The sequence below is a fragment of the Streptomyces sp. NPDC059816 genome (genome assembly GCF_042732055.1).
Classification (GTDB): domain Bacteria; phylum Actinomycetota; class Actinomycetes; order Streptomycetales; family Streptomycetaceae; genus Streptomyces.
Genome location: NZ_JBHWIQ010000008.1, coordinates 183,046 through 238,766, shown reverse-complemented (window position 1 = coordinate 238,766; position 55,721 = coordinate 183,046). Strand labels below are relative to the sequence as shown.

General features: G+C 72.1%; 54 protein-coding genes and 1 pseudogene (1 of these 55 running past the window's edge). 28 read left to right on the top strand and 27 right to left on the bottom strand.

The features are described 5' to 3' along the window. Positions 1–221: 221 nt before the first annotated feature. The 4 genes from ACFV88_RS13905 (at position 222) to ACFV88_RS13890 (ending at position 5,350) form a co-directional block, all read left to right on the top strand. Positions 222–1,490, top strand: coding sequence for a GNAT family N-acetyltransferase (locus tag ACFV88_RS13905; protein ID WP_385489982.1), 1,269 nt, complete (start codon positions 222–224; stop codon positions 1,488–1,490). A 109-nt stretch (positions 1,491–1,599) separates the two neighbouring features. Further along, the gene (locus tag ACFV88_RS13900; RefSeq protein WP_385489979.1) at positions 1,600–2,340 is read left to right on the top strand and encodes an HAD family hydrolase; all 741 of its coding nucleotides are present in this window, start codon (positions 1,600–1,602) and stop codon (positions 2,338–2,340) included. A 109-nt stretch (positions 2,341–2,449) separates the two neighbouring features. Next, positions 2,450–3,100 carry a TetR family transcriptional regulator gene (locus tag ACFV88_RS13895; RefSeq protein ID WP_385489976.1) on the top strand — a complete coding sequence of 217 codons (651 nt, stop codon included), beginning with the start codon at positions 2,450–2,452 and terminating at the stop codon, positions 3,098–3,100. 87 nt (positions 3,101–3,187) lie between these two features. Then, positions 3,188–5,350 (top strand): HelD family protein, encoded by a 2,163-nt coding sequence (locus ACFV88_RS13890; protein ID WP_385489974.1) that lies wholly within the window; start codon positions 3,188–3,190, stop codon positions 5,348–5,350. A gap of 20 nt (positions 5,351–5,370) precedes the next feature. Here the strand turns inward: ACFV88_RS13890 and lpdA are convergent, their stop codons facing one another. From lpdA to ACFV88_RS13870, 4 genes are all read right to left on the bottom strand, one after another. Beyond that, positions 5,371–6,783 (bottom strand): dihydrolipoyl dehydrogenase, encoded by a 1,413-nt coding sequence (gene lpdA, locus ACFV88_RS13885; protein ID WP_385489971.1) that lies wholly within the window; start codon positions 6,781–6,783, stop codon positions 5,371–5,373. Between the two features lie 103 nt (positions 6,784–6,886). Continuing rightward, positions 6,887–7,408, bottom strand: coding sequence for a TIGR03618 family F420-dependent PPOX class oxidoreductase (locus tag ACFV88_RS13880; protein WP_385489969.1), 522 nt, complete (start codon positions 7,406–7,408; stop codon positions 6,887–6,889). Between the two features lie 157 nt (positions 7,409–7,565). Continuing rightward, positions 7,566–8,039 carry a MarR family winged helix-turn-helix transcriptional regulator gene (locus ACFV88_RS13875; RefSeq protein WP_385489966.1) on the bottom strand — a complete coding sequence of 158 codons (474 nt, stop codon included), beginning with the start codon at positions 8,037–8,039 and terminating at the stop codon, positions 7,566–7,568. 891 nt (positions 8,040–8,930) lie between these two features. Further along, positions 8,931–10,094: a helix-turn-helix domain-containing protein gene (locus tag ACFV88_RS13870; RefSeq protein WP_385489963.1), complete on the bottom strand. Its 1,164-nt coding sequence runs from the start codon at positions 10,092–10,094 to the stop codon at positions 8,931–8,933. A 452-nt stretch (positions 10,095–10,546) separates the two neighbouring features. On the opposite strand from ACFV88_RS13870, the gene ACFV88_RS13865 reads away from it, so the two are divergent. From ACFV88_RS13865 to ACFV88_RS13855, 3 genes are read left to right on the top strand one after another with little or no spacing between them, the layout of a single operon-like run. Then, positions 10,547–11,614, top strand: a complete 1,068-nt coding sequence (locus ACFV88_RS13865) for a polyprenyl synthetase family protein (RefSeq protein ID WP_385489960.1) — start codon at positions 10,547–10,549, stop codon at positions 11,612–11,614. A 51-nt stretch (positions 11,615–11,665) separates the two neighbouring features. After that, entirely contained in the window at positions 11,666–12,031 is a 366-nt protein-coding gene (locus ACFV88_RS13860) for a hypothetical protein (RefSeq protein WP_385489958.1), read from the top strand. Further along, on the top strand, positions 12,028–14,628 hold the full coding sequence (locus ACFV88_RS13855) for a DUF4132 domain-containing protein (RefSeq protein WP_385489955.1): 2,601 nt from the start codon (positions 12,028–12,030) through the stop codon (positions 14,626–14,628). Before ACFV88_RS13860 ends, ACFV88_RS13855 begins: the two co-directional genes overlap by 4 nt. Here ACFV88_RS13855 and ACFV88_RS13850 read toward each other — a convergent pair. Further along, positions 14,603–14,956 (bottom strand): hypothetical protein, encoded by a 354-nt coding sequence (locus tag ACFV88_RS13850; protein ID WP_385490189.1) that lies wholly within the window; start codon positions 14,954–14,956, stop codon positions 14,603–14,605. The two genes, ACFV88_RS13855 and ACFV88_RS13850, sit on opposite strands and share 26 nt — an antisense overlap. Next, a complete protein-coding gene (locus tag ACFV88_RS13845; RefSeq protein ID WP_385489952.1) occupies positions 14,899–15,753 on the bottom strand; it encodes an alpha/beta fold hydrolase in 855 nt (284 codons plus the stop codon). The genes ACFV88_RS13850 and ACFV88_RS13845 overlap by 58 nt, the downstream gene beginning before the upstream one ends. 171 nt (positions 15,754–15,924) lie before the next feature. On the opposite strand from ACFV88_RS13845, the gene ACFV88_RS13840 reads away from it, so the two are divergent. Next, a complete protein-coding gene (locus tag ACFV88_RS13840; protein ID WP_385489950.1) occupies positions 15,925–16,836 on the top strand; it encodes an ATP-binding cassette domain-containing protein in 912 nt (303 codons plus the stop codon). After that, entirely contained in the window at positions 16,833–17,708 is an 876-nt protein-coding gene (locus ACFV88_RS13835; protein WP_385489948.1) for an ABC transporter permease, read from the top strand. The genes ACFV88_RS13840 and ACFV88_RS13835 overlap by 4 nt, the downstream gene beginning before the upstream one ends. Positions 17,709–17,783: 75 nt before the next feature. On the opposite strand, the gene gap is transcribed toward ACFV88_RS13835, so the two are convergent. The 3 genes from gap to ACFV88_RS13820 all read right to left on the bottom strand — a co-directional run bounded on the left by gap (position 17,784) and on the right by ACFV88_RS13820 (position 21,134). Next, positions 17,784–18,782 carry a type I glyceraldehyde-3-phosphate dehydrogenase gene (gap, locus tag ACFV88_RS13830; RefSeq protein ID WP_385489945.1) on the bottom strand — a complete coding sequence of 333 codons (999 nt, stop codon included), beginning with the start codon at positions 18,780–18,782 and terminating at the stop codon, positions 17,784–17,786. A 110-nt stretch (positions 18,783–18,892) separates the two neighbouring features. Beyond that, positions 18,893–19,849 carry a GlxA family transcriptional regulator gene (locus tag ACFV88_RS13825; protein ID WP_385489942.1) on the bottom strand — a complete coding sequence of 319 codons (957 nt, stop codon included), beginning with the start codon at positions 19,847–19,849 and terminating at the stop codon, positions 18,893–18,895. 46 nt (positions 19,850–19,895) lie between these two features. Then, positions 19,896–21,134, bottom strand: a complete 1,239-nt coding sequence (locus ACFV88_RS13820) for a hypothetical protein (RefSeq protein ID WP_385489939.1) — start codon at positions 21,132–21,134, stop codon at positions 19,896–19,898. Between the two features lie 269 nt (positions 21,135–21,403). Between ACFV88_RS13820 and ACFV88_RS13815 the strand changes: the two genes are divergently transcribed. Continuing rightward, complete coding sequence (locus ACFV88_RS13815) at positions 21,404–22,075, top strand: formylglycine-generating enzyme family protein (protein WP_385489936.1); 672 nt, start codon at positions 21,404–21,406, stop codon at positions 22,073–22,075. Between the two features lie 13 nt (positions 22,076–22,088). Here the strand turns inward: ACFV88_RS13815 and ACFV88_RS13810 are convergent, their stop codons facing one another. Further along, on the bottom strand, positions 22,089–22,232 hold the full coding sequence (locus ACFV88_RS13810) for a hypothetical protein (RefSeq protein WP_385489933.1): 144 nt from the start codon (positions 22,230–22,232) through the stop codon (positions 22,089–22,091). After that, positions 22,229–22,912, bottom strand: coding sequence for a TetR/AcrR family transcriptional regulator (locus tag ACFV88_RS13805; protein WP_385489931.1), 684 nt, complete (start codon positions 22,910–22,912; stop codon positions 22,229–22,231). The genes ACFV88_RS13810 and ACFV88_RS13805 overlap by 4 nt, the downstream gene beginning before the upstream one ends. 101 nt (positions 22,913–23,013) lie before the next feature. On the opposite strand from ACFV88_RS13805, the gene ACFV88_RS13800 reads away from it, so the two are divergent. From ACFV88_RS13800 to ACFV88_RS13785, 4 genes are all read left to right on the top strand, one after another. Further along, positions 23,014–23,703 (top strand): nitroreductase family protein, encoded by a 690-nt coding sequence (locus ACFV88_RS13800; protein ID WP_385489929.1) that lies wholly within the window; start codon positions 23,014–23,016, stop codon positions 23,701–23,703. A 138-nt stretch (positions 23,704–23,841) separates the two neighbouring features. Beyond that, positions 23,842–24,309 carry a helix-turn-helix domain-containing protein gene (locus ACFV88_RS13795; RefSeq protein WP_385489927.1) on the top strand — a complete coding sequence of 156 codons (468 nt, stop codon included), beginning with the start codon at positions 23,842–23,844 and terminating at the stop codon, positions 24,307–24,309. Between the two features lie 67 nt (positions 24,310–24,376). Then, positions 24,377–25,042 carry a hypothetical protein gene (locus ACFV88_RS13790; protein WP_385489924.1) on the top strand — a complete coding sequence of 222 codons (666 nt, stop codon included), beginning with the start codon at positions 24,377–24,379 and terminating at the stop codon, positions 25,040–25,042. 133 nt (positions 25,043–25,175) lie between these two features. Then, complete coding sequence (locus ACFV88_RS13785) at positions 25,176–25,511, top strand: DUF2516 family protein (protein ID WP_385489921.1); 336 nt, start codon at positions 25,176–25,178, stop codon at positions 25,509–25,511. Between the two features lie 43 nt (positions 25,512–25,554). On the opposite strand, the gene ACFV88_RS13780 is transcribed toward ACFV88_RS13785, so the two are convergent. The 3 genes from ACFV88_RS13780 to ACFV88_RS13770 form a co-directional block, all read right to left on the bottom strand. Further along, complete coding sequence (locus ACFV88_RS13780; protein ID WP_385489918.1) at positions 25,555–26,994, bottom strand: PP2C family protein-serine/threonine phosphatase; 1,440 nt, start codon at positions 26,992–26,994, stop codon at positions 25,555–25,557. 374 nt (positions 26,995–27,368) lie between these two features. After that, positions 27,369–28,484: an NlpC/P60 family protein gene (locus tag ACFV88_RS13775; protein ID WP_385489915.1), complete on the bottom strand. Its 1,116-nt coding sequence runs from the start codon at positions 28,482–28,484 to the stop codon at positions 27,369–27,371. 513 nt (positions 28,485–28,997) lie between these two features. Beyond that, entirely contained in the window at positions 28,998–29,786 is a 789-nt protein-coding gene (locus tag ACFV88_RS13770) for a class I SAM-dependent methyltransferase (protein WP_385489912.1), read from the bottom strand. 304 nt (positions 29,787–30,090) lie between these two features. Here ACFV88_RS13770 and mshA point away from each other — a divergent pair, with 304 nt between their 5' ends. The 3 genes from mshA to ACFV88_RS13755 all read left to right on the top strand — a co-directional run bounded on the left by mshA (position 30,091) and on the right by ACFV88_RS13755 (position 34,218). Beyond that, positions 30,091–31,449 carry a D-inositol-3-phosphate glycosyltransferase gene (gene mshA / locus ACFV88_RS13765; protein WP_385489910.1) on the top strand — a complete coding sequence of 453 codons (1,359 nt, stop codon included), beginning with the start codon at positions 30,091–30,093 and terminating at the stop codon, positions 31,447–31,449. A 107-nt stretch (positions 31,450–31,556) separates the two neighbouring features. Continuing rightward, positions 31,557–32,087: a YbjN domain-containing protein gene (locus tag ACFV88_RS13760; protein ID WP_385489908.1), complete on the top strand. Its 531-nt coding sequence runs from the start codon at positions 31,557–31,559 to the stop codon at positions 32,085–32,087. 184 nt (positions 32,088–32,271) lie between these two features. Then, on the top strand, positions 32,272–34,218 hold the full coding sequence (locus ACFV88_RS13755) for an Ig-like domain repeat protein (RefSeq protein WP_385489905.1): 1,947 nt from the start codon (positions 32,272–32,274) through the stop codon (positions 34,216–34,218). Between the two features lie 82 nt (positions 34,219–34,300). Here the strand turns inward: ACFV88_RS13755 and ACFV88_RS13750 are convergent, their stop codons facing one another. Beyond that, entirely contained in the window at positions 34,301–36,472 is a 2,172-nt protein-coding gene (locus ACFV88_RS13750) for an MMPL family transporter (RefSeq protein ID WP_385489902.1), read from the bottom strand. 402 nt (positions 36,473–36,874) lie between these two features. Between ACFV88_RS13750 and ACFV88_RS13745 the strand changes: the two genes are divergently transcribed. Both ACFV88_RS13745 and ACFV88_RS13740 read left to right on the top strand, forming a co-directional pair. Further along, the gene (locus ACFV88_RS13745) at positions 36,875–38,086 is read left to right on the top strand and encodes a sensor histidine kinase (RefSeq protein ID WP_385489899.1); all 1,212 of its coding nucleotides are present in this window, start codon (positions 36,875–36,877) and stop codon (positions 38,084–38,086) included. Positions 38,087–38,182: 96 nt separating this feature from the next. Continuing rightward, positions 38,183–38,944, top strand: coding sequence for a response regulator (locus ACFV88_RS13740; protein ID WP_385489896.1), 762 nt, complete (start codon positions 38,183–38,185; stop codon positions 38,942–38,944). A 220-nt stretch (positions 38,945–39,164) separates the two neighbouring features. Here the strand turns inward: ACFV88_RS13740 and ACFV88_RS13735 are convergent, their stop codons facing one another. Beyond that, the gene (locus ACFV88_RS13735; RefSeq protein WP_385489893.1) at positions 39,165–39,338 is read right to left on the bottom strand and encodes a hypothetical protein; all 174 of its coding nucleotides are present in this window, start codon (positions 39,336–39,338) and stop codon (positions 39,165–39,167) included. A gap of 72 nt (positions 39,339–39,410) precedes the next feature. Continuing rightward, the gene (locus tag ACFV88_RS13730; protein WP_385489890.1) at positions 39,411–39,632 is read right to left on the bottom strand and encodes a CarD family transcriptional regulator; all 222 of its coding nucleotides are present in this window, start codon (positions 39,630–39,632) and stop codon (positions 39,411–39,413) included. Between the two features lie 365 nt (positions 39,633–39,997). On the opposite strand from ACFV88_RS13730, the gene ACFV88_RS13725 reads away from it, so the two are divergent. Continuing rightward, complete coding sequence (locus ACFV88_RS13725; RefSeq protein ID WP_385489887.1) at positions 39,998–40,411, top strand: prevent-host-death protein; 414 nt, start codon at positions 39,998–40,000, stop codon at positions 40,409–40,411. Positions 40,412–40,473: 62 nt separating this feature from the next. After that, on the top strand, positions 40,474–40,833 hold the full coding sequence (locus ACFV88_RS13720) for a cytotoxic translational repressor of toxin-antitoxin stability system (protein WP_385489884.1): 360 nt from the start codon (positions 40,474–40,476) through the stop codon (positions 40,831–40,833). A gap of 154 nt (positions 40,834–40,987) precedes the next feature. On the opposite strand, the pseudogene ACFV88_RS13715 reads toward ACFV88_RS13720, so the two are convergent. Then, positions 40,988–41,080, bottom strand: a pseudogene (locus tag ACFV88_RS13715) (NUDIX hydrolase); the annotation flags it as partial. A 145-nt stretch (positions 41,081–41,225) separates the two neighbouring features. Between ACFV88_RS13715 and ACFV88_RS13710 the strand changes: the two are divergent. Further along, positions 41,226–41,804 (top strand): hypothetical protein, encoded by a 579-nt coding sequence (locus tag ACFV88_RS13710; RefSeq protein ID WP_385489881.1) that lies wholly within the window; start codon positions 41,226–41,228, stop codon positions 41,802–41,804. 178 nt (positions 41,805–41,982) lie between these two features. Here the strand turns inward: ACFV88_RS13710 and ACFV88_RS13705 are convergent, their stop codons facing one another. Further along, a complete protein-coding gene (locus tag ACFV88_RS13705; RefSeq protein ID WP_385489878.1) occupies positions 41,983–42,423 on the bottom strand; it encodes an ATP-binding protein in 441 nt (146 codons plus the stop codon). A gap of 46 nt (positions 42,424–42,469) precedes the next feature. Continuing rightward, positions 42,470–42,877 carry an NUDIX hydrolase gene (locus ACFV88_RS13700; protein ID WP_385489875.1) on the bottom strand — a complete coding sequence of 136 codons (408 nt, stop codon included), beginning with the start codon at positions 42,875–42,877 and terminating at the stop codon, positions 42,470–42,472. Positions 42,878–42,984: 107 nt separating this feature from the next. Here ACFV88_RS13700 and ACFV88_RS13695 point away from each other — a divergent pair, with 107 nt between their 5' ends. Next, positions 42,985–43,773, top strand: coding sequence for a GntR family transcriptional regulator (locus ACFV88_RS13695; protein WP_385489872.1), 789 nt, complete (start codon positions 42,985–42,987; stop codon positions 43,771–43,773). A 96-nt stretch (positions 43,774–43,869) separates the two neighbouring features. Here the strand turns inward: ACFV88_RS13695 and ACFV88_RS13690 are convergent, their stop codons facing one another. Beyond that, a complete protein-coding gene (locus ACFV88_RS13690) occupies positions 43,870–44,631 on the bottom strand; it encodes a phosphoglyceromutase (protein ID WP_385489869.1) in 762 nt (253 codons plus the stop codon). 300 nt (positions 44,632–44,931) lie between these two features. Between ACFV88_RS13690 and ACFV88_RS13685 the strand changes: the two genes are divergently transcribed. Continuing rightward, on the top strand, positions 44,932–46,230 hold the full coding sequence (locus tag ACFV88_RS13685; protein WP_385489867.1) for an MDR family MFS transporter: 1,299 nt from the start codon (positions 44,932–44,934) through the stop codon (positions 46,228–46,230). Positions 46,231–46,269: 39 nt separating this feature from the next. Here the strand turns inward: ACFV88_RS13685 and ACFV88_RS13680 are convergent, their stop codons facing one another. Genes ACFV88_RS13680 through ACFV88_RS13670 form a run of 3 tightly spaced genes read right to left on the bottom strand, consistent with a single transcriptional unit; the run spans position 46,270 to position 47,756 of the window. Beyond that, positions 46,270–46,902: a DUF4291 domain-containing protein gene (locus ACFV88_RS13680; RefSeq protein ID WP_385489864.1), complete on the bottom strand. Its 633-nt coding sequence runs from the start codon at positions 46,900–46,902 to the stop codon at positions 46,270–46,272. 4 nt (positions 46,903–46,906) lie between these two features. Then, entirely contained in the window at positions 46,907–47,230 is a 324-nt protein-coding gene (locus tag ACFV88_RS13675) for a hypothetical protein (protein WP_385489861.1), read from the bottom strand. A 4-nt stretch (positions 47,231–47,234) separates the two neighbouring features. Beyond that, entirely contained in the window at positions 47,235–47,756 is a 522-nt protein-coding gene (locus ACFV88_RS13670; RefSeq protein ID WP_385489858.1) for a hypothetical protein, read from the bottom strand. 148 nt (positions 47,757–47,904) lie between these two features. Here ACFV88_RS13670 and ACFV88_RS13665 point away from each other — a divergent pair, with 148 nt between their 5' ends. Further along, the gene (locus ACFV88_RS13665; RefSeq protein WP_385489855.1) at positions 47,905–48,246 is read left to right on the top strand and encodes a PadR family transcriptional regulator; all 342 of its coding nucleotides are present in this window, start codon (positions 47,905–47,907) and stop codon (positions 48,244–48,246) included. Next, positions 48,243–48,956 (top strand): permease prefix domain 1-containing protein, encoded by a 714-nt coding sequence (locus ACFV88_RS13660; protein WP_385489852.1) that lies wholly within the window; start codon positions 48,243–48,245, stop codon positions 48,954–48,956. Before ACFV88_RS13665 ends, ACFV88_RS13660 begins: the two co-directional genes overlap by 4 nt. Before the next feature lie 14 nt (positions 48,957–48,970). On the opposite strand, the gene ACFV88_RS13655 is transcribed toward ACFV88_RS13660, so the two are convergent. Beyond that, complete coding sequence (locus ACFV88_RS13655; protein WP_385489849.1) at positions 48,971–49,606, bottom strand: NADPH-dependent F420 reductase; 636 nt, start codon at positions 49,604–49,606, stop codon at positions 48,971–48,973. Between the two features lie 374 nt (positions 49,607–49,980). On the opposite strand from ACFV88_RS13655, the gene ACFV88_RS13650 reads away from it, so the two are divergent. Further along, entirely contained in the window at positions 49,981–51,369 is a 1,389-nt protein-coding gene (locus tag ACFV88_RS13650; RefSeq protein ID WP_385489847.1) for an FAD-binding oxidoreductase, read from the top strand. Positions 51,370–51,400: 31 nt separating this feature from the next. Here the strand turns inward: ACFV88_RS13650 and ACFV88_RS13645 are convergent, their stop codons facing one another. Both ACFV88_RS13645 and ACFV88_RS13640 read right to left on the bottom strand, forming a co-directional pair. Further along, a complete protein-coding gene (locus ACFV88_RS13645) occupies positions 51,401–53,044 on the bottom strand; it encodes an MFS transporter (protein WP_385489844.1) in 1,644 nt (547 codons plus the stop codon). 183 nt (positions 53,045–53,227) lie between these two features. After that, the gene (locus ACFV88_RS13640) at positions 53,228–55,027 is read right to left on the bottom strand and encodes a trypsin-like serine protease (protein WP_385489841.1); all 1,800 of its coding nucleotides are present in this window, start codon (positions 55,025–55,027) and stop codon (positions 53,228–53,230) included. A gap of 574 nt (positions 55,028–55,601) precedes the next feature. On the opposite strand from ACFV88_RS13640, the gene ACFV88_RS13635 reads away from it, so the two are divergent. Further along, positions 55,602–55,721 carry the 5' portion of a hypothetical protein gene (locus ACFV88_RS13635; protein ID WP_385489838.1) on the top strand. It continues 27 nt past the right edge of the window, so only the first 120 of its 147 coding nucleotides appear in the window; its start codon is at positions 55,602–55,604; the stop codon falls past the right edge of the window.

Below are 55,721 nucleotides of genomic sequence, written 5' to 3'. Positions count from 1 at the left end.
GCCCGCCCGGCCGCGCAGCGGCCGGTGGACCGGACGGGGACCGACCGGACTCCCCGCGGTGCTGCATGGCGGTGCCGCCGCGGGGCCCCGGGCCCGCCCCCGACCCCCGGGGGCGGGCCCCTCCTCTTCCCGTGGCCCTTCTCTTTCCACGGCCCGGTGGGCTGGCGGGGCGCCGCAAAAAGGAGGCGACAGGCAGGGACGTCTGCGCCTAGCGTGGAGGGATGGGTGGAGACGGAATCGACGTGCGTTCCCTGCGGGACGGCGAACTGGCCGACTGGTTGCGGGCGTTGAACACGGGGTTCCTGAACGAACCCACTCCGACCGCGCGCGACGTGGCGGGCCGTACGGAGATCGTCGCCGATTCCCGGGTGCGCGGTGCGTTCGACGCGGGCCGCTGCGTCGCCACGTACCGTTCGTTCGACCAGCAGGTGACCGCGGTGGGCGGTGCGCCCGTCGCGTCGAACGCCATCAGCAACATCACCGTCAGCCCCACGCACCGTCGCCGCGGACTGCTCAGCCGCCTGATCGACCTGGACCTGCGGGCCGCCCGCGAGCGCGGCGACACCCTCGCGACGCTGGTCGCCGCCGAGTACCGGATCTACGGCCGCTTCGGCTTCGGGCCGGCCACCCGCGGCACGGAGTGGGTCATCGACGTGGCGCGCACCGGTCTGGACCCCCGCTGGTCCGGGCCCGCGGAGCCGGGTGCCCGGATCGACCTGGTGGACCTCGCCGACGTGCGGGTCATCGGCCCGGTGCTGTACGACGAGTTCCGCCGTCGGCAGCCCGGGGCCACCAACCGGGACGCGATGTGGTGGCGCCGCACCACCGGGGAACTCAGGCTGGACTCCCCGCCGTGGAAGGAACCGTTCTACGCGGCCTACCGGAACGCGGACGGCGCGGTCGAAGGACTGATCGCCTACCGGACCGAGGAGAAGTGGGGCGAGGGCAAGCAGCCGCTGAACACGGCCGTCGTCGAGGAGTTGGTGGCGCTCACCCCGGCCGCCGAGCGCGCGCTGTGGGAGTACGTGTGCTCGATCGACTGGATCGTCACGGTCCGCACGGGCATGCTCGCCCCGGACACGCTGCTGCCCGATCTGTTCCCCGACGCGCGCGCGGCGCGGGCCGCCACCCAGGGCGACTGGCTGTGGGTGCGGCTGCTGGACGTCGCCGCGGCGCTGTCGGCCCGGACGTACGAGGGCACCGGCTCCGTCGTCCTGGACGTGGTGGACGAGCCGCAGGGCGCGGGCGGGCCGTCGGGCGGACGGTTCCGGCTGGACGCCTCGCCGCAGGGCGCCCAGTGCGTACCGACGACCGCCGCCGCGGACCTGACGCTGTCGCTGGGCACCCTGGCGTGGTTGTGGCTCGGGGAGGGCTCGGTGCAGCGGTTGCTGGCCCTCGGCCGGATCACCGAGGAGCGCCCGGGCGCCGCCGCGGCTGCCGACGCCCTGTTCCGCACCTCCCGGCGCCCCTGGTGCCCGGACATCTTCTGACGCCCTCGGGGAAACCATCGCCACGCACCCCCCACTCTCCTAGGCTCTCCCCACAGGCCTAGTGACCGCGGACACCGCGCCGCCGACCGAGTGGGTGACCCCCGAGACGGTGAGACACACGACCGAGCACCTCGACCGGACGATCGCGGGCGCCCAGGCCGTCCTCTGGGGCTTCGACGGGCCCATCTGCCGGCTGTTCGCCGCGCACCGGTCCGAGCGGGTCGCCGCGGGCCTCGCCGAGTGGCTGGCGGGGCGCGGACTGGGGGGCCTGCTCACCGACGAGGAGCGCGCCCTCGCCGACCCCCACGTCGTGCTGCGCGCGGTGGACCGCAGACACCCCGGCAGCGACCTCGTCACCGAACTGGAGGAACGTCTCACCCAGGAGGAACTGCGGGCCGTCGACACCGCCCGGCCCACCGCCTGGGCCGATCCGCTGATCCGCACCTGGACCGCGGTCGGCGCCCGGCTCGCCGTCACCACCAACGACTCGCCCCGGGCGGCCCGCGCGTACCTCGCCGGCCGCGGACTCGCCGACTGCTTCGCCCCGCACGTCTACGGCCGCACCCGACAGCTCCAGCTCCTCAAGCCCGAGCCGCACTGTCTGGTCCGCGCCCTGACCGCGACGGGCACCGTGCCGTCCGAGGCGCTGATGATCGGCGACACGCCCTCCGACCTGGAGGCCGCCCACAAGGCCGGGGTGCCGTTCCTCGGGCACGCCCGCAACGACGCCCAGCGGCATCTGCTGCAACGGGCGGGCGCGGGCCTGGTCGTCGACTCGTTGGAGGTCGTGCTGCGCTCGGTGGAGCAGCTCGGCCGCGTGCGGCGCGGGGGCGGCGGCGGGGTGCGCTGACCCGGGCGGCGGGGCGCGGGACGGTACCGGTCAACGGGGCGCCCGGGGCGGCCGGCGCGGACGGGGGAGTGCGCGGGTGCGCATACGCTCGTCGGCATGAGGGGTGCGCATGAGCGGTGAGACGGGGTTGCGGGAGCGCAAGCGGCTGCGGAGGTACCGGGAGGTGTCCGACGCGGCGATCGCGCTGTTCCTGGAGCGCGGCTTCGAGGGGGTGTCCGTCGCCGAGGTCGCGGCGGCGGCCGGGATCTCCAAGCCGACGCTGTTCCGGTACTTCCCGGCCAAGGAGGACCTGGTGCTGCACCGGTTCGCCGACCACGAGGACGAGGCGGCCCGGGTCGTGACGGCGGCGCTGGCTGCGCGGATCGCCCCGCTGGCCGCGCTGCACCAACACTTCCTGGACGGTCTGGACCGGTACGACCCGGTGACCGGACTGTGCGACGAGCCCGACGTCCTCGCCTTCCACGGGCTCCTCTACGGGACGCCCGCGCTCCTCGCCCGGCTGTACGGGTACCTGGAACGCGCCGAGGAGCACCTCGCGCGGGCGCTCGCCCCCGGCGCCGCGGACACCGGGGCGGGTGCGCTGCCCGTCCGGGCCCGGCTCGCCGCCGCGCAGATCGTCGCGGTGCGCCGGGTCCTCGCCCAGGAGAACTGGCGGCGGATCGCGGCCGGGGCCCGTGCCCAGGCGGTGCGTCCGGGGGCGCTCGCCCAGGCGGACCAGGCGTTCGTCGAGCTGCGCGCCGGGTTGCCGGCGTACGCCTGACGGCCCCGACCGCGCGGGCCGGGTCGTCAGATGGTGTTACCGAGTAAAAAATGTAACTCGGTAACGTTTTTCGCCTAGGGTGGGGCCATGTTGCGCTCCGACCACCCTGCCCCGGGCTCCGCCGACCCCGTACCGTCCGCCCTGCGCGAGGAGCGGGCCCACCACGAACGCTGCCGGGCCGCGCTGACCGTGATGGCGCGCGGCGCCGAGGAACACGTCGTCACCGGGGAGGACGTCTCCGCCTCCGGTGCCGACGCCGAGGTCCTCGGCCGCGCCCTGCGCACCCGGGCCCGCCGCTTCCGTGAACTCCCCGAAGGCCCCCTCTTCTTCGGACGGTTGGACTTCGCGCCCGCGGACCCGCCCGGCGGCCCCGAGGGCGCCACCGAGGACGAGTGCGGTGAGCGGGCCGCGCACGCCGGCCAGAGCTACCACATCGGCAGGGTGCGGATCACCGAGGACCCGACCGCCCCGCCGCTCGTGGTCGACTGGCGCGCCCCGGTCTCCCGGGCGTTCTACCAGGCGGCCCCGGACGACCCCCAGGGCGTCGCGGTCCGCCGCCGCTTCGGCTGGACCCCGGGCGGCCGGGGTGCACCCGAGGACCTGACCGCACTGGAGGACGAGCACCTGGCCGGGCCCCCGTCCGGGCCCCCGGACGCCGCTGCACCCGGTGGGCTGCTCGCCGCCGAGATCCGGCGGCCCCGCACCGGCCCGATGCGCGACATCGCCGCCACCATCCAGCCCGATCAGGACGACCTCGTCCGGGCGGACCCCGCCGATTCGCTGTGCGTGCAGGGCGCCCCCGGCACCGGCAAGACGGCCGTCGGCCTGCACCGGGCCGCCTACCTGCTCTACGCCCATCCGCAACGCGTCCGCCGCTCCGGCCTGTTGGTCATCGGGCCGCACCGCACCTTCCTGCGGTACATCGCCCAGGTGCTGCCCGCCCTCGGTGAGGACGGCATCGGGCAACTGACCGTGGCGGACCTGCTCGCCCGGCAGCCGGTGCGCGCCCGGGACGGGGAGGCGACGGCCCGGCTGAAGCACGACCCCCGGATGGCCCGGGTGTTGCGCCGCGCCCTGTACGCGGCGGTGCGGCCCGGCGCGGTCGCCGACGCGGGGCTGACCGTACCGGACGGCTCCTACCGCTGGCGGCTGTCCGCGGACGAGCTCCACGCACTCGTCGCGGACGTCCTCGCGGAGCGACCCCCGTACGCCACCGGGCGCGAACGGGTCGGGGCGCGGGCCGTGGCGCGGTTGCGGGAGCGGGCCGAACGGCGCGCCGGTCCCCGTACCGAGGGCTGGGCCCGGCGGCTGGAACGGTCCCGGCCCCTCACCGCGTTCCTCGACGCGGTGTGGCCGAAGGCCGTCCCCGAGGAGGTGTTGGCCGGGCTGCTGTCCGGGTCACCGGCGCTGGACCGGGCGGCCCACGGGGTCCTGGACGCGGACGAACGGGCGGCCCTGTGCTGGGACCGGCCCCCGCGTTCGTACCGGACGGCCCGCTGGTCGGCCGCGGACCTCGTCCTGCTCGACGAACTCGCCGGGCTGGTCGGGCCGCCCGAAGGGTTCGGCCACATCGTGGTGGACGAGGCGCAGGACCTGTCCCCGATGGAGTGCCGGGCGATCGCCCGGCGCGCCCCGCACGGTTCGCTGACCGTCCTCGGCGACCTCGCCCAGGGGACCACCCCGTGGGCGGCCCGGTCCTGGTCCGAACTCCTCGGTCACCTGGGCAAGCCCGGGGCGCGGCGGGTCGCCCTGAGCACCGGGTTCCGGGTTCCCGAGGCGGTGGCCGACCTCGCCAACCGGCTGCTCGACACGCTCGGCCTGCGCGCGGCGGACGTGCCGCGCATCCGATCGCTGCGCGCGGACGGCACGCTGACGGTGCGCCGGGTGCCGGACACCACCGCGGCGGCGGTCACGGCGGTACGGGCCGCGCTGGCCGCCGCGCCCGGGTCCCTCGCGGTGATCGCCGCGGACGCGGAGGTGCCCCGGCTGCGCACCGCGCTCACGGCGGCCGGGCTCGACGCCGACGACCCGACCGCCGCCACGGCCGCCGGCGGGGGATCCGGGGGCCCGGGGGTGACCCTGTTGCCCGCCACCCTGGCCAAGGGGCTGGAGTTCGACCACGTGATCGTCGTCGAACCGGCCGCCGTCCAGGAGGCGGAGCCGCGCGGAGCGCACCGGCTGTACGTGGTCCTGACCAGGGCGGTCACCCATCTGGAGATCCTGCACCGACGGCCGCTGCCGTTCGACTGACGGCGGCCGGGGCGGGGCGATCAGAAGTTGATCATGTGGCCCGCGAGGCCGTGCACGGCTTCCTTGACGGCCTCGCCCAGCGTCGGATGCGCATGCACGTTGCGGGCGACCTCGTGCACCGTCAGGTCCCACTGCTGGGCCAGCGTCAGCTCGGGCAGCAGTTCGGTGACGTCCGGGCCGATCAGGTGTCCGCCGAGCAACTCCCCGTGCTTCGTGTCGCTGATGAGCTTCACGAACCCGACGGTGTCGCCGAGGCCGTGCGACTTGCCGTTGGCGGTGAACGGGAACTTCGCGACCTTCACGTCGTACCCGCGCTCGCGGGCCTGCGCCTCGGTGTAGCCGAAACTCGCGATCTGCGGCTGGCAGTAGGTGGCGCGCGGAATCATCACGTAGTCGAGTTCCATCGTCTCCGCGTCGGCGAGGGTCTCGGCCGCGATGACGCCCATCGACTCGGCGGCGTGCGCCAGCATCAGCTTCGCGGTGACGTCGCCGATCGCGAAGATGTGCGGCACCGAGGTCCGGCAGCGCGCGTCCACGTCGATCGCGCCCCGCTCGGTGACCCGCACCCCGGCCGCCTCCAGCCCGTACCCGGTGACGTTGGGCTGGAAGCCGATCGCCTGGAGCACCTTGTCGGCGCTCAGCACCCGCTGCGCGCCGTCCTTGCCGGTCACCGTGACCTGCACCTGCGCGCCCGACTCGTCGATGGAGTCGACCCGGGTGGAGGTGAGCACGTCGATGCCTAGCTTGCGGTACTGGCGGGCCAACTCGGTGGAGACGTCCGCGTCCTCCAGCGGGGCGATGCGGTCCAGGAACTCGACGATCGTCACCTTCACGCCGTAGTTGTGCAGGACGTACGCGAACTCCACCCCGATCGCCCCCGCACCGGCGATCACGATGGACTGCGGTACGTCATCGGCGAGGATCTGCTCCTCGTAGGTGACGACCCGTTCGGTGCGGCGGGTGCCGGGCAGCAGCTTCGGGGTGGCGCCCGTCGCGATGATGCAGTGCTCGAAGGTGAGGGTGCGGGTGGTGCCGTCGGAGGCGGCGACCGAGAGGGTGTGCGGGTCGGTGAAGGTGCCGCGCCCGTCGATCTCGGTGATCGCGTTCTTCTTCATCAGGTAGTGGACGCCCTTGACCCGGCCGTCGGCGACGCGGCGGCTGCGCCGGAACGCCTCCCCGTAGTCGAACGAGACCGAGCCCTCCACCTTGATGCCGAAGGTCTTGGCCTCATGCGTGAAGAGGTGCGCGAGTTCCGCGTTGCGCAGCAGAGCCTTGGTGGGGATGCAGCCGACGTTCAGACAGACGCCGCCCCAGTACTTCTCCTCGACGACCGCGACCTTCTTGCCCAGCTGGGCGGCCCGGATGGCGGCGACGTAGCCGCCCGGTCCCGCGCCCAGGACGACGACGTCGAAGCGGTCTACTTCCGTGGTCATGGAGTGCTCCCTGCCCTGTGATGGGTGTACTCCCCGATGGTCGCACCCGGCCCGTGCGTTGCGGAGCCGGGCCACCCTCTCGGCGGACGCGGTGTCCGTCCGGTCAGCCGGTGACGTCGAGCGCCGTTCCGTACAGCCGGGTGACCCGCAGTCGGATCACCACGCGCCGCTCGGCGACGAGCGTCGCGAGGAACGCCGCCTCTTCGGTCGGGTCGTCGAACCCGGGTGTCAGCGCGAGCAGTTCGCGTCCGACCGCGTCCCCGGGGGTGGTGGTCGGCTCGGACAGTTCGACGGTTCCCTCGGCCACCGCGAAGGACCAGACGTCCGGGCCCTGGACGTGCAGCGCGGCGTGCGGGTCCTTGCGCAACAGCCGCGTCTTGAGCCGTTCGGCGGTGGTGGAGACCCGTACGGTCCGCTCGGTCGGGTCCCATCCGTAGAGCACGGTTGACAGGTGGGGGTGGCCGGTGGACCGGACGGCGGCGAGCGTCCCGAACTGGGCGCCGGCCAGCAGCTCGGACACGGCCGCGTCGTCCAGGACGCGGGGCGGCGGCCCGGAGGTCTTCCCCGCCTCGGGGTCCGTGGTCTGGTCGGTGACGGGGGCGGCGGCGGTGGCTTCGGCGGACATGGTGGGGCTCCCTGTCGGTGGGGGCGCCGTGGTGTGGACGGCGCCGTGGTCGACGACAGGATCGACCGTAGCAGATGGTTTTATTGCAGACTATATGTTTCGGTCGTTCCTTCGAGAGGGCCTGCGCGACGCCCCGGCGGCTTCTGGCGGTCGGGCCCTATCCCTTGCGCTGCCGGGCCCGGCGGACCGGTTGGGTGCTCTCGGTGGGGGTGGCCAACGGGCCCTCGGCCAGGTGGCGCAGGGCGTGGACGAGGGCGTCGCGCTCCCCTTCGGCGAGCGCGGCCAGGGTCTCCCGGTGCACCCGGTCGGCGACCTCCTGGCTGCGCCGGGCCGCCTCGGCGCCCTGTTCGGTGACGGCGATGATCCGGGCGCGGCGGTCCGTCCGGGAGGGGCGGCGTTCGGCGAGGCCCGCTTCCTCCAGTGCGTCGACCGTGACGACCATCGTGGTCTTGTCCATGTCGCCGAGCTCCGCGAGCTGGATCTGGGTGCGTTCCTCCGCCAGGGCGTGCACGAGGACGCAGTGCATGCGGGCGGTGAGGCCGATTTCGCCCAGCGCGGCGGCCATCCTGGTGCGTAGGACGTGACTGGTGTGGTCGAGGAGGAACGAGAGGTCGGGCTCCTTACGGGTCATGCCCCCAGGATAGTCCCGTACGGGACTATCCTGAACTGGACGTTCTCCCCTCGGGCGCGCTGTCCGGTGCGGTGTGCTGTGGTTGGACGCGCGGGTAGGTGGTCAGGGTCGAGGCCACCAGCCTTCGGGTTGCGCCGTTCACCATGAGAGAACGACGACGACCCTTGAACGCACTTTTCAGTGTCCGCCCGAGTACCGCCGACAGGCACTCGGGCGGACAGTCACATGCGGCCAGTAGCGGCCAGGGCGACAGTCAGTGCACACAGGGCTGCCACAGAGAGAACGAAAACGATCCATCCGAACTGACCGATCCATCGAACGATGCGTCGCCGTCGCCGTCGCCGGTGTCGACTGGCCACCGTCACGGCGCCCCCTGTTCGGCGCTGTCTCGGCAGCCCTTTTTGCAGCTAGGCCAGCGACACGGCACATGTGGTGCGTCCTGCGGGATGTGTACGACGCCGGAGCCGACGTCCAGTGCGCCGCCGTACTCCGTCCACCAACCGTCGGGGCTGCCCTCGTACAGGGGGAGATCGCTGCCCGTTGGTGCGCTCACCCGTCGCCCCTCAGGTCAGCGGTGTGACCAGATGACAGGTACGCGGTGTGAGGATGATGCCGAATTTCGGCAGCAGCCACCCAAGCGGTTGCGTAATCGGCCCGCGATTTCGCCTCCTCGCGAATCGCATGCATGCTCGCACACACGTTGCATTCCTCGACGGGCCGCCCCTCCATAAGCCACCCGTCAAGATCAAGTTCCACCAAAGCGCCGATGTACCGCTTCGGTTCCTGCATCGACAAAGCCCACCTCCTTTTGCGTGGTGATGACTCCACGTTAGGAAGCGGGCGTCACTCTGTCGTTATCCCTTCACGGACCCGACCGAGCGAAGGGATAGTTCAGCGCTCGAACCGTACTGCGCGTGCCACCTCGCGCATTTCCGGGGTCAGTGTCCGTCGACCTTCGACCACCAGTCCCACGATGTCCCGTGCGTATTGCTGAAGCCGCAGCCATTCCGGAGCGACCCGCTGAAGATTTCGCAGTTCGGCTACCGCTTCGCTGTGCTGCCCAAGCTTCGCGTGCGCGCACGCAACGTCTAGCCGGTGGCGACGCCGACTCGATGCCGACGGTTTCACCGAGTAGACCGGCATGTTCTCAGCCATCCGCAACACCACATCAGGCCGGTCGGCGATAACCGCATGCTCGGTGCCCTTGATTCGGACCGTCGTCGGTCCGAAAGTGCTCAAATTCTCAGTCTCGACTCGGCACTCCCTACCGAGCGTCGCCGCTACGCCCCGAGCGAGCCTCAGTGCGTGGTCGGCCTGCCCACTGTTGTTGTTCCTCACCGCGGCTGCGGCTACTCGCAGCAGTAGCCGTCCCCACGTGCACAGTTCCGTAACCGTGGCGCGCGAAATTCGCGGCTCCACCTCATCTGCCCACCGCTCCGCCAGGTCGAGCGCCCCGTCCAGCTGTCCCGTCCTCATGAGAAGCCAGTGCTGCGTGCTGATGATGGGAGCGCACTCAAGACGGTCCGTTGCTTCATTCAGCGCGCGTTGAATGGCTACTTCCGCTACGTCGAATTGGCGAGTGTGGACCAAGGCCCCCGCAGTCAGTTGGAGCGCACGGAGCCTGACTTGCCGCCCCTCGCCTCCCAGCCCCTCAGCATCCCGAAGGATGAGCGGCAGCACCCGTGACAGCTCTTCAAACCGGTGTTCGCCGAACAGGTCGACGCCTGACGAGAGAGCCCTTCTGACGCCCTCGATCGTGGGTTGATCGTTGCCCATGTCCGGCTCACGAGGAACGCCCTGCACACTCCGCGCGACGGCAGCCCACCGTGGTCCCTCGCTCGTGGGCTCAGCCGCGCTGGACCCCTCCGCCAGACGCATGGTGGTCGTGCGGAGCGAAACCGCTAGTTTCCGCAGCGTTTCCATTCGCGCGGTGCGGGACTTCCCCTGCTCCAGCGACTTGATGGTAACTAGCGGCACTCCGGACGCTTCGGCAAGCTCCCGCTGACTCAAACCTCGAAGCTTGCGGAGCCGCTTGACTTTCTCCCCAGTGTCCATACTCCGAGAGTACGACTGCCGCGAACAGCGAGCGCCGCCCTCACTGTCGCGTAACGCAGAAGTGCCCCCGATTCGAGTGGGGGCGCTTCGGTGATCTAGGCCCCGCGTAGGCAGGGACGACGTCCACAATCAGTGAGGGTGATGGGCATCCGTCCTACGCAGTTCCCCGCGCCCCTCACCGTCGCAGTCCGCCCGACACGGGCCCCGATAGGGGCGCGAGCAACCCCCACGCACCCGCAGGGGACAACGCACCCGCAGGGAACCGCCCCGAAGGGGCGCGGGGAACGGCGCGAGCAACCCCCACGCACCCGCAGGGGACAACGAACCCCCAGAACCCCCTCGTACCGACGCTGGACAGCGCAACCGCTTACGTTGGGGGCAGGTGGATACGGAACGGGAGTGGAACGAACCCCGCGTTCGACACCCCGTCGGCGCGACAGAGAGGTACCCCCGTGAAGGCCCATCAGACGTGTGAGGCACCCCTACCCCAGCTGATATCCGATGCGGAGCACCCGGACTCCCACGGCATCCTGAACCGCCTGGAACTGGCCGCGCCGGACTTCGAACACCGAATACACCGGGCGTTGGACACCGCGGAACAGGAACTCCAGAGCTGCGCGCAGGGCGCCGCGGACCCCCGCATCGCCACCCTCACCGGCCACCTCGCCGCGGCCGGCGGCAAGCGCCTGCGCCCCCTCCTCGTCCTGCTCGGTGCCGAGTTCGGCGACCCGGCGCGGGAGGGGATCACCCAGGCCGCCGTCATCGCGGAACTCGTCCACCTCTCCTCGCTCTACCACGACGACGTGATGGACGCGGCCCGCACCCGGCACGGCGTCCCCAGCGCCAACGCCCGCTGGGGCCAACGGGCCGCAGTCCTGGGCGGGGACTGGCTGCTGGCCCGCTCCGTGCAGCTCGCCGCGGACCTCGGTGCCGCGGCCGTCCACCTCAACGCGCAGGCCGCGGCCCGACTGGTGGCGGGGCAACTGCGCGAGCTGACCGGGCCGGCGCCCGACGAGGACCCGGTCGAGCACTACTTCCGCGTGGCCCTCGGCAAGACGGCCGCGCTGCTGTCCATGTCGTTGGGCCTGGGCGCCGTCCAGGCCGAAGCGCCCGCCCCGTGCGTCACGGCGCTGACCGAGTTCGGCGAACACATCGGCATCGCGTTCCAGATCGCCGACGACCTGTTGGACCTCGCCTCACCCACCGAGGTCACCGGCAAGGAACAGGGCAAGGACCTGCTCGCCGGCGTGCCGAGCCTGCCCGTCGTCCTCGCCCTGGCCGGCGACGAGCCCGGGGACGAGGAACTGCGCGCCCTCCTCGCGGCCGGACCCACCTCGGACCCCGCCGCGCACCGCCGCGCGCTGGAGCTCTTCGGACGCTCCCCGGCGCCCGCCCGGGCGGCCTCGGTGATGTACGAACGGCTGGACCGGGCCCGTGACACCCTCACCGCGTTGCCGCCGCTGGCCGCGCGCCGCGCGCTGCACGGACTCTGCGACTTCGTCGGCCGCCGCTCCGCCTGACCGCCGCCGTGCGCGACCCCGCTGTCAGTGCCCGGTCCTACTGTCGACGGCATGGGAAGGGTGACGATCGTCGACGAGACGACCTCAGGGGACAGGGACGGCGGCCGGGGGCTGGACGTCGCCGAAGACCGTTTGGCGTTGCGCGAGTTGATCCGTAGACGGGTCCACCAGGAGGTGGCGGAGTACCACGCGGGCAGTGGCGTGCGGTTCCGCGGCCTGGTGCGGCCGCGGGAGGTGGAGCCGGGACAGCGGGTGGACCCGGGGGCGCAGACCGAACGGGCCCTGCGGGCGTTCGAGGGCAACGGCCTGCTGGTGCTCGTCGACGACCGCCAGATCACGGAGTTGGACGAGGAGATCCCCCTCCCCTCCGGCACCGAGATCACCTTCCTGACGCTCGTACCGCTGGTGGGGGGATGACAGCCGTGGACGGACAGTTGAACGCGCACCCGGCGCCGTACGGCTTGCTGCGCGAGGAGTGGAAGCGACTCCTGGGACCGGTGACGGCCGACTACCTCCTGGCGGGCGACCACCGCGCCGCGGCCGACCACCTGCTGCGCTCCCCCCGGGAGGGCCCCATGGCCCACGAGGGGTTCCGCAGGTGGGCCGGGGCCTTCACCCGGCTCCCCGAGCCGCCCCGCCGGGCGATCCTCGCCGCGCTGGTGGACCGTTGGCACGAGGAGACCGCCCCGTCCGACCGCCGCCCCCGCCGCCCGCGCCATCGTGAGGATTCGCCGGCGGACGTGCTGTGGTTGATCGCCGTCGTCGGCGCGGGCCTGCCGGACCCCCCGCTGCCCGCTGAACGCGCCGCGGCGGTGGCCGAGATGGGGGAGCGCCACGAGATCAGCCAGGCCGTGCCCCAGTACCCCCTCCTCGAACAGGAACGCGTCGAGGGACGGGAGTTCACGGCGGCCACCATCGCGTCGGTCCGGCGGACCGCGGCGTCCATCCCCGTGTACTACGAGAACTACGACGGCGCGTTCGCCGCCACCCTGACCGAGCCGGTGCTCAACGTCGGCGAGGCGTGGGCGGACCGTGCCATGGCCGAGCAGCGGTTCGACCCCCGTCCGGTGCTCGCCCACGCCCTGACCGCCACGTCCTCGAAGCCGTCGGCCAGGTGGGACCGGGGCGCCCGTGCGGTGCTCGCCGCAGCGGGCGACCCGGACACCGTGCGCAGCGCCCTCCTCGACTGGCTGGCCCGGGTGGGCCGCCCACGGACGCTGCCCCTCCAGGCCAGCTGGTACCAGCAGCAGGCCAACGAGCTCTACGACGCCTTCAACATCGACGCCCTGCGCGGTCTGGCCTGGATGCTCCCGTTGCTGCCCCCGCACCCGGACGTGCCGCGGACCCTCGGCGCCCTGGTCGCGGGCGCCCTGCGCAAGGTCTCCGGGACGGGCGCCCGCAGTCCCAGGACCGCGACCGCCGCGATCCACGCCCTCGCCCGTACGGAGGGCGAGGAGGCCCTCGCCGAGCTCGCCCGGCTCCGTACCCGGGTCGTCCACAAACCGACCGTGAAGGTCCTCGACGGCGTCCTCACCGCACGGGCCGCCGCGCTCGGGCTGGGCCGCGAGGAGATCGAGGAACTCGCCGTCCCCTCCTACGGACTGACCGAGGTCGGCCGCGCCGAGCACGCCCTGGGGGACGCCTCCGCGCTGCTGGCCGTCGAGGGCACCCGCGCCCGGCTGACCTGGCGCAACGCTGCGGGCAAGCAGGTCAAGACCGCTCCGGCGGCGGTCCGGCGCGACCATCCGGAGCGGGTGAAGGAGCTACGGGCGCTCGCCAAGGACGTCGACCGGATGCTGAGCGCCCAGGCCGAACGGCTGGACCGCCAGTTCCTCGCCCGCCGCAGCTGGGTCCATCACCAGTGGCGCGCCCGGTACCTGGACCACCCCGTGGTCGGGACGCTCGCCCGGCGCCTGATCTGGACCGTCGACGACGTCCCCGTGGCCCACGGCACCGCCCCCGGCGACCCCGACGCCACCCCGGCGTCCGGGCTGCGCACCGTCGAGGGCCACCCCGTGGAGCCCGGACCGGACGCCGAGGTGCGGTTGTGGCACCCCGTCCGACGCGAGCCCGCGGAGGTCACCGCCTGGCAGGACCGCCTCGAACGGCTCGCGGTGACCCAGCCGTTCAAGCAGGCGCACCGCGAGGTGTATCCGCTGACCCCCGCCGAACGCACCACGGGCACGTACTCCAACCGCTTCGCCGGGCACTACCTGCGCCAGCACCAGTTCCACTCCCTGACCGCGGTCCGGGGCTGGCGCAACACGCTGCGCCTCCCCGTCGACGACGCGTGCCCGCCCGCCGAACGGCTGCTCCCCGAATGGGGACTGCGCGCCGAGTACTGGATCGAACCCGACACCAGCGACCTGGGCCGGGACCAATCCGATTCGGGCACCTACCTGCGGCTGCGCACCGACCAGGTCCGCTTCTACCCCGCCGACGCCCCGCGCAACTACGCGTACGCCGGCGGCGGCGCCTACCAGCAGGTGCACAGGCCCGGCGCACCGCAGACCGACCCCGTGCCCCTGACCGAGGTGCCCGAACTGGTGCTGAGCGAAGTGCTGCGGGACGTCGACCTGTTCGTCGGCGTCACCAGCATCGGCAACGACCCGACCTGGGCGGACGGCGGGCCCGGCGGCCACTTCCACGAGTACTGGACCTCCTACGGCTTCGGCGAGTTGGACGGTGCCGCCGACACCCGTCGAGCCGTACTGGCGCGGCTGCTCCCCCGGCTGGCGATCGCCGACCGCTGCTCGGTCGAGGGCCGCTACCTGCACGTCCGGGGCGACCAGCGCACGTACAAGATCCATCTCGGGTCGGCCAACGTCCTGATGGTGCCCGGCGACACCTATCTGTGCATCGTCCAGGGCGGCGCCGGGTCCGCCCCCGACCCCGGGTACCTCCCGTTCGAGGGGGACCGCAGGCTCGCGCTGATCCTCTCCAAGGCCGTGCTGCTCGCCGATGACACGGCGATCACCGACCCGACGATCACCAGCCAGTTCCCCCGGAGCTGACCGCGCCCCGGCCGGTCCGGCGGTGCGGGCCGCGGACCGCTCGGGGCAGCTCGCGCCGCAGGAGCGCGTCGGCGGCCGGTTCGCCGGTGCGGCGGGCGTGCACCAGCCGCTCCCGTACCTCGGGCAGGGCGCGGGGTCGCCAACCCGGCCCGCCGCAGCAGCTCTTGTGGAACCGCACGCCCGCGTGCAGCAGTGCGGTCAGCGCCCGCCAGGCCCCGGTGTCCCGGCGCCGCGGTCCGGGGCCGGGGCGGCACCGTGCCGGAGCGGGCGTCAGTGCGCCGCCAGGTCCGCCAACAGCTGCGCAGCGGGCCGCGGGTGGGCGAGCCAGCGCAGATGGCTCCCTTCGAGGGTCCGGACCTCGAAGGGGTTGTCGGGCGTGAGGGCGTCCCCTTCGCGGATCATCCGGTCCTGCATGGCGAGCGGAATGCTGGTGTCGGCGGCCAGCCGCACATAGGTCCGGGGAACCCGGCCCCAGGTCGCGGCCCGTGCCCGGTCGGCCGACGTGCCGGCGTCGAGGCTCTCGTCGGGCTGGAAGGTGTTCAGGAAGTTCAGGAACTCGTCATCGGTGAGGTCGGCGGCGGTCGCCCGCCGGAACGCGGCCAGCACGGCCGGGTCGGCGGTGCGGAAGTTGCAGCGGAGCAGCCCGAGTTCGGCCGGATTCCCGACGAACGCGGGGGCGAGGGCCCCCGGATCGACGCCCGCCATCTCCGGCTCGGCGTAGTAGTCGCCCACGTCCAGCTCGACCGGGCACCAGGCGCTGACGTAGACGATCCGGTCGATCAGCTCGGGCCGGGCGTTGGCGACGGCGGTGATCGTGATGCCGCCCCGGCTGTGGCCGACGAGGACGGTGGGCCCGTGCCGCTTGGCCCGTTCGAGGGCGTCGATCACGCGGGCCGCGTTGTCGGCGAGGGTGGCGCCCTTGATGCGCCCCGGTGCCACGGCGAGGGCGTCGAGGTCCTGGGGCGCCTGGTAGGCCGCGGGGTAGGTCGCCTCGAACCCGTGCCCCGGGAGGTCCACCGCGGCCGATCGATGGCCGAGCAGGGCGAGTTCGGCTTGGAGCGGCGCGAACGAGAACGAGTTGGCGAAGGCCCCGTGGACCAGGACGTACGTCGGTGGATTGGGCATGCCCCACCCTCCAACAGAACGATCTTCACGGCAAGTTGCCGGCCGCCCCGCACCCGGGTGACGTCCTGCCCACTGCGCCTGCGGGCGTACGCCCGGGGGCCACCGGGGCCGTGCCGCTCGTGGCCGACGGCCCGATGCCCGGACGGGACCCGACCCGGCAGCGTGGACACCGTGATCGAAGCAATCGAACTCACCAAGCGCTACGGCGCGACCACCGCCGTCGACCGGCTGTCGTTCACCGTCCGCCCCGGGGTGGTGACCGGATTCCTCGGCCCGAACGGTGCCGGGAAGACCACCACGCTGCGGATGGTCCTCGGGCTGAACCGGCCCTCCGACGGCACCGTCACCGTCGACGGGCAGCCGTTCGGCGACCGGCCCCGTGGTCTGCGGCACGTCGGCGCCCTCCTCGACGCCCACGACGTGCACGGCGGGTGCACCGCCCGCGCCCATCTGACGGCACTGGCGGTCGGCAACGGACTGCCCCGCCACCGGGTTACGGAGGTACTGGCCGAGGTGGGCCTGGCCGGGGCGGCCGGACGTCGGATCGGGGGGTTCTCGCTGGGCATGAAACAACGGCTCGGCATCGCCGCCGCGCTGCTCGGCGATCCCCCCGTCCTGCTCTTCGACGAGCCGCTCAACGGCCTCGACCCGGAGGGCGTGCGCTGGGTGCGCACCTTCTTCAAGCAACGGGCGGACGAGGGCCGCACCGTGCTCGTCTCCAGCCATCTGATGCGGGAGATGGAGCAGACCGCCGAGGAACTGATCGTCATCGGCCGCGGCCGGCTGATCGCAGCGGAGGGCCTACGGGACTTCGCTGCCCGCAGCACCCGGCTCCGGGTGAGCATCCGCACGCCCGACGCGGACGACCTGTCCGGGCCGTTGACGGACGCGGGGGCGACGGTACGGGCGGAGCCCGACGGGGCGTACACGGTGACCGGTCTGCCCGCGGACCGCATCGGTGAACTCGCCTTCGCGCACGGGGTGCGGCTGCACGAACTCAGCCCCCACACGGCCTCCCTGGAGCAGGCGTTCATGGAACTCACCGCACAGAGCGTCCAATACGCCGCAGGAGCCCCCCGATGACGACGCCCCCCGTCCTCGACCGCGCCGCCGCCCGCCCCGCGGCCCCCGCCCCGGCGCCGGCCCGGTTCCGGCACCTGCTGGCCGCCGAGTGGATCAAACTCTGGTCGCTGCGCTCCACCCGCGGGGTGCTCGGCGTCGGCGCGCTGACCGTGATCGGCATCAACGTGAACTCCGCCGTGTCCAACGCGGACCGGCTGACGCACCAGCCGGAGCCGCCGCCGGAGGCGTCGGCCCACCCCGAGATGCTGTTCGATCCGCTCGCCACGGCGTTCGTCGATCCCGCCTGGCAGCTGTTGATGATCATCGCCGCGGCGGTGGGCGCGATCACGGTCTTCGGCGAGTACTCCAGCGGACTGATCCGGACCACCTTCGCCGCCGTCCCCGACCGGCGTGCGGTGATCGCCGCCAAGGTGACCGTGGTGTCGGCGGTCATGCTGGTCCTCGGCGCGCTCGTCTCCGGCGCCTCCTTCGGCCTCACCCAGATGCTGCTACGGGACCACGGCGGCCTGTCGCTGGGCAGCCCGGGCGCCCTGCGCGCCGTGGTCGCCGCCGCCCTGGTCGCCCCGTTGTGCGCGCTGGTCGGCATGGCGGTGGGCGCGACCGTCCGGCACGCCGCCGGCTCCGTCGTCACCGTCATCGCCCTGCTGCTCCTGCTGCCGGCGTTCTTCCGGGGCGAGCGCTACCGCTGGGTCAAGGAGATCGGCAACGCCATGCCGCTCAGCGCCTGGATGCGCCTGGTGACGAACCCGGAACGGTGGCGCCACCCGGGCAAGTACCCGCTGACCGTCGCCGAGGCGTGGACCGTGTACGGCGCGTGGGCCACGGTGGCGGTGGTCGTCGCGGTGCTCGTGGTGCGCCGCCGGGACGTCTGAGCCCCACCTGGACGCCTGGACGCCCGGACGTCTGGATGCCCGGACGCCGGCGTGTCCTTGCGATGACGGGCCGGGTCAGTCGGTGGCGAGCAGCGAGAGCGTGTCGATCACGCGGTTCGAGAAGCCCCACTCGTTGTCGTACCAGGCGACCACCTTGATGTGACGGCCTTCGACGCGGGTCAGCGCCGAGTCGAAGACGGCCGAGGCGGGGTTGCCGACGATGTCGGACGACACGAGCGGGTCGTCCGAGTACTCCAGCACACCGGCGAGCGGCCCCCGCGCCGCGTCCCGGTACGCCGCCAACACGTCCTCGCGCGTCACGTCCCGGGCGACGGTCGTGTTGAGTTCGACGATCGAACCCACCGGAACCGGTACGCGGATCGAGTCCCCGGACAGCTTCCCGTCGAGGTTCGGCAGGACCAGGCCGATCGCCTTGGCGGCGCCCGTCGTGGTCGGCACGATGTTCACGCCGGCGGCGCGGGCCCGGCGGGCGTCGCGGTGCGGACCGTCCTGGAGGTTCTGCTCCTGCGTGTAGGCGTGCACCGTCGTCATGAAGCCGTGCTCGATGCCGGCGAGGTCGTCGAGCACCTTGGCCAGCGGGGCGAGCGCATTGGTCGTGCACGAGGCGTTCGAGACGATCGTGTGCACGGCCGGGTCGTACGCGTCGGTGTTGACCCCGAACGCGAGCGTGACGTCCGCGCCGGCCGCCGGCGCACTGACCAGGACCCGCTTGGCGCCCGCGTCGAGGTGGGCGCGGGCGGCCGTGGCCGAGGTGAAGCGGCCGGTCGCCTCCAGCACGATGTCGACGCCGAGCTCGGCCCACGGCAGCCGTCCCGGTTCGCGCTCGGCGAGCACCGTGATCCGCCGACCGTCCACGACGAGGGCGTCCCCGTCGACGGTCACCGGGCGGCCGAGGCGGCCCGCCGTCGAGTCGTAGGCGAGCAGCCGCGCCAGCGTGGCGGGCTCCGTGAGGTCGTTGACGGCGACGACCTCCAGATCGCTGTCACGTTCGAGCAGGGCGCGCAGCACGTTGCGTCCGATGCGGCCGAATCCGTTGATGGCGATGCGAGTCATGAGTGGTGTCCCTTGTTCGGTTCCCCACCAGGTTCCCGCCCGGCACCCGTCGGTGACAGCGGCGTGATCGCCACGGTCCGCAAGGATCGTGCCAGGTGGTCGGCGGTGGGCTACTCGCCAAGGGCGAAGGTGCGCCGGTACTCGCTGGGCGTGGTGCCGAGGATGCGCTGGAAGTGCAGCCGCAGATTCGCACCGGTGCCGAGCCCGGCGTCGGCGGCGATCTGCTCGATGCCCCGCTGCGAACGTTCCAGCAGCTCACGGGCGACGTCGACGCGGGCGCGCATCACCCACTGCATCGGCGTGTACCCGGTGTCCTCGACGAAGCGCCGCGAGAACGTGCGCGGGGACACCGCCGCGTGCCGGGCGAGCACGTCGAGGGTGAGGGGCTCGCCGAGCCGGTGCAACGCCCACTCGCGGGTGGCGGCGAAGCGCTCGCCGAGCGGCTCGGGCACGCTGTACGGCACGTACTGCGCCTGACCACCGCTGCGGTAGGGGGCCGCGACCAGGCGCCGGGCCGCGTGGTTCGACGCGGCCACTCCGAGGTCGCCGCGCAGGACGTGCAGACACAGGTCGATGCCCGAGGCGGCACCGGCCGAGGTCAGCACGCTGCCCTCGTCGACGAAGAGCACGTTCTTGTCGACCCGGACGAGCGGACGCTTCGCCGCGAGGGCCCGCGTGTAGTGCCAGTGCGTCGTGGCGCGCTTGCCGTCGAGCAGCCCCGTGGCGGCGAGCGCGAAGGCACCCGTCGAGATGGCGGCGAGCCGCGCACCCCGGCCGTGGGCGGCGATCAGCGCGTCGACGACGGCCGGTGGCGGGTCCTCGCGGTCCGGGAACCGGTAGCCGGGCACGAAGACGATGTCGGCCCAGGCGAGCGCCGTGAGGTCATGGGCGACGTGGTACGACAGACCGTCGCCGCCGGCCACGGGACCGGTCGCCGCGCCGCACACCCGCACCTCGTACGGCATGCTCGCGCGGGTGGTGAACACCTGTGCGGGAATGCCGACGTCGAGCGGCTTCGCCCCTTCGAGGACGAGGACGGCGACGCGATGCAGGGGTGAGGCTGGCACGGGAAGAGGGTACGCAGGGCGGCCGTCCCCGTGCCGTGGCCACGCATCAGCCGGCCGAAGTTCCGGCCCCGGTCCCGGTGTCGGTGTCCTGACCCAGCCCGAGGGCGGAGAGCATCCGGTCGACGTCCCGTTCGTCGGCGCCCTCGACGAGGACGTCGCCCCACACCCGTAGATCGAGGTGCGCGAACCGTGGCGCCAGTTCGGCGAGGACGGCCAACGGCTCCCGCTCCGCGTCCGTGTCCGTGTGCTCGATCACCAGCTCCCGGATGCTCAGCTCTTCGAGTTGGGGGAGGACCGAGGACCCGGCGAGCACGACGAAGTCGCCCGCCCCGTCCGGGTCGAAGCACGCCCGGCTCAGGTCGAGGCTCCGCAGCCGCGGGTACCGGGACGCCTCCAGGTCGTCGAGGATCGCGTTCGTCGGTACGACACCGTGGACGTCCGGTCCGATCTCCACCTCCAGGGAGACGAGGCCCGGAGTCGAGAACGCGAACAGGGAGCCGTCCGAGAGGACGGCTCCCCGGGTCCGTAGGTGCGTCAGGGTCGCGTGTTCCACGTCGCCGAACAGGAAAGCCCCTTCGAGCTCCAGCGTGCGCAGGGCGGGCAGGGCCTCCCACAGTGCTGTCTCCGCCTGAGCGGGAACCACGGCGTCGTGCAGGTACTTCGCGGGTTCGACCCGGTTCCCCGTCGACGTGGTGTGCAGTTGGAGGAGCATGTCGAAGCCGTGGCCGAAGCGCAGGGTCGCGAGCCGGGGGCGCTGCCGACGGGCCAGGGCGACCGCGGCGCGCTCCGCGGAGTGGTGGTAGTCGGTGAGGTGCAGCTCCAGCGTGCGCAGCAGGCGGCTGGCCGGGTGCGACAACAGGACGTCGATCAGGGCCCCTTCCCACTGCTCGGGATCGGCCGCATCGTCACTCCCGGCGTGGGGCAGGTCGGCGAGGAGCCGTTCCACCAGTGCACCACGTCGCGATCGGCTCTCCGCCGCGAGGCGGAACGCAGCCCCGTCGATGAAGCCGCGGGACCAGGTGAACCGCCAGGAACCGTCCGCCCGCAGACCGTCGAGCCCCGACTGCCGCTCCACCCGCCCGTACGCCGAGGCCAACGCCTGCGCGTCCCCACCGCTGGTCTCGCAGCGGTGCTCGCACCGGATCGCCTCGCCCCGGGCGTCCCCCGCCGCGGTCAGCGCGTCCGCGTACGCGAGCCACGCCTCCCACTCCTGCGACTCCGGAACCGCGGTACGGAATCCCTCGTACCTTTCGACACCCTCGAACCCCTCGACGGCACGGTGCATGTGATTCTCCGAACTCCCCTGACCTGACTGGACGCTGTCGGGGCCCTGCCCGCCGCCCCCCCTGCCCCCTGCCTGGCATCGCATCGGTGAGGGAGCGTACCCAGTCCGCGCCGACATCCACCGGGCGATGCGGACCCGGCAGGTCGCCGTTCCGCTGCCGCTCCGGGCGGACACACCGGCATCCCGTGGCGACGGATAGCGGACGGGAGGCCGCGACCGGTTGACGCCCCGAGCGCGTCGGTCGCGGTCACCGGTGCGATCATCCGTCCATGGACGCGAGCGCAGGAACGATGATCGCCGTCCCGTCGGGGCGGGTAACGCTGTCGGACCGGCGGACGCGGCGCAGCTGGCCGGTAGAGCTCGCGCCCTACGCACTCGCGGCGCTCCCCGTCACCCAGGCCCTGTACGAGCAGGTCACCGAGCTGCGACCGAGCACCGCCCAGGGGACTCACCTGCCCGTCGAGAGCGTTTCCTGGTGGGACGCGGTCCGGTTCTGCAACGCCCTGTCCCGACGTGACGGGTTCGCCCCCGCCTACCACCTCCACGCCGACGGCGAAGGCATCGAGTGGGACGCCTCCGCGGGCGGATACCGGCTGCCGACCGAAGCCGAGTGGGAACACGCCTGCCGTGCCGGTACGACCGGACCGCACTACGGACCCCTCGACGAGATCGCCTGGTACCGCGGCAACTCCCACGAGCAGCTCCACGACGCGGGTGGCAAACGGCCCAACCCGTGGGGCTTCCACGACATGCTCGGGAACGTCTGGGACTGGTGCTGGGACGTCTACGACGCCGAGGTCTACGGCGACTACCGGGTGCTGCGCGGCGGCGGCTGGTTCGACGAACACTGGAGCTGCCGGGCCTCCGCGCGGCGCCGCAGCCACCCGACCTTCCGGGTCGACGACGTGGGATTCCGCCTCGCACGCTCCCTCGCGCCCTGACCCAGGCCGTGGGTCACCCCACCGGGTACGGCTGCCAGTGCCGGTCCGACACGGCGGTGTCGCCGTCGATCTGGCCCAGGACGGCCAACTGCCCGCACGGCGGCCCGGACTCGACGTCCACCCGCAGCACGAAGGCGCAGGCGGGGGCGGATGTCACACAGGCCCGGCTTTCGGCAGGGCCGGCACCGCCTCGTCTTCGGACACGAGAAACACGTCGACACCGGCCTCGTCGGCTCCTCCGCGGCGGGCTGTGCTCGGCAGGGCCTGCGCGAGCAGGGTCTTCGCTGCCGTCCGTGCGTGTCGGCCGTAGTCCGCTTCGCCGAGCACCATGGCGCGACTGGCCGCCCCGTCCGCGAGGGTGACCAGTTGTTCGGCGAGCGCGGCGGGTTCGTCGCAGCCCAGTTCCGTCACCAGCGCGGTGACCAGCCGTACCATCTGCAGTTTCTGTTCACGGGCGTAGGAGTGGACCGCGCTCTCGGGGTCGGGGAACTCCGCTGCGGCGTCGATGAACGGGCATCCTCGTACCGGTGTTGCGTCCGGCACGGGGTCGAACAGCCCGAGGATCCGCTCCAGCGGGGGGATGTCCTCGCGGTTCAGCACGTCTTCCAGAGTGGCACCCGACGCGGTGAGGTCCTGGAGATGGGCGATCACCAGGTCGCTCTTGGTCCGGAAATGCGCGTAGAGCGTGCGTTTGGACACGGGCGCCGCCTCCGCGACCTGCTCCATGCCGGTCGCGTTGATGCCGTGGGTCGCGAACAGCTGGGCGGCGGCGGCCAGGATGCGCTCCCGTCCGCCCCGCCCCCGCCCCTTCGCGGATTCCGCAGTCGTCGCACTCATGCGTCAAGTATACGGCTGCGTTTACTTCGAGAGGTGACGCCTGTTAGGGTCGCGCAATGTAAACGGTTGCGTTTACATTGACTGCTGTCGAGGAGTCTTCCGTGAGCCTGTTGGTCCCCACCGAGCTGAGTGACCGTGCGGAGAAGCTGATACGTGGCCGTCGCTCGACCCGTGCGTTCCGTCCGGAAGCCGTCCCCGAGGACACGATGCGTGCGATCTTCTCGCTGGCCGGTGCCGCGCCGTCCAACTCCAACGCACAGCCCTGGCGGGTGGAGGTGGTGAGCGGCGCCACTCGCGAACGCCTGGCCGACGCCTTGCAGGTGGCCCACGCCGAGAAGCGCGTCTCGGTCGATTTCCCGTACTCCGACGGCATGTACGCGCAGGTGCACCAGGCGCGCCGGGCGGCGTTCGGTGCCCAGCTGTACGGAGCGCTGGGCATCGCAGCGGACGATCACGAGGCGCGGGCGGCCTACGACGCGGAAAGCCTGCGCTTCTACGGCGCGCCGCACGTTGCGTTCCTGTTCGTCGCCGGGGACGGCGGGGCCCGGCTGGCCGCTGACGTCGGTGCCTACATGCAGACCCTGCTCCTGGCGATGACCGCCTACGGCGTGGCGAGTTGTCCGCAGGGGCTGCTGAGCTTCCATGCCGACACGGTCCGCACCGAACTCGCAGTCGGCGAAGGGCGCCTGCTCGTGGGCATCTCCTTCGGCCACGCCGACGGGGCGGCACCCGTCAACCACGTCAGGACCGAGAGGGCTGCGCTCGAAGCGGTGACGACTTTCCACGGCTAGCAAGCTGATCTCGGTTCCAACCGCTGTGGCCCGGTTCCCACGATCGCGTCCCGGCTCATTCGTCAGCCGACGCCCCCGCCGCGGCCTTTTGCTAGCAGTGTGCTTGCAATTGTTAGCGCAAGGGTGCACGGTGGGGGCATGGCATCGCTCAACGTCGGCAACCTCGGCGAGTACCTCCGCGAGCAGCGGCGCACCGCGCAACTGTCCCTGCGGCAGCTCGCCGAGGCCGCCGGCGTCTCGAACCCCTATCTGAGCCAGATCGAGCGCGGGCTGCGCAAGCCGTCCGCCGAGGTGTTGCAGCAGGTCGCGAAGGCGCTGCGGATCTCCGCGGAGACCCTGTACGTCCGCGCCGGAATCCTCGACGAGCGGGAACGGGACGAGCTGGAGACGCGGGCCGTCATCCTCGGCGACCCCTCGATCAACGAGCAGCAGAAGCAGGTGCTGCTCCAGATCTACGAGTCCTTCCGCAAGGAGAACGGCACCGATGCGCCGGGTACCGGCCCCTCGCGGACGGGTGCGGACGGCGCGATAGCCGTACCCCGACCGGCCGACGACGGGACCGGAACCGGGACCGGGACCGGAGCCACACCCGCGCAGCCACAGTGACCGCGCACGCCGACCGCCGCAGACCCACGACGCACCTGAACGACGTGATCCAGGAGGACCGCTGACCATGGCCATCACCGACGACCTGCGCAAGACCCTCTCCGACCCCACCCCCCTCTACTTCGCCGCCGGTACGGCCGACCTGGCGTTCCAGCAGGCCAAGAAGGTCCCGGGACTCGTCGAGCAGCTGCGCGCCGAGGCCCCCGGCCGCATCGAGGCGGTCCGCAACGCCGACCCGAAGGCCGTGCAGGACAAGGCGAGCGCCCGGGCCCGGGAGGTCCAGGAGACCGTTCAGACGAAGGTGAACGAGTTCATCACCGCGCTCGACGGGGACTTCAAGAAGCTCGGCGACTCCGCTCAGGACCTCGCGCTGCGCGGCGTCGGCGTCGCCGCCGAGTACGCGATCAAGGCCCGTGAGACGTACGAGAAGGTCGCCGAGCACGGCGAGCAGACCGTGCGCACCTGGCGGGGCGAGGCCGCCGAGGAGATCGTCGACCTGGCCGGAGCCGTCGAGCCCGAGCCGGCGCCCGCCCCCGCGCCCAAGAGCCGTGCCCGGTCCGCGTCCGGCACCCGGCTGGCCTCCCGGACGGTGCCGGCCCAGGACTCCGCGCAGAGCGGCGCCCGGGACTCCGCCGTGGACCCGCAGGGCGCCGCCCCGGCCGGGAAGCCGGCCGCGAAGAAGACTCCCGTCCGGAAGCCGGCGGCGAAGAAGAACACCCCGCCCGCCGAGTAGGAGCGGGCACCGCGGGGGCCTTCGCGCGAAGCGCCGCGGGGCCGGACAACGGGCCGGGCACGATTCGCGTGCCCGGCCCGTTCAGCGGGTACGGTGGCGACGTAGGGACGATTCGACACGGGTGGTGGATGCTGTGCTGCTAGCCGGATTCAGCGGTGTGTTGTCGCTGATCTACTTGGCCATGTTGGTCATGGCCGTGGTGGCCCTGGGGATGGCCTCGATCGCCCGCGAGGACGCCTATCGCGCCGCGGACAAGCAGAACAAGATGTTCTGGCTGATCCTGCTGGGCATCACCGTCGCGGTGAACCTGCTGGTCCCGATCATGTTCCTCCAGATCGCGGGACTGATCGCGACGATCGTCTTCTTCGTGGACGTGCGTCCCGCGCTACGGGCGGTCTCCGGCGGCGGTGGCCGTCGCGGTGGCAGCAGCAGCGACGGTCCGTACGGCCCCTACAACGGCGGCCGGTAACCCGCTCCCGCCAGCCGTTCGCGGGCGACGACGACCCGGGTGCTCAGTGCCCGGGCTCCCGGTCCAGGAGCACCACGGCCACGTCGTCCGTGAGGTCCCCGCCGTTGAGGTCCCGCACCTCGTTCACGGTCGCTTCGAGCAGTTCCTCCCCGCGCCGGCCGTCGGCGAGCTGACGGCGGACGAGTTCGACCATGCCGTCCTGCCCGAGCCGCTGGTTCCCGGCGCCGATGCGCCCCTCGATCAGTCCGTCCGTGTAGAGCATCAGGCTCCAGGTGCCGCCCAGGTCCACCTGGCGTCGCGGCCAGCGGGCGCGGGGCAGCAGGCCCAGCGCGGGGCCCCCGCTCTCGTACGGGAGGAGTTCCGCGAGCCGTCCGGGGCGGACCACCAGGGGAGCGGGGTGGCCCGCGAGGCACAGGCCCGCGTGGCGGCCGTCGGGGGCGATGTCGACCGTGCAGAGGGTCGCGAAGATCTCCTCGTCGGCCCGCTCGTGCTCCAGGACCTGCTGGAGCGTGGACAGCAGTTCGTCCCCGCACAGTCCGGCCAGGGTCAGGGCCCGCCAGGCGATGCGGAGCTCGACGCCGAGCGCGGCCTCGTCCGGTCCGTGTCCGCAGACGTCGCCGATCATTGCGTGCACGGTGCCGTCGGGCGTGCGCACCGCGTCGTAGAAGTCGCCGCCGAGCAGGGCGCGGGAGCGGCCGGGCAGATAGCTGGCCGCGAAGCTGAGCCTGGCCCCGTCCAGCAGGGGCTTGGGGAGCAGTCCGCGCTCCAGGCGGGCGTTCTCCTGGGCCCGCATCCGGGACTCGGTCAGTTTGCGCTGTGCGGCGTCCGCGCGCTTGCGCTCCACGGCGTACCGGATGGCGCGGCTCAGCAGCCGGGCGTCGAGCTCGTCGCGGAACAGGTAGTCCTGGGCGCCGACGCGGACCGCTTCGGCGCCGCGCTCGGCGTCACCGGAGGTGGTGAGGGCCAACACGGCGTGCCGGGGTGCCAGGTGCAGCACGTGCTTGAGCGAGGCCAGCTCGTCGGGCTTGTCCGCGCTGCCGCCGGGCGTCCGGTCGGGCTCGCCGGTCTCGTTCGGGTCGCTCGCCGGGCGCGGGTCTCCGGGCGGCGGCGGGGTGCGGGCGCGGGCGCCCGGCGGGAGGGTCAGGGCGAGGTCCAGCAGGATGCAGTGCACGTCGTCGGTGAGCAGCCGCTCGGCCTCGGTGAGGTTGCGGGCGGTGCGGACGCGGATGGGCTTCCCGGCGGCGTCCAGCAGGTCGGGGATGCCGAGGGAACCCGCGGGGTCGTCCTCGATCACCAGCAGGCTGAGGCCGCCGCCGGTCGTGGTGCCGGTCCGGTCGGTCACCGCCCGGGCCTGAGTGGGTGCGGTGGCCGCGGCGGACGCGACGACTGCGGTCGCGGTCGCGGGCGCCGTGGTGTCATTCGGGCCGTTCGGGCCGTTCTCCACGGCCGGTATCGCTCTCTGCCGCGGTACGGGTGCGGGCATCGTCTGGATTCCTTCCCTCCCCCCGAGGGCGCGACGGGGCGTCGAACGACGCACCGCCAGACGGGGACCATAGCGGTATGCGGCGGCGCAGGGGAACGAGGCATCCGAAGCTGCTGGGCAATCGGCCATCGTCATATGCCGCATCCCCTCCCGCAATTGGACAGCGGGCCACCGTCAGGGTGTCCGCACGGAATGACGAACGTCACGCCGCCCGGGTTGAGTCCCGACCCGGACGTGCCGTACGTCACGTGGCGCATGCGGGCCTCCGGCCGGCCGGCTCCAGGTGGCAGGCGGAGCCACTGGCGTGCGGACGGAGGCTCTGACCTGCGGTTGGCGGGGCCCGGCGCCCTGCGGGGGCAGCGGGCCGGCTCGGGTCAGCTCTCCGGCCGGACCACGCCCAGTATCGGCATGGAACCCGCGCCCGCCACCGTGACGGAGCGGCCGGGGCGCGGTGAGTGGATGATCGAGCCGTCCCCTATGTACAGGGCCACATGGCTGGCGTCGGAGTGGTAGATGATCAGGTCCCCCGGCTGGAGGTCCGCCTCGGACACCCGCCGCAGCGATTGCCACTGCTGCTGTGAGGTGCGGGGGATCGGCACTCCGGCGGCGGCCCACGCCTGTTGGGTGAGGCCGGAACAGTCGAAGGAGTCGGGGCCCTCGGCGCCCCACTCGTAGGGCAGGCCGAGCTGGTCCTCGGCGTAGGCGATGGCGGCTTGGGCCCCGGCGCTGCCGTCCGACCCGCTTCCCTTCAGGACCCCGGAGTCGAGCCAGGCGTCCTGGGCCGCTCGCTGGTCGTCCTCCTCCAGCCCCCGCAGCCGCTCCCGCTCCTCCGCGGCGAGGGACTTCTCCAACTCCTCCGCATCGGCGAGCTTGCGCTCGACCTTCTTGCGCGCCGCGTCCTTCTTGCCCCGGGTCTCCTCCAACTCCTCCTGGTTCGCCGTGGCGTCCTTCGCGTAGATCCGCAAGTCCTCCTGGGTCCGGGTGAGCTGGGTGATCAGCCCCTTCGTGGCGCGCTGGCCCGCCATCACGCGCCCGGCGCCGTCGAGGAAGTGTCCGGGGTCGTCGCTGAGCATCAGCCTCGTCTCGTCGGGGATGCCGCCCGAGCGGTACTGGGCGCGAGCGGCGGCCCCCGCGCGGTTCCTCAGGTGCTCCAACCGCTCCTCGCCGTCCGCGATCTTCTCGGCGAGGTCCGCGATCGTCCTGGACTGCTCGGCGGCGGACTCCTCGGCCGCGTTGTAGGCGTCGGTGGCCGCTGCCGCCTCCCGGTAGAGGCGGTCCAGCCGGTCCCGGACGTCCTCCAGCCGATCGGCGCCCGTCCGGGGGGTGTCCGACCCCGAGTTGCCGGAGCTGCCGGAGCTGCCGGAGGTGCCCGAGCTGGGCGGCTGGGGGAGTGGCGTGGGTGCTGCCGAAGCGGCACGGGGAATCGCCAACAGACTCACCGCGCAGGCCACCGCCACGACCACGATCGTCAGAATCCGCCGTACGCGCATCCGTTCTCCCCCTCCGCTCCCCGGTACCGCCCGTGCCCGCCCGTGCCCGCCCGTGCCCCGCCCTTGCCCCACCCGAACCAACGGACTCCTCCGCCCGTTCGGCCGCGGCCCTGTACCCGTACAGCACGACCGCACCACCTACGCGACCGCGCGACGGTGCACCCGTACATCGGCTGGCCGACGCATCCGCCGACCGGCCCGTTCGTTCCGCTCCGAATGACGATCGGGTCCGTACGTTCGTTCCCGACCCGGGTCGATCGCACGGGTGTTCACTCGAACGCGTGAGGTGCCCTCCTCGGGGTGACGGGAGGTGCCGCCACGGCTCCGTACGGGGCGTGTCGTTCAACGCCGCCCGGCCGCCGAGCCGCCGACCGCCACCACCCGGGCCCCCGCACCCAACGCCTACGGGGAGCCGACCGCACTCACCACCGGGCTACCCCGACTCACCGCACCGCCGGGCAACCCCCGACTCACCGCACCACCGGGCCCGACTCACCACCAGGCCCCCCCGACTCACCGCACCGCCGGGGCCAGCGCCTCCCACCGCAGCGTCACTTCGCCCTGCCGCCACCGCTTCGGGCCGTCCACCACGGGCCAACCGCCCGCCCGGAGGTCCCGCACGGCCCGCATCCACCGCTGCCGCGCCCCGTACGAGGCGTAGGGCGCCGCAGCCGCCCACGCCCGGTCGAAGTCCCGGAGGAACGCGTGCACCGGCTCGCCCGGCACATTGCGGTGGATCAGTGCCTTGGGCAGGCGTTCGGCGAGGTCAGAGGGGCGTTCCAGGGAGGCGAGTCGGGTCGCGAAGGTCACCGTCCGGGGACCCTCAGGACCGAGCGCCACCCACACGTGGCGCCGGCCGATCTCATCGCAGGTGCCCTCGACCAGCACCCCTTCCGGGGCGAGCCGGGCGCACAGCCGGGCCCACACCCCGGGCACCTCGGACTCGTCGTACTGCCGCAACACGTTCGCCGCCCGGATCAGCACCGGGCGACCCGGCAACGGCACCTCGAAGCCGCCGTGCCGGAACTCCAGCCCCTCACGCGCGTACGGCCGGGCCGCCGCCACCCGCTCCGGGTCGATCTCCACCCCGACCACCCGGGCGCGGGGCGCGACGGTGCGCAGCCGGTGCAGCAGCTCGACGGCGGTCCAGGGCGCGGCCCCGTAACCGAGGTCGACGGCGACGGGGTCGTCCGCGCGGCGCAGGGCGGGGGCGTGGGCGGCGGTGATCCAGTGGTCCATACGGCGCAGCCGGTTCGGATGGGTGGTCCCGCGGGTCACCGTCCCCACGGGTCGGGAGGGCATGCCCCGAGGGTATCCAGACGGGGCCGCGCATCGCGCCGACCCCGTCGCCCGGCCGGTTCGCGGATCGACCATAGGGCTCTGACCTGCATGGTTGATGAAGGCAACGTAATAGTTGTGCAAAATGGGAAGGGAACGGTGCTCCTCGGTGTTGCAGGGCTCCGGAGGGTAGGCCGCGCCCTCCCGCAGGCGTGCCACCGCGGTCGCAGGGACACGGAACCGCGAGGTCCGGATCCGCACCGACGACGGAGCCGGGCGGCGAAGGCCCCGCACGACGACCGGATGCAGCCGCGAGGAGGACCGCTTCGTGAGCCACTACGTCAGCAGGCTCGGGCGACGATCCACCGCTTCCCCACCCCGTCCCCCTTCCCGGCTGCGCCTGCCGGGCACCCTCCGCAGACCGCGCCGCATCGCGATGCTCAGCGTGCACACCTCGCCGCTGCACCAGCCGGGCACGGGCGACGCGGGCGGCATGAACGTCTACATCGTGGAGCTGGCCAAGCGGCTGGCCGCGATCGGCATCGAGGTGGAGATCTTCACCCGCGCCACCACCGGCGGCCTGCCGCCCACCGTGGAGCTGGCGCCCGGCGTCCTGGTGCGGCACGTCGACGCCGGCCCCTACGAGGGCCTCGCCAAGGAGGACCTGCCCGCGCAACTGTGCGCGTTCACCCACGGCACCATGCAGGCGTGGGCCCGGCACCGCCCCGACCACTACGACCTGGTCCACTCGCACTACTGGCTGTCCGGGCACGTCGGCTGGCTGGCCGCCGAGCGCTGGGGCGTGCCCCTGGTGCACGCCATGCACACCATGGCGAAGGTCAAGAACGCCTGCCTCGCCGACGGCGACACCCCCGAACCGGCCGCCCGGATCATCGGCGAGACCCAGATCGTGCGCGCCTCCGACCGCCTCATAGCGAACACCCGCGAGGAGGCCGACGAACTGGTCGGCCACTACGAGGCCGTGCCCGACAAGGTCGCCGTCGTGCACCCGGGCGTCAACCTCGAACGGTTCCGTCCCGGTGACGGGCGGCTCGCCGCCCGTGCCCGCCTGGGGCTGCCGCCGAACGCTCTGGTGCCGCTGTTCGCGGGCCGCATCCAGCCCCTGAAGGCCCCTGACGTGCTGCTCCGCGCGGTCGCCGTCCTGCTGGCCGAGCGGCCCGGACTGCGCGGACGGCTGGTCGTTCCCGTCGTCGGCGGCCCCAGCGGCAGCGGACTGGCGAAGCCCGAGGGCCTCCAGAAGCTCGCCGCCCGCCTCGGCATCACCGACGTCGTGCGCTTCCGCCCGCCGGTCGGCCAGGACGAGTTGGCGGACTGGTTCCGGGCCGCCTCCGTCCTGGTGATGCCCTCGCACAGCGAGTCGTTCGGCCTCGTCGCGATCGAGGCGCAGGCCACCGGCACGCCGGTGCTCGCGGCCCGGGTCGGCGGGCTGCCCGTCGCGGTACGGGACGGGGTCACCGGCCACCTCGTCGACGGCCACGACCCGGTCGACTACGCCCGCGTCCTGGGGGCGTACGCCGACGATCCGGCGATGTCGTTCCGGATGGGTGCCGAGGCGGCCCGGCACGCGGAGTCCTTCGGCTGGGACGCGGCGGCCTCCGCGACGGCGGACGTCTACACCGCCGCCCTCCACGAGTACCGCCGCGGGGCCCGCACCCACCGGAGCTGACCGCGCCCGGCGCGCGCCGGAGGAGTGCAGCAGGCATGACGTACGCGTGGCGCGCGCCACAACGGCGGCCCGCCGCTGCGTACGGGACGGTCCCGTAGGCTCGCCGCATGGCTGAGGCGGCGGTGATCATCGAGCGGGTGCTGACCGAGTCGGAGATCGAGTGGGAGAGCCCCGAACCGGGCACTTACGTGGCGAAGCTGCCCGGTACCCGCAAGCTCTTCACCACGGTGTCCCTGATCGTCGGCGAGCACACCCTGTCGCTGAACGCGTTCGTCGTGCGTCGCCCCGACGAGAACGCGGAGCGCGTGTACCGCTGGGTCCTGGAGCGCAACCTCAAGCTGTACGGCGTCGCGTTCGCGCTGGACCCGCTCGGGGACGTCTACCTGGTCGGTCGGCTCCCCCTCGACGCGGTCACGCCCGCCGAGGTCGACCGCGTACTCGGCTCCGTGCTCGAAGCGTCGGACGGCGCCTTCAACACCCTGCTGGAACTCGGCTTCGCCACCTCCATCCGCCGGGAGTACGCCTGGCGCGTGTCCCGCGGCGAGTCCACCCGCAACCTCGACGCGTTCACCCACCTCACCCAGCACACCGCCCCCGACACCCCGCCCCCCACCACCGCCCCGGACACCCCCGAGTAACCCCGCCCGACCTGCGAGGACCCCCCTCCAGGACCGCACGGAACAGAGCGCCGGAATACCGCTGTGCCCGCGTCAGCGGCATGGCTTACCCTGCTGATCATCGGCCGCGCCCCGCGCACAGCCTCTTCACAGCGTGCCCTCGGGCGTCGCGCGGCCGGATCCATCAGGGTGGGGGTTCATCACTGTGCGCACGCGCAGCATCTCGTCGGCGACCGCGCTCGCCGTCCTCTTCAGTTCCGCCGTGCTCGTCGCGGGCACGGCCGGCGGTGCGGCGGCCGACTCCGCGCGGGTCCTGAACGTGAAGTCCGTCGGGGACGTCGTGGTCGACGACGCACGTCAGCGCGTGTTCGTCTCCGACCCGCAGAGCGGCAAGATCGTCGTCACCGACTACGCGGGTCGCGTGGTCAAGACGCTCAGCGGCCTGCCCGGCGTCCACGGGCTGGAGACCTCCGCCGCCGGTCAGGTGTACGCGGCGGTCGGTGACACCGGCCGGATCGTCTCCGTCGACACCGGGACCCTCGCCCAGACCGCGAGCTACGACCTCGGCGCCGAACGCCCCCACGACCTCGCCGTCGCCGGCGGGAAGCTGTGGTTCAGCTACGCCGAGGGCCTCGGTTCGCTCGACGTCACCGCGAACGAACCCGTCGTCGTCCTCACCGAGGTCGCCGGCCGGCACCCCCACCTGGGCGCCGACCCGGCGGCCCCGGACGTCCTGGTGACGGCCACCAACAACGCCGCCACCGTGTACGACGTCTCCACCGGCGCGGCCGTCGAGCGGACGCGGGGCGGCATCGACGCGGGCAACCTCCGCGAGATCGACGTGACGCCCGACGGCCGGCGCGTCATCGTCGCCAGCGGCGCCCCCTACGAACACGTCGCCTACTCCACGACGGACCTGTCCCGCGCGACCAGCTACCGCACCACCCACTACCCCAACGCCGTCGCCATCGCCCCGGACGGCACCGTCGCGGCCGGCGTCGACGGCATGTACTCGCCCGACGTGTACGTCTTCCCCAAGGGGCACACCAAACTCGTCCGCAGCTACGAGTTCCCCAACACCGGTTACAGCGGCAGTTCCGACCTGCTGCTCCCGGCCGGCCTCGCCTGGTCGTCCGACTCCCGCCGGCTGTTCGCCCTGTCGACCAACAGTCACGGCACCGTCTCCCTGCGCACGTTCGACAACCCCACCCGGTCGCTGCCCAAGGTGACCGTCTCCGCTCCCAGCAGTGCCACCCGCGCCAAGCAACTCACCGTCACCGGAAAGGTGTCGGCGACCCTCGCCCTGCCCGCCGGCACCCCGCTGACGGTCACCCGCACGGACGCCGAGTCGCCGAGCGGCAAGCGCCTGGCCTCCGTCAAGACGACGTCCAGCGGCTCGTTCTCGTTCAAGGACACCCCGCCCTCCGGCGGCAAGGTGACCTACCGGGTGGCGTACGCGGGCAGCGGCACGCACGCCGCGGCGGCCGGTTCGGACAGCGTCTCGGTGTCCCGCGCGGCGACCACCCTGAAGCTCGACAAGAACAAGAACGTGTACGCCCACGGGACGTCGGTGAAGTTCACCGCGACCCTCGGCAAGACGTACAAGAACCGCACCGTCAAGCTGTACTCCGACCCCGCGGGCGACGGTCGCGGCCGGGTCCTGGTGAAGACCGGCAAGGTCGCGAGCAACGGCAAGATCTCCGCGACGGTGAAGCTCAGCCGGGACACCACGGTCACCGCCGTGTACGACGGCGACTCCCGTACGTCCGGGAAGTCGGCGAAGAGCTGGGTCGGCAGCAAGGTCAAGATCTCCACCAAGCTGAGCAACCACTACAAGACCGCGCGGCTGAACGGCGTCACGACGCACTACTACAAGGCGTCGAAGGACCCGTACGTCGGGACCGTGATGACGGCGTACCCGGGCCGCCAGCACCGCCTCCAGTACGAGGTCCGCGTCCAGGGCCGCTGGCAGGGCCTGGGCACCGAGTACTTCGCCGCCAGCTCCTTCGGCGAGACGCGCATCCGGCTGCTGGGCCCGCACGAGCCGGGCTACCAGTTCCGCGTCCGGGCGTCCTACGTCAACGGCGTGCACGGCGACAACGTCCACTCGACGACCCACGGAGCGTGGAAGTACTTCATCCACACCCGCTGACCCGCTGAACCCACCGGGCTCGTCGTCCCCACCCCGTAGCGGGCGGGGACGACGAGCCCGGTGGCCGTGGTGACGACGCGCGCTAGCGGCGGACGTCGGGGGCCTGCTCGGCGTACCGGGGTGCGGCCTGCGACCACGTGGCCTCCGGCTCCGTCGCCGCGTAGGGGTCAGCGCTCCGACCGGGCCGCCGCGGCCACCACAGCCCGCGCCCCAGCAGCACCGCCACCGCCGGCACCAACACGATCGACAGCACGAACGACGACAGCACGATGCCCAGGGCCGTGGCGAAGCCGACCTCCTGGGTCGCCGGGCTGGCGATCAGGCTGGCGAAGGAACCCGCGAGCACCAGACCGGCGGTGGCGATGGCCGGCGCGGTGTGCCGCACCGCCTCGGCCACGGCCTGCCGCACGGTGACCGGCTTGTCCATCTCCTCCTTGATCCGGTCGCTGATCAGGATGTTGTAGTCGGTGCCCAGGGCGACGACGAAGAGGAACAACACCAACGGCAGGGTGAACGAGATGCCCGGCCGGTCCAGCAGGTGCTGGAAGGCCAACGTGCCCGCACCGAGCGTCGCCGCGAACCCCAGCCCCACCGCGACCATGAGCACCAGGGGCGCCAGTACCGAACGCAGCAGGAGCAGCAGGATCAGGCCGATCAGGGCGGCGGCGATCGGGAAGACCAGCCGCAGGTCCTTCTCCACGGCGGTCGCGATGTCGGCGAACACGGCCGCCGTTCCCGTGATGTGCGCCTCGGTGCGCGCGGGGGTGTTCTCCTCGATGGCGGACCGGACGGGGCCGGACACCAGGTCACGCGCCTGCTGGGTGTCGGACTTGACGGACAGCACCACCTCGATGCGGGCGGCCGTCCGGTCGGGGTTCAGCACGGGCGCGGACACCCGTCCCACCCCTTCGACCTCGGCGAGCGAGCCGGTCAGACCGGACAGCGCGTCCGTCCGCAGGGTGCCGTCGTCGCTGCGCACGTACACGGTGTGCGGGTCGGTGGCACCGGCGGGCAGGCTGCGGGAGATCTCCTCGGCCACCTCGACGGCCTCGGTCCTGGGCTGACCCGCCTGGTCGTAGCTCATCTTCAGACCGAACGCACCGGCCGACAGCACCCCCAGCAGGGCCAGGCTGGCGATGACGTACCGCACCGGCCGTCGGGTGATCTCCAGTCCGAGGCGTGCGCTGACCCCGCCGGGGCCCTCCTTCTTCCACGCCTTGGCGGGCCAGAACATCGCCCGCCCGCTCACCGCGAGCAGCGCCGGCATCAGGGTGAGGCTCGCCAGCAGCATCACCAGCACGGAGATTGCGATGGCCGGGCCGAGCACCCGGAACTGTCCGAAGCTCGCGACGCCCAGGGTGGCGAACGCGGCGACGATCGTCAGCCCCGCGGACAGGATGGCGTTGCCCACCCGGCCCGTGGTCACGGCCGCCGCCGTGACGGCGTCCTGCTCGGGGTGGGTGCGCAACTGCTCCCGGAACCGGAAGAGCAGGAAGAGGAAGTAGTCGATGCCGATGCCCAGCAGGACCACCGTGATCAGGGACGGGGTGGACGCGTCGAGCTTGATGTCGAACAGCTCCGCCGCCCCGGCCACCGCGCCGGCGGCGACCCCGCCGATCAGCGCCACCGCGATCAGCGGCAGCAGCGCGGCGAGCACGCTGCGGAACACCACCACGTTCAGCAGGACGATCAGGCCCATGGTGAGGGTGCCGATGAGCTTCTCGCGGAATTCCCCCGCCTCCATGGTGTCCGCGGTACTGGCGATTCCACCGGTGAATCCGATGCGCAGACCCTGCCCGTCGAATTCCTCCTCGGCCGTGTCACGGAATTCCCGGAACACGTCCTGGAGCCCCGGGTCGTTCATGTTCCCGTCGACCGAGAACGACACCAGTTGGAACGTCCCGTTGGGGGCGACCGCGCCCAGACCCACCCGCGGGGTCTGCGAGTGGTCCTTCATCAACCCCTCGGGCTTGGGAGCCACGATCCGACGTTCGCCCAGCTCGGCGACGGCCTCGCGGATCGCCTTCCGGTCCCGGACGGTCAGCCGCTCCCCGTCGGACCTGGCGACGAGGGCGGTCGCCGCGTTCCCGTCGGGTTTCGCGTCGAAATCCTCCTCGGCTATCTCCAGAGCAGCAGCGGAATCGTAGCCCTTGGGCAGGAAGTCACCCGCCTGGGAATCGGTGGCGCTGAACATCATGGACTGCCCCACGACGGTCAGCGCCGCGCCCAGAAGGGTCCAGACGATGATCGTCACCCATCGACGGCGCGTGGCGAACGATGTCAGACTGCGAATCATTGCTCTTCTCTCGACAGGGGGCTGCACGGCCTCTTCCGGACGCTCCCCAGCCCATCAAGAACCGCCCCGCGACGGCATCGCCCGGGGGGAGGGGCCGCGAGGGGGACCCGGGTCCGGGGCGCGGGCGACCCAGGACCCCGGTCCTGGGTCGGTGTCGTCCCCGGGGCGGACGGGGTCGCCGGCCCGATGTGATGCGATGGGCCGGACGCCCTCGAAGCGGTCTCGTGGATGCCCTCGAAGCGCCTCCGCGGACGCCCTCGAAGCGCCCTCGTGGATGCTCTTTCGTGACGACCGCACCGCACGCGGGGTCGCCCCCGCACGGGCGTCGCCCCGTACCCCTCAGCTGAAGGAGGCGCCCCGATGGGCCCCGACCCCCGTACCGCGTCCGCCGGCCTGCTCCGCGGTGCCCGGCCGGACCTGCGGAGGTGGCGGCGACTCGCGGGCGAACGCGGGCTGGCCTCCCCGGCCCTCGGCTGGCTCCGCAGCGACGTCCTGATCGCCGTCGTCGCCGCGTTGGAGATCCTCGACTACGTGGGCACGAACGTGGCCCACGGGAAGCAGGTCGTCCCCCTCGCGGTGGTCCTGCTCGTCGTGTCCGCCCTACCGCTCCTGGCCCGCCGGCGCCATCCCGTGGGCGCGCTCGCCGGGGTCCTGGCGCTCCAGACGGTCGCGAGCCTCGCCGCCCCCGTCGTCCACGGCAACGGCATCCCCGCGATGCTCGCCCTGTACGTGATCGCCAGGCTCCGCCCGCACCGCACCGTGGCGCTCGCCTGGCTGGCCGCGCAGGCGGTCCAGGTCTTCCGCGGCCTGTGGAACGACATGGGGGCACCGGAGATCGCGGGAGAGACCGCGGGCTTCGTCGTCGTCATCGCCGCGGCGTTCTGGGTCCGCAAGTGGCGTCGGCAGGTGGAGCTGAACCGGGAGCTCCTGGCCGATCGCGCAGTGGCGGAGGAACGTCGGCGCATCGCACGGGAACTCCACGACGTGGTCGCGCACCACATCACCACCATGTACCTGATGTCCGGGGGCGCGCGGACCCACCTCGACCAGGACCCGGAGACCTCCAGGGAGGCCCTGGTCACCCTGGAGTCGTCGGCCCGCACGGCGCTGCGCGAGATGCGGCAGATGCTCGGCGTGCTGCGCGGCGACGACCTCGTCGAGGAGGCGCCGTCCCAGCCGCAGCCGGGCGTCGACGACCTCGACGGGCTGATCACCGAGTCCCGGGCCAGCGGTCTGCCCGCCCGGCTCGTCGTCACCGGCGACCAGCACCCGCTGCCGATGACCGTCGGCCTCACCCTCTACCGGATCACCCAGGAGGCCCTGACCAACGTCCGCAAGCACGCGGGCGACGCCTCCGCGGACGTCCACCTCGTCTACCTGCCCGACCGCGTCACCCTGGAGATCACCGACGACGGCACCGGCAGCCGTCGGGCGCGGGGCGCGACGGGCGGGGGATACGGTCTGGTGGGGATGCGCGAGCGCGTCGCCGTGCACGGCGGCTCACTGGAGGTCGGCAGCCGCGCGGAGGGCGGCTTCCGGGTCGCGGCCTCCGTGCCCCTGCCCGCCCCCTGACGCCACCCGCGGAACGCGCCCCGGGCGGTGCGCAGCCGAGTACGTGAATGCGCGTGATGTACGGGAACGAGGAACGTGACCAGGAGTGAGGGTTCGATGACACCGGCCGCCCCGACCGAGGGCACCCCGGCCCACCCACCCGCTGCCGTGGCCTTCCCGCCGGCGGCGACCGTGGCCACCCCTCCGGCGGACCGCACCGGAACCATCACCGTGCTCATCGCGGACGACCAGCCCCTGGTCCGCCGGGGCCTGGCCCTGATCCTGCGCTCCGCGCCCGGCATCGAGGTCGTCGGCGAGGTCGGCGACGGCGAGCAGGCCATCGCCGCGGCCCACGCGTTGCGCCCCCGGGTGGTCCTGATGGACATCCGGATGCCCGTGCTCGACGGGGTGCGCGCCACCGAACGCCTCACCGCCGAACTGCCCGACTGCCGGGTGCTCGCCCTGAGCACCTTCGACATCGACGAGTACGTGGTCCGCGCCCTGCGCGCGGGGGCGTCGGGTTTCCTCCCCAAGGACGTGTCCCCCGAGGAACTGGCCTCGGCCCTGCGCACGGTCGACGTCGGCGAGGCCGTGGTGGCGCCCCGCATGCTGACCCGGCTGATCGCCACCTTCATCACCGAACAGACCGTCTCCACCGACCTCTCCGAACTCACCCCGCGCGAGGTGGAGGTCCTGCGGTTGATCGCCTCGGGGCTCGACAACGGCGAGATCTCCCGGACCATGCAGATCGGCGTCCAGACCGTGAAGAACCACATCACCAACGTCTTCGCCAAGCTGGACGTCCGCGACCGGGCCCAGGCGGTCATCGCGGCCTACGAATCCGGTCTGGTCCAGCCCCGAGGCGCGGGCGGGGCGTAGCGCCCTCGCTGTGTTCGGCGTACGCAGCCGAAAGGCCCCCACCCCGCGGAGGAATCGCAGGTCGGGGGCCCAAGGGAAGGCGTACTGCTGGGTGCCCCGGGTCGTGCCGGTCGTGCTGATCGTGTCGGCCGTACCGGTCGTTCCGGGGAGTTCGATGGGACGGCCCGCCACCGGGCATGGCGACGACGCCATGCCCCTGAACGGGCGTCACCGGTCGGTACTAGCCCGCCTTGCGCTGACCCGCGTCGATGCCCGAGAAGGGTGCCTGCGCATCGTCGTAGTAGGTCTCGTCCTCCCCGAGGTCCGGGGCCTGGAAGGGGTTCGTCGCCGGAGGCGGCGAGGCCGCGGTGGCGTGGCGGGTCGTCTCCGCCGGAGCGGAGAACAGTGAGGTCACGTCGATGAGGGGTCTCCCAATGAGTACGAGGCCATGAAGGTGCCTGGCGTGAGACGACCGGGCGTGGCAGGTCTACAGCTTGCTCATCCTGGCGTACGGGCTCAAGATCCGTTCCTGAACCGAACCAAAATCCACGAGCGCCGCGATTCCCTCCTCGATGCCGGTCACCCGACCTAGGCCGTACATGTCATGTGTGACCTGGTCGCCCACCGCGAAGTGCTTGGGTGGCGGCGCGACCGGGGCCTTGAAAGGGCTGGTGGGCAGATGACGCTTCGGTGCAGATGGCTTTGTCATTGCCCCCAGTATGGGCCTGCGTGTACCGATCGGTGCAGTCGTGCGCGTCCGCTGTTCGTCACAGCCTCCGGGTGGCGGGGGCCGCTTGACGGAGGCCGCTCGGGGCTCCCGCCTCTGACCTGCGGTTTCGGCCGGGCCGGGGTGGACGGGTGCTGTCTTACGGTCACCATCTCGCTGAACGTGGTTCGTCGACTACGGTCACCGCGGCGGTGCCCGAAGTCCGCCGGCGGCGCCTCTCCTTGGGTGCCGGACGAGAGGTTCGGTGCGCTCAACGCCCCTCCGCGCGGGCGGCGGGGTACTTGACGTACTTGACGTACTTACTTGCGGGGGGCACCCTGGTTCCACGAGACCTACGGGAGGTCGCCATGTCCGCAGTACATTTCGAGAGCTACACCGAAGCGCGTACGCACCTGAAGGAACTCCTCGACGCTGCAGACGAGGGACGGGTCGCGACCGTGCGTCGGGCCAGCGGCTGCGCTGCGGTGGTGGACGTCGAGCGACTGCGCCGCTACCTGTCTTCAGTGTCGGCCAAGGCTGAGGTCGTTTCGGAGGCGGACGGGTGGTCGATCTTCCTTCCCGGGCTCCCCGTTGCAGCCGATGGATCAACCTTTGATGCCGCCGTTGACGAGATGGTCGACGCCTTGCGGGAGTACGCGGACGACTGGCAGGCCAGGCTGAGACTGGCACCCAACCATCGGGACAACTGGGGATTGGTGCAGCTGATTGCCCTGAGCGACGACCGTCAGCTGAAGGACTGGCTGGTGGGAGTTCAGCGATGACGCGACCTCAACCGGACCGTGAGCGTCATGACCGGTTCTGTGTCGTCGAGAGGTGGGAGCGAGTGCGAGACGCTCGTGGGCGTACCGGTACGCATCACGTCACCTACGAGTTGACGCTGCATGATGGGCGCATCCTGCGCACTCGTATTTCGCACCCTGTCGATCGCACTGTTTATGGGGCCGCGTTGTGGGGCCACATCCTTCGCGACCAGTTGGTCGTCACCGAAAGCGCGTTCTGGGACTGCGTGATCGATGGAAAACTCCCTGACCGGGGAGCCCCCTCCACGCCCAAGGAATCGTTGCCGGCCGATCTGGTCTATCTGTTGATCCACCGCGTCGGTCTCTCGGAGGAGGCGGTGTCCGAACTGACGAAGGAAGAAGCGGTGGCTCGCCTGCAACGCCACTGGACGGACGGCACGTGATGCCGTCTGCCTGCACCGACCAATACGACAGCCGCTGAGACTCACCGGGGCTGCCGCTGAAGGTGTCACCTGCGCCTCATGCCCAGTAGCGGGGACCGCACCTGGAAGGCCCTCGGCGCGCAGCGTGTTGGCGATCCAACGCTCCGCTTGGCGTCCGGGTGGCCCAGCGCAGTGCGCCGGTCTCGTCCCCGACGGTGGGCGTGCCGTCGGCGACCTCGCAGCGGAAGACCAGCGAGACGATGAGACCGGGCCGTGTTGTCCTCGGCCATCGTCGATCGACCTCGGACGGCCCAGGGGCGGCCCGAGTTCTGCGCCAGATCGACGTCAAGGCTCGGGGTGCAGAATTGAGCGATCATCTGACGTGATCTTGCCCGCGCCCTCATGATGAACCGATGTCTGCTGAAACTACGTTCACTGTGATCAGCATTGCTTGTCAGATGTTCGGACTTGCCGCTGCTGCTGACGGCTTCCACCGAACATTCCGGAGTTCTGCCGTACCTGGTGATCGGTTCTTTGCACTGGTGCTGAAGGTCCAACTTGCGATACTCGGGCGATGGAGAACTGCCCTGGTTCGTGGCGTACGACGTCTGCTAAGACGCCCCCCGCGGCCTATCACGCGCTCTCTGGGCACGGCCCTTTCCGTCGAATCGGCGATGAACGTCCGCGGTATCGTTCAGTTCGGACCCTTGCCAGACCTGGAACAAGATCCAGCGGCCTTCACGTCCGAGGTTGAGCGTCGTTTGAACCGGGTCTACCGGCTGGCTCAGGATGTCGAACACGACCTCAAGCAGGAAACGGACTCACGTAGCGAAGCAGATCGTCAAGTCGCTTCTGATCTTGAGGCTCGTATCTCGTCCTTGGACGAGGAGTCCAAACGAACCAGTATCCAGGGCTTGCGCGAACAGGTGCTCGGTTGGTTCTTCGTGGCGCTTGGTCTTGTTGCGCAGACCATGGCCGACTTGGTGTTCTGACCTTGGTTTCCCGCAGCACCTGGCACGCGTAAGGCGGACGGTGCGGAACGTGTTGGCGATCCATCGGTCCGATTGGCGCGCGGTGTAGGCGTCGAGGGCCCCCAACCACGCTGGTCGTCGTTGGCCGTGAGGTCTTCCGGCCAGCATTCGCACCAGTGGCCCCGCCTGGTCCGCCTGGTCATGTCGTCCTGCACGGGTGGCCCCCTTGCTGCGGGTCCGCGTACAACTCTGCGGTGACGGTGTGGCCGTGGTCGCTGTCGTGGACCACGACCCGGTGGGCGATCGCGCTGACCATGCCTAACCCCCTCCCGTGCTCGGCGTCCTGGTCCTGGTCGTGCCCGACCTTCGGGGCCGCGTCGACGCCCCCGTCGTCGGTCACGGACACCGCGACCACCTGTGTGGAGACGCAGACGGTCAGATGGAAGCGGCCGTGCCCCCTGCCACTAGCGGTGTGCAGGATCGCGTTCGCGCTCAGCTCGCTCACGATCAGTTCGGCGTCGTCGGCCAAGGGGGAGCCGTGCAGGATGTCACGGGTCCAGCGGCGGGCTCGGCTGACCTCTTCGGGGTACCCCGGGCAAGACAGTCCCCAGACCCGCGACGTACTCATATACTCGTGCATACAAGTTCCTTCATGCTGATGGGCCGCCATGCGCAGCGGGTTCGGGCTAGACGAGTTTCACGCCGTCGTGGGCGCGGACGGCCGGTGGGGACGCCGTGTCGAGTGCGTCCAGGACGCGGATCGCGTACGCCTCGTCGGCGAGTTGGAGCACTTCTTCGCGGGTGGCCCAGCGCAGTGCGCGGGTCTCGTCCCCGACGCTGGGCGTGCCGTCGGCGGCCTCGCAGCGGAAGACCAGCGAGACGATGAGACCCGTCATGTTCTTGTAGACGCCGGTGAGCGTCGCGGGCAGGGCGATCTTGATGCCGGTCTCTTCGAGCACTTCGCGTTGGAGCGCTTCGGGCAGGGTTTCGTCCCGTTCGACGATGCCGCCCGGGGGTTCCCAGTGACCGTTGTCGCGGCGCTGGATCAGGAGGGCCCGGCCGCGGTGGTCCACGACAACTCCGGCCACACTCACGGAGTGTGGGCGTTCTGTGCTCACGTTCCTCGGTCCCCCTGGATGGCTAGGCTCGCCACCGTAGCAACACCACTCACCCACTCGTCTAGACACCTAAAGGAGTACATGTGAGCCCCGACCCCTCGGGTCTGCTCGGTGATCTCGACCCCACGAGTGATCGTGCGGTCTTCCGACAGATCGCCGACCAACTGCGTGACGCCATCGATCGCGGACGGTTCCGGGAGGGCGAGAAGCTGCCTTCGGAGGCCGAGTTGGTGGATCACTACGGGGTGTCCCGGATGACGGTCCGGAACGCCTTCTCCGTCCTCCAGGGTGAGGGCCTGGTGCACGCTCAGCACGGCAGGGGCGTGTTCGTCCGGCCCAGGCCCGCCGTTCGGCGACTCGCGTCCGACCGGTTCGCCCGCCGCCACCGCGAGCAGGGCAAGTCCGCGTTCCTGGTCGAGGCCGACGCAGCCGGCGGTCACCCCCAGGTGGACAGCCTGGAGATCAAGGAGGAGAAGGCCGACCAGGACGTCTCCACCCGGCTCGGCTCCGTACGACGGGTGCTCGCCCGCCGTCGCCGTTACCTCCTCGACGGACGTCCGGTCGAGCTCGCCACCTCCTACCTGCCGCTCGACATCGCCCGCGGCACGCCCATCGCGGAACCGAACCCCGGCCCCGGCGGCATCTACGCCCGCCTCGAAGACCTCGGCCACCGGCTCGACCACTTCGAGGAAGAGCTTCGCGCCAGGATGCCCTCGCCCGCCGAGGTCAAGGCGCTGCGCTTGGCGACCGGCGTGCCCGTGATCCACCTCGTCCGCACCGCCTTCGACTCGGCGGGTCGCGCCGTCGAGGTCTGCGACACGGTCATGGCCGCGGACGCGTACGTGCTGTCGTACCGGCTCCCGGCGACGTGAGGGGCCGCATCGGGCGTGGCTGCGCTAGTCACAGGACGCAAACAAGCCCCCCACCAGCGGACAACCGCAGGTAGGGGGCCTGAATGGTTCGGAGAGCTACTTCTTCTTGCCCTGGTTCTTGACCGCCTCGATGGCCGCCGCAGCCGCGTCCGGGTCGAGGTACGTGCCGCCCGGGTTGAGGGGCTTGAGGTCGGCGTCCAGCTCGTAGGAGAGCGGGATGCCGGTCGGGATGTTGAGGCCCGCGATGTCCGCGTCGGAGACGCCGTCCAGGTGCTTGACGAGCGCGCGCAGGCTGTTGCCGTGCGCGGCGACGAGGACCGTGCGACCGGTCAGCAGGTCCGGGACGATGCCGTCGTACCAGTACGGGAGCATCCGCTCGACGACGTCCTTCAGGCACTCCGTGCGGGGCCGCAGCTCCGGCGGGATCGTCGCGTAGCGCGGGTCACCGCTCTGCGAGTACTCGGTGCCGTCCTCCAGCGCGGGCGGCGGCGTGTCGTACGAGCGGCGCCACAGCATGAACTGCTCGTCGCCGAACTCGGCGAGCACCTGCGCCTTGTCCTTGCCCTGGAGCGCACCGTAGTGCCGCTCGTTCAGGCGCCAGCTGCGGTGCACCGGGATCCAGTGGCGGTCGGCCGACTCCAGCGAGAGCTGGGCGGTGCGGATCGCGCGCTTCTGGAGCGAGGTGTGCACGACGTCGGGCAGCAGGCCGGCGTCCTTCAGCAGCTCACCGCCGCGGACCGCCTCCTTCTCGCCCTTCTCGGTCAGGTTGACGTCCACCCAGCCGGTGAACAGGTTCTTCGCGTTCCACTCGCTCTCGCCGTGGCGGAGGAGGATCAGCTTGTACGGTGCGTCGGCCATGCCCCCGAGCGTAATCGAACCCCTGCGCCCGCCGCGCGCCCGGTCCGGCTCCTGGTACGTCCCCCGGGCAGTCCCGGCCGCGGACGCACCGCCCCCGCCCCGACCTCGTCAATTGACGGTCCCCGTCAATTCACTGGTGCGCCTCCCCACCCGTGCGTAATGTCTCCATGCGCATTTCACTACTTACATGGGCACGTGGTGCCGAGGGGGGTCTGCATGTCTGCGGGCGGTGCCGAGAACGGCAGAAACAATAAGAGAAGCACCAGAAAGGGTGGGGCCGGGTCGGCCGTCCGGCGTGCGTTGCGGGAGACCGTCTCCGGGCTGCCCCCCGCGTTCTGGTGGTTGTGGACCAGCACCCTGGTCAACCGCCTCGGCGGGTTCGTCGCCACCTTCATGGCCCTGTACCTGACCCTGGACCGGGGCTACTCCGCGTCGTTCGCCGGGCTCGTCGCCGCGCTGTACGGGCTCGGCGGCGTCATCTCGGCGCTCGTCGGCGGGGTCATGGCGGACCGGTTCGGCCGCCGTCCCACCCTGCTGATCGCGCAGACCTCCACGGCCTTCTCCGTCGCCGCGCTCGGCTTCGTCCAGCACCCGGTGGCCATCGCCGCCGTCGCCTTCCTCGTCGGCGCCGCCAGCAACGCCTCGCGTCCCGCCGTCCAGGCCATGATCGCCGACATCATCCGTCCCGAGGACAGGGTCAGGGCCTTCTCGCTCAACTACTGGGCGATCAACCTGGGCTTCGCGGTGTCCACCATCGCGGCGGGGTTCATCGCCGAGTACAGCTATCTCGCCGGGTTCCTCGGCGAGGGGATCATGACCCTGGCGTGCGCGATCGTCGTCTTCGTGAAGCTGCCGGAGTCCCGTCCGGTGCGCACCCGGCAGGAACGCGAGGCCGAGCCGGACGTCCGGCTCGGGACGGTCCTGCGGGACGGGCGGTTCATGGGCGTGGTCGGGCTGTCGTTCCTGATCTCGCTGATCTTCATGCAGAGCACGGTGGGTCTGCCGATCGCGATGGGTGACGTCGGGCTCAGCCCCGCGGAGTTCGGTCTCGCGATGTCGGTGAACGGCGTCCTGGTCGTGGTCCTCCAGATCCCCATCACCCGTTTCATCGAGCACCGCGATCCGCGGATGCTGCTGATCGTCTCCTCGCTGGTGGTGGGCTTCGGCTTCGGTCTCACCGCGTTCGCCGGCTCGGTCGCCGTCCTCGCCATGACCATCTGCGTGTGGACCCTCGCGGAGATCGTCAACGCGCCGACGCAGACGGGTCTGGTCGTCCGCCTCTCGCCGACCCACGGGCGCGGCCGCTACCAGGGCATGTACACGTTGTCCTGGGCCGTCGCGAACCTGATCGCCCCGCTGATGTCCGGCTTCGTGATCGACCGGTTCGGTGCGGACTGGCTCTGGGGGAGCTGTGCGGTCCTCGGTGTCATCGCCGCGTGCGGGTACGGGGCCCTGATGCGCGGGCTCCCGCCGGTTCAGGGGCCGACCACCGGGCCCGAACCCGTGGCCACCGACACCCCCGGCGCGGAGAAGGGCCCCAGCATGGAGAAGGGCCCCGAGGGTGCGGATGTCTCCGAGGGGCGCGCGCCGGTCGCCTGAGCCCCACCCCCGCGCCCCGCGCCCCGAACCCTCGCGCCCCTAACCCACGCCCCCAGGGGCCATGATCCGGTCCGTCACCCCGGGCGTCGCCGTCTCGTACGGCGTCTCCCGCGGCAGCAACCGTTCCGCCTCCTCCGGGCGCCCCGCCCGTACGTGCGCACGGACCTCGTGGGCCAGCGCGGTGACGTCCCGGACGGAGACGATCCACTCGTCCGCGTACCGGTGTGCCGCCTCGCCCGACAGGCCGAGTTGGAGCGCCCGGTGCGGGAGGGGACCCAGGCGCAGGCTCCGTTCCGGGTCCCACTGCACCCGGGCCGGCGCCCGCTTCAGTTCGCGCCGCCACGCGTCCTGGTCCGGGTGCAGCGCGGGAACGTAGTGCGACAGGCACGCGTGCCCGAGCGCCCACTCGAAGCCCTCACGGGTGATCTCGACGGCCAGTACGGTCTGTTGCCCCTCGGCGCTGCCCCAGTCGGAGCGGTACATCATCCACAGGAACGACGGCTTGATCCAGGTCATCCGGTCCCGCTTCCAGGCCGCCGGGAACCGGCCGTCCCGGGCGGCCGGCACTCCGATGGCCGGCGCGTACGCCTGATACACCGTCAGGGTCGCGGGGGTCTGTGCGGCGCGGATCTCGTGACGGGGGCGCTCCGGTCGTTCGTGCTCTCGTTCCATGCGCTCAGCGTGCGTGACCGTGCGGCCCCTCGGCCACCGGATTTGTCCCCTCGGCCGCCGGTTCCGTCGCGCCGGCCGGGCGGGGACGGTCCCGCAGGCGCCGCACGGCGAGCAGTCCGCCGACCCCGGGTACCAGCGCCCGCCACCGGGCGCCCGCCCGGTCGGCCCCCGGTACCGACCAGGCGGTCGCGATGGCGACGAGGTACGCGGTGCCGTGGAGCGGGCCGAGCAACGAGCAGACGGGCTGCGCGTGCCAGGTTGCCAGGTTGAGCAACAGGGCCACCAGGGAGACGGCTTCGACGTGCGCGGCGACGCGCAGGGCCCGCACGGTCTCACGCCCCCGTGGTGGAGCCGGGGCGGACGATCATGAGGACGACGACGACCGTCCACAGGAGGTTGAAGACCCCGGTCGTCATCGCCAGTCGAGCCTTTGACGGCGGGGACGTCGCGGGCGGTTGCCCAAGGGGTGCCGTCCCGTCCCCGAGCGCCGCGAGGGCCCGTTCCTGGTCGGGCAGGACGGTCACGATCAGCACGACCGCGGCGATCGAGGTCAGGACGATCGACGCGATCAACCAGGCGTCGGTGAGCACGCCGAGCTGGGCGCCGGTGGCGAACCCGAAGACCGGGACGGCGACCCCGGCCAATGAGTAGCGACGGCATATGCCGTGCAGGAACTCGGCGAACTCGGGCCCCCGCCCAGACGGTTCGCGGTCGGACCCCGTTCCCGTTCCGGACGGTTCCGCGTCGACCGGGACGCGACTCGCGTAGCGCGGGAACAGCGAGGCGGTCACGGCGACCGGCCCCACCGTGAGGATCGCCGCGAGGACGTGAATGGACAGCAGCAGCTTGGTCACTGTGCTCCTCCAGAAGCCGAAGTGGGAGATGTCGAAGTAGGAGATGCCGAGTAGGGAGTCCGAACGAGAGGCGAGAAGGCGAGGCGAGGAGATATATTGGCTGCCAATACATAGCACGCCTACAGGTTCTTATGTAGGCTGCCTACTCATGAAGGCAGATGCGGTACGGGGCCACCTGGACGGGCTGCTGCTCGCCGTGCTCGAACCGGGCCCCCTGCACGGCTACGCGATCATCGCCGCGGTCCAACAGCGCAGCGGCGGCGCACTCGACCTGCGCACCGGCACCATCTACCCCGCGCTGAACCGACTGGAGCGGCTGGGCCTGCTGAGCAGCGCTTGGGAGTCGGTCGGCGAACGGCGCCGGCGCAGCTACGCGCTCACCGACGCCGGGCGCAACGGTCTGGCCAGCGAACGGACGGCGTGGCGCGAGTTCACGGCGGCGATCGGCTCGGTCCTCGACCCCGTCGCCTCGCCGCGGGCCGCGACATGAACGCCGCCGCCGCGCATGACCTGAGCGTCACCGGTCAGCGGAGCACCGACCCCGTCGACGAGTACGTCACGACCCTCGCGGCGGCCCTGCGCGGCCCGGCCCGGGTCAAGCAGCGGCTGGTCGAGGAGATACGCGACGGTCTCGCGGACACGGTGGCGGTGTACGCGGACGGGGGCATGTCCCGGGACCGCGCCGCCCGGCAGGCGGTGCACGAGTTCGGGACCCCCGATGAACTCGTGCCGAGCTGCCAGCGGGAACTGACCATCGCCCAGGCCCGGCACACCGCCCGGACCGTCGCGTTGACCAGCCCTTTCCTGGTCGCCTGCTGGTACCTGGTCTGGAACGCCCGGACCACCTGGACCGACGCCGGTCAGGAGGGCCCGGCCCTGCACGTGGCCCAACTGCTCGCCTTCCACCTGGCCACGGTCGCGGGCGCGGGGGCACTGCTCGCCGCGGCGCTGTTGGCCGCGACGGGAGCCCTCGCCCGGTGGCTGCCCACCCCGGACCGGCTGCCCGCCGTGGTCGCCTGGGCCGGCACCACCGCGAGCGCGGCCATGGCCGTCGCCACGGTCACGCTCGCCGTCGCCGCCCTGTTGGCCGCGCAGTGGACGCTGATCGCCCTCGCCGGCGCGTTGGCGGCGGCCTCGCACGCCGTGATGGCACCCTCGGTGCGCGCCTGCCGCAGGTGCGTCCGGCTGCCGGTCGGCTGACCCCGCTGCCCCTGTCAGACCAGGGCCCGGGCCTCCTCCACCGAGGGCACCCGCCCCAGCGTCCCCTCGTGCAGGTCGCCGAAGACCTCGATGCGGATCGACTGGTCGATCCCGCCCACCGGCACCGGGTCGAACCCGGCCGCCCGGATCAGCCGGGCGACCTCCTCGCCGGCGCCCTGGTCGTCCGTCGCGAAGAAGCCGGCGCCCCGCTCCGGCTCCCGGCGCGCCTCGGACTCCAGGGAGGGCGCCAACAGCGTGCCGAACGCCTTGACCGGCCGGGCTCCCGCCGGCAGCAGCCCCGCGATGATCACCCCCGCGGACTGGTCCTCGGGGATGGTCTTGGAGAAGGTGCCCTGGTCGTCCACGGCGATCGGGTTGGACGGGTCCACGACGACCTTGCCGGCCAGCCGGTCGCCGTACTGCGCGATCAGCTCCTTGATCGTGTCGAACCAGACCGCGAGGACCAGGACGTCGGCCATCTCCACCGCCTGGTCGACGGTGGTGGCCGTCGCCCGTTCGCCGAGCCGGTCGGCCAGTTCCCTGGTGCGGTCCAGATCGCGCGACGCGAGCAGCACGGATTCGCCGCCCGCCGTCAGGTCGGCCGCCAGCCGGGAGCCGATCGCACCGGTACCGATGATCGCTGTGGTCACGTCCTCGCCCTTCGCCGTCACCGGTGGTCCGGTAGCCGTTGCCCCCGGGCCAGTACAGCAGCGCTCCACCGTCCGGGCACCGCGGGCGACCCCGCACGGGTGACCCCACGGTGCGTCCCGCTGGGGGTGCGCTGGCCCGTGCGGGTGCGTCGTTGTTGCTCGCGCAGTTCCCCGCGCCCCTGACGGGGCGCCCTGCGAGCGGACGTGCAGCCCGATGGATAGGGGCGCGGGGAACTGCGCAACACCGGGACGCACCTCGCGGAACAGCGCACCTTCAGCAGGACGCACCGAAAGGCGGCCCGCCGCCCATCGCGCCCGCCTCAGCAGCCCGGAATACGATGAGGAGGTCTCCCCGCAGTGGAAGGGGGCCCGTCATGGCGCCCCGGCACCTTTCGGAGGCGGCGCTCGCCGATCTCCGGCGACAGTTCACGGGCACCGTCATCACCCCGGACGACCAGGGGTACGACGAGGCCCGCGCCCTCTACAACGGCATGATCGACCGGCGCCCCGCCGTCATCGCCCAGTGCGACGGCACCGCCGACGTCGCCGCGGCCGTCCGGGCGGCCCGCGGGGCCGACCTGCCGATCGCCGTGCGCGGCGGCGGTCACGCAGTGGCCGGCACGGCGTCCGTGGACGACGGGCTCGTCGTCGACCTGCGTCCGATGCGTGGCGTCCAGGTCGACCCGGACGCCCGCACCGCGCGGATCGGGGGCGGCGCCACGATCAGCGACCTCGACCGGGCGACCCAGCCGCACGGCCTCGCCACTACCGGCGGCCGGGCCTCGACCACCGGGGTCGGCGGCTTCACCCTCGGCGGTGGATCGGGCTGGCTGGAACGGAAGTTTGGCATCGCCGGCGACAACCTCGCGGCCGTGGAGGTCGTGACCGCCGACGGCCGCACCGTCCTCGCGAGCCCGGAGCACGAGCCGGAACTGTTCTGGGCGCTGCACGGCGGGGGCGGCAACTTCGGCGTGGCCACCGGGATCACCCTGCGACTGCACCCGCTGCCCGCGTTCTCCGTGGTCCTGCTGCTGTTCCTGCCCGAACGCTCCGACGAGGTCCTGCCGGTGTACCGGGACGTCATGGCCGCGGCCCCGGACGAGGCGGGCGGGGCGCTCATCTACCTCACCGGACCGCCGGCGCCCTTCGTGCCAGAGCACCTGGTGGGCCGGCTGCTGTGCGGGGTGCTGGTGACGTACGCCGGGCCGCTGGCCGAAGCGCGCGAGGTGGCGGCCCCGCTGCTGGCGCCGGAACGGGCGGGCGAGCTCATCACGGACATCCCGTACGTCGACCTCCAGTGCATGTTGGACGACCCGCCGGCGCTGCGGAACTACTGGTCCGCCGAGTACCTGACGGCGCTCCCGGACGACGCGCTGCGCGTGTTCCGCTCGCTCGCGGACACGATGCCCGTGCCGACGAACTCCCAGCACATCGTCTTCCCCATGGGCGGCGCGGTGGCGCGGGATGCGGGGGACTGGCCGATGCCCTGGCGGTCCTCGCCGTGGGCGGTGCACCCGTTCGGGGTGTGGGAGGACCCGGCGGACGACGACCGGGCCCGCGGCTGGGTCCGGGACGTGCGCGCCGCGATGCGTCCCTGGGCGCGGGACTCGGTGTACCTCAACTTCATCGGTTTCGAGGGGGAGGAGCGGGTCGTCGCCTCGTTCGGCGAGGCCAACTACCGCAGACTCGCCGAGGTCAAGGCCCGGTTCGACCCGGACAACGTCTTCCGGCTCAACCACAACATCCGCCCGGCAGCGGCCTGAACCGCACCACCGCGGTCACCCACACCCCCGCTCACCCGTCGCGATCGGGCCCCGAACTGCCGTCCACGCCCGCGGATTTCGCCGACTGCACCCCCGTCACCCGGGTGCCCGGATGGGCCAGCGCGCACAGGAACGCCACCGCCAGCGCGAGGGCCATCCCGGCGAACACCCACTGGTTGGCCTCCGCGAAGTCCACCCGGATCGCCTGCCGCACCTCCCGCAGCACCCCCGCCACGGGCCCCGTGCCGGAGGGTTCGTGCTGACCGCCCTGGCCGGCCACCGACTGGGCGACCCGCTGCGCCGCGTCGTGCGCCAGGTCCGAGGGCAAGCCCCGTGAGCGCAGCGTCTCGGCGACCCGGCTCACCGTCACATGGCTGAGGACCGTGCCGAAGACGGCGAGACCGAGCGCCGCCGCATAGTTGCGCACCGTCTGCGTGATGCCGGTGACCTCACCGTACGAGGCGTCGATGGCCCGGTTCACGGCGTCCGTCGACGCGGGCGCCAACAGGAACCCGATGCCCGCGCCCGAGAGGACCACGTACGGCCACTGCTCGGCGAACGACAGGTCCGGCATCCGCGCCGCCCACAGCGCGAAGCCGGCCGCGCCGAGCGCCGAACCGAGCAGGATCGCCGGACGGGCGCCCCGGGTGTCCAGGATGCGCCCGCCGATCTGGGACGCGACCACGAACCCGACGAAGAAGTACAGCAGGTACAACGCCGCCTCGTTCGGGCTCTTGCCGAGCGACACCTGTGCGTACACCGAGGCGAAGAAGAACATGGGGACGAAGGCGAGCATCGCGAAGAACAGCACCGCGTTGTCGACCAGGAACGCCCGGTCGCGGAAGACCCGCAGCAGGATCAACGGGCGTTCCGGGAAGCGGAGTTCGTACCAGCAGAACACCACGAGGAGGGCGAACCCGACCGCCACGCACAGCCAGGTCGCCGCCGAACCCCACCCCCACACCGCGGCCTGCTGGAGCCCCAGCACGCTCAGCCCCATGCCGCCCGCGATCAGCAACGCACCGGGCACGTCGAGCCGTTCGCGACGGACCTCGTCGGGGATGCGGGCCAGCAGGGTCAGCACGATCGCGATGACGGCGATGGGGACGTTGATCCAGAAGATCGCCCGCCAGGTCCACGCGGTCAGCCAGCCGCCGAGCAGCGGTCCGAGCGCGGTGAGCCCGCCCGCCACGCCGAAGAACAGGGCGAGCGCCCGGCCGCGCCGTTCGACCGGGAACACCGCGACGACCACGGCGAGCGCCGCCGGGAACATCAGCGCCGCCCCCACCCCCTGGGTGGCCCGGAAGACGATCATCCAGGTCTGCGCCGCGCCGCCGATCGGGACGCAGCCGCACAGGACGGACGACACGACGAACACCAGCGTGCCGACCAGCATGGTCCGACGGCGCCCGAAGAGGTCGGCGAGCCGCCCGCCGAGCGCGAAGAACGCCGCCAGCGCGAGCAGGTAGGCGTTCACCACCCAGCGGATGCCCGAGGAGGACAGCCCCAGCTCGTCGGTGATCTCCGGGGCGGCGATGGCCACGATCGTCTGGTCGATGAAGGTCATCGAGACGGCGAACATCATCGCCGCGAGGGCCAGGGTCTGGTTCGGGGCGCCCGGCCCGGGGCGGGGTGGACGGGCCGAAGAACCCGCGCCGGGCGAAATGCCGCTCATGCGAGGATCTTCCCCCGGGGTGGCGAGGGGCGCACGCGCAGCGCGCCATCTGCTGGCCCGCCCCGCGTACGCGCCGGAGCGCCGGGCCCGGGGGAACCGGTGACCCGTGGGCCGCACGGGAAACGCGCCGGCCCTCCGAAGAGGACCGGCGCGCCCCTGGTGCAACCCCCGGGCGGTCCCGGGTTAGAACAGCAGGTCGTACTGGTTGAAGCCGGAGCCCAGCGAGACCCGCGTGCCGAACAGCGACGAGGACGCCTTGCCGGTGCCCGGGTAGAGCCACAGCTTGCCGCCGGAGTCCCGCGCCAGGACGTCGGCGATGCCGTCACCGGTCAGGTCGCCGTTGCCCACCAGAGCGGTGAACTTCCAGTTGCTGCGGGCCTTGATCTTCGCCGCGAACGGCGCGGCCGCCTTGCCGGTGCCGCGGTACAGCCACACGGTGTTGGCCTTGTCCCGCACCAGCAGATCGGCCTTGCCGTCGTTCGTCAGGTCACCCCGGCCGAAGAGCTTGGCACCCTTCCACGCCCCGGAGACGACCTTCTTCTTGCTGCCGAACGCGCCGTTGCCCTTGCCCGGGTAGAGGTAGGCGTTGCCCGATCCGTCCGTCGTGATCAGGTCCGGCCACCCGTCACCCGTGAAGTCGCCGGGCGCCGCGTACGACTTCGAACCGCCGCCGGCCGACGTCACCGTCTGCCAGGCCCAGGCGGCGCTGGAGGTGGTCGCGTTGCGTACGTACCGGCGGTGCAGCTTGCCGTCGTTCTTGTCCCGGACCAGCAGGTCCAGGTGACCGTCACGGTCGAAGTCGCTCTGGAGGCCCCAGCTCAGGCCTTGCCAGCCGGTGCCCGAGGAGGTGCGACCGGCCAGCGAACGGCCCTTGCTGTTCATCTGGTAGAGCTTGCCGCCCGACCCCCGCGCGAGCAGGTCGGTGCGCCCGTCGTAGCTGCGGTCGGCGTCGTCGATGCGGCCCTGCGTCGCCCCCGCGTACGTCCTGACCTTCGTGAACACCGGGTACGCGCCCTTGGTGATGCAGCCCTTGACGCCCCACGAGACCACGCCCGCGATCTTGCCGCCGACCACCAGCGGACCGCCCGAGTCGCCGTGGCAGGAGCTCTTGGTGCCCGAGTCCCGCCCGGTCGCGGGCTTGCCCGCGCAGTGCATCTCGCCCGCGACGAAGAAGTCCCGGCCGAGCACGCCCCGCATCGCCCGGTCGCAGGTGCTGTCGGCGACCATCGGCAGGCTGACCTTGCGCAGCTTCTTCGCCTGCTGGGCGCCCGACCGTCCCGAGGTCAGGCCCCAGCCGTACACGGTGCCGCTGGTGCCGGTCTTGTACAGCGAGCTGTCGCCCGAGGCGGCCGGCCGCAGCCACTTGCCCTTGACGGGGCGGTCCAGGGTGATGACCGCGATGTCGTTGCGCAGCGTGCGGTGGTCGTACTTGGCGTGCCGCCACACGCGGTGCACTCCGGCGGCGGTGCCCGCGTTCGGGTCCATCAGCTTGGTCGCGCCGACCAGGGCCACGCCGTTGCGCCGCCAGTCGAGGCCGTACACGCAGTGCGCGGCGGTGAGCACCTTGTTGGGCGCGACGAGGGTGCCGCCGCAGAAGGAGCCCCTGCCCGCCGCCTCGTCCCAGTAGCCCAGCTGGACCATCCACGGCGCCGAGGAGATCGTCGTCTCGCTGCCGCCCACGATGAACGGGCTGGGCCCGGTGTCCGCACCGGGTGCCGGCGCCGCGGCGCGCGCCCGGGCGTCGGCCGGTGCCTTCTCGGCCTCGGCGCCGGCCGCGCCGGCGAGCCGCTCGCGCAGCTCCGCGTCGGTGGCCCGGTCCACGGCGACCGGGGTCGTCGGAGCGGGCGGGGTGGCGTCCGGGGTGCCGGGCGCGGCGGTGGCGGGCAGCGTGGAGCCGCCCGCCAGCAGGCTGATCGAGAGCGCGGCGATGGCCGCGGCCCGCACGGTGCCGGGTCTGCGGCGCCGGATTCGGGCATGAGTCATTCGGTGTACCCCCCACGGGTTTCGTCGGACGAGCGCGTTGAGGGGGTTCTCGCCGAATCTCCGCGAAATCCTGGCGGAGCCCCCCTTCGGCGGTGCGAGTCTAGGCCCCTCGCACCCGAACGGGCGATCGACTATCCCCACCTGGCGGTGCGCTGCCCCGTGCGGGTGCGCTGGTGATTTGCGCAGTTCCCCGCGCCCCTAGGTACGCCCCACCCCAGGTACGCCGTCCCCCACAGCGGGCCCCGCTAGGAGAACCACGCACGGGCAGCCCAGACCAGGGGCGCGGGGAACTGCGCGAATCCGCAGCGCACCCCGCAGGACAGCGCACCGCAAGGTGGACGCACCTGATCAGGGGCGCGGGGAACTGCGCGAATCCGCAGCGCACCCCGCAGGACATCGCACCGCCAGGTGATCGCACCGAAGGGGCGCGAGGAACAGCGCGAGCAACCACCACACACCCGGGCGCGAAGAACCCCAGACCGCGCCCCGCAAAAGTGCGCTGTTGATGCGCCCACACCCCACGCAGTCCAATGGACAGGAGACGCGAAGCCATCGCGTCCCAGGGAGGGAACCCATGACCGAGTCCCGGAAGCCCGACACCACCGCACCCGAGCCCGGCCTGCCCCGCCTGCCCCTGCTGGGCGCCTGCGGCTGCGGCCCCGGCTGCTCCTGCGGCTGCCAGTCCGGCGGCTCC

Coding starts and splice junctions, on each gene's coding strand:
- ACFV88_RS13905 (WP_385489982.1), top strand. CDS start 222: ATGGGTGGAGACGGAATCGACGTGCGTTCCCTGCGGGACGGCGAACTG.
- ACFV88_RS13895 (WP_385489976.1), top strand. CDS start 2,450: ATGAGCGGTGAGACGGGGTTGCGGGAGCGCAAGCGGCTGCGGAGGTAC.
- ACFV88_RS13890 (WP_385489974.1), top strand. CDS start 3,188: ATGTTGCGCTCCGACCACCCTGCCCCGGGCTCCGCCGACCCCGTACCG.
- lpdA (WP_385489971.1), bottom strand. CDS start 6,783: ATGACCACGGAAGTAGACCGCTTCGACGTCGTCGTCCTGGGCGCGGGA.
- ACFV88_RS13880 (WP_385489969.1), bottom strand. CDS start 7,408: ATGTCCGCCGAAGCCACCGCCGCCGCCCCCGTCACCGACCAGACCACG.
- ACFV88_RS13875 (WP_385489966.1), bottom strand. CDS start 8,039: ATGACCCGTAAGGAGCCCGACCTCTCGTTCCTCCTCGACCACACCAGT.
- ACFV88_RS13870 (WP_385489963.1), bottom strand. CDS start 10,094: ATGGACACTGGGGAGAAAGTCAAGCGGCTCCGCAAGCTTCGAGGTTTG.
- ACFV88_RS13860 (WP_385489958.1), top strand. CDS start 11,666: ATGGGAAGGGTGACGATCGTCGACGAGACGACCTCAGGGGACAGGGAC.
- ACFV88_RS13855 (WP_385489955.1), top strand. CDS start 12,028: ATGACAGCCGTGGACGGACAGTTGAACGCGCACCCGGCGCCGTACGGC.
- ACFV88_RS13845 (WP_385489952.1), bottom strand. CDS start 15,753: ATGCCCAATCCACCGACGTACGTCCTGGTCCACGGGGCCTTCGCCAAC.
- ACFV88_RS13835 (WP_385489948.1), top strand. CDS start 16,833: ATGACGACGCCCCCCGTCCTCGACCGCGCCGCCGCCCGCCCCGCGGCC.
- gap (WP_385489945.1), bottom strand. CDS start 18,782: ATGACTCGCATCGCCATCAACGGATTCGGCCGCATCGGACGCAACGTG.
- ACFV88_RS13820 (WP_385489939.1), bottom strand. CDS start 21,134: ATGCACCGTGCCGTCGAGGGGTTCGAGGGTGTCGAAAGGTACGAGGGA.
- ACFV88_RS13815 (WP_385489936.1), top strand. CDS start 21,404: ATGGACGCGAGCGCAGGAACGATGATCGCCGTCCCGTCGGGGCGGGTA.
- ACFV88_RS13805 (WP_385489931.1), bottom strand. CDS start 22,912: ATGAGTGCGACGACTGCGGAATCCGCGAAGGGGCGGGGGCGGGGCGGA.
- ACFV88_RS13795 (WP_385489927.1), top strand. CDS start 23,842: ATGGCATCGCTCAACGTCGGCAACCTCGGCGAGTACCTCCGCGAGCAG.
- ACFV88_RS13790 (WP_385489924.1), top strand. CDS start 24,377: ATGGCCATCACCGACGACCTGCGCAAGACCCTCTCCGACCCCACCCCC.
- ACFV88_RS13780 (WP_385489918.1), bottom strand. CDS start 26,994: ATGCCCGCACCCGTACCGCGGCAGAGAGCGATACCGGCCGTGGAGAAC.
- ACFV88_RS13775 (WP_385489915.1), bottom strand. CDS start 28,484: ATGCGCGTACGGCGGATTCTGACGATCGTGGTCGTGGCGGTGGCCTGC.
- ACFV88_RS13770 (WP_385489912.1), bottom strand. CDS start 29,786: ATGCCCTCCCGACCCGTGGGGACGGTGACCCGCGGGACCACCCATCCG.
- ACFV88_RS13760 (WP_385489908.1), top strand. CDS start 31,557: ATGGCTGAGGCGGCGGTGATCATCGAGCGGGTGCTGACCGAGTCGGAG.
- ACFV88_RS13745 (WP_385489899.1), top strand. CDS start 36,875: ATGGGCCCCGACCCCCGTACCGCGTCCGCCGGCCTGCTCCGCGGTGCC.
- ACFV88_RS13740 (WP_385489896.1), top strand. CDS start 38,183: ATGACACCGGCCGCCCCGACCGAGGGCACCCCGGCCCACCCACCCGCT.
- ACFV88_RS13730 (WP_385489890.1), bottom strand. CDS start 39,632: ATGACAAAGCCATCTGCACCGAAGCGTCATCTGCCCACCAGCCCTTTC.
- ACFV88_RS13725 (WP_385489887.1), top strand. CDS start 39,998: ATGTCCGCAGTACATTTCGAGAGCTACACCGAAGCGCGTACGCACCTG.
- ACFV88_RS13710 (WP_385489881.1), top strand. CDS start 41,226: ATGTCTGCTGAAACTACGTTCACTGTGATCAGCATTGCTTGTCAGATG.
- ACFV88_RS13705 (WP_385489878.1), bottom strand. CDS start 42,423: ATGCACGAGTATATGAGTACGTCGCGGGTCTGGGGACTGTCTTGCCCG.
- ACFV88_RS13690 (WP_385489869.1), bottom strand. CDS start 44,631: ATGGCCGACGCACCGTACAAGCTGATCCTCCTCCGCCACGGCGAGAGC.
- ACFV88_RS13680 (WP_385489864.1), bottom strand. CDS start 46,902: ATGGAACGAGAGCACGAACGACCGGAGCGCCCCCGTCACGAGATCCGC.
- ACFV88_RS13665 (WP_385489855.1), top strand. CDS start 47,905: ATGAAGGCAGATGCGGTACGGGGCCACCTGGACGGGCTGCTGCTCGCC.
- ACFV88_RS13660 (WP_385489852.1), top strand. CDS start 48,243: ATGAACGCCGCCGCCGCGCATGACCTGAGCGTCACCGGTCAGCGGAGC.
- ACFV88_RS13650 (WP_385489847.1), top strand. CDS start 49,981: ATGGCGCCCCGGCACCTTTCGGAGGCGGCGCTCGCCGATCTCCGGCGA.
- ACFV88_RS13645 (WP_385489844.1), bottom strand. CDS start 53,044: ATGAGCGGCATTTCGCCCGGCGCGGGTTCTTCGGCCCGTCCACCCCGC.
- ACFV88_RS13640 (WP_385489841.1), bottom strand. CDS start 55,027: ATGACTCATGCCCGAATCCGGCGCCGCAGACCCGGCACCGTGCGGGCC.